This is a genomic window from Paracoccus sp. NIOT.M2S5SZ12 (assembly GCF_057748165.1).
The window spans coordinates 276,481-328,823 of record NZ_JBYLFR010000002.1 but is presented as its reverse complement, the minus strand read 5'-3'; the positions used below and the strand labels follow the sequence as shown (position 1 = coordinate 328,823).

64 protein-coding genes, 1 tRNA gene and 1 pseudogene (2 of these 66 only partly in view) are annotated in these 52,343 nt (G+C 67.9%); 25 read left to right on the top strand and 41 right to left on the bottom strand.

Annotated elements, in window-relative coordinates; all coding sequences use genetic code 11:
* On the bottom strand, positions 1-801 hold the 5' portion of the coding sequence (locus AC2SGK_RS03485; RefSeq protein ID WP_488322205.1) for a LysR family transcriptional regulator. Its footprint begins 81 nt before the window's first position; 801 of the gene's 882 nt are visible here — the first part of the coding sequence; the start codon lies at positions 799-801; its stop codon lies off the left edge, out of view.
* Between the two features lie 105 nt (positions 802-906).
* On the opposite strand from AC2SGK_RS03485, the gene AC2SGK_RS03480 reads away from it, so the two are divergent.
* From AC2SGK_RS03480 to AC2SGK_RS03460, 5 genes and pseudogenes are all read left to right on the top strand, one after another.
* Complete coding sequence (locus tag AC2SGK_RS03480; protein ID WP_488322194.1) at positions 907-1,548, top strand: glutathione S-transferase; 642 nt, start codon at positions 907-909, stop codon at positions 1,546-1,548.
* Between the two features lie 13 nt (positions 1,549-1,561).
* On the top strand, positions 1,562-2,770 hold the full coding sequence (locus AC2SGK_RS03475; RefSeq protein WP_488322193.1) for a pyridoxamine 5'-phosphate oxidase family protein: 1,209 nt from the start codon (positions 1,562-1,564) through the stop codon (positions 2,768-2,770).
* Positions 2,771-2,787: 17 nt separating this feature from the next.
* Positions 2,788-3,165 (top strand): ferredoxin reductase domain-containing protein, encoded by a 378-nt coding sequence (locus AC2SGK_RS03470; protein ID WP_488322192.1) that lies wholly within the window; start codon positions 2,788-2,790, stop codon positions 3,163-3,165.
* A gap of 87 nt (positions 3,166-3,252) precedes the next feature.
* A pseudogene (locus AC2SGK_RS03465) lies at positions 3,253-4,049 on the top strand (transposase family protein).
* Between the two features lie 48 nt (positions 4,050-4,097).
* A tRNA-Ile gene (locus tag AC2SGK_RS03460) sits at positions 4,098-4,174 on the top strand.
* A 110-nt stretch (positions 4,175-4,284) separates the two neighbouring features.
* Here the strand turns inward: AC2SGK_RS03460 and AC2SGK_RS03455 are convergent.
* From AC2SGK_RS03455 to AC2SGK_RS03445, 3 genes are all read right to left on the bottom strand, one after another.
* Complete coding sequence (locus AC2SGK_RS03455) at positions 4,285-5,091, bottom strand: DNA adenine methylase (protein ID WP_488322191.1); 807 nt, start codon at positions 5,089-5,091, stop codon at positions 4,285-4,287.
* Positions 5,092-5,283: 192 nt separating this feature from the next.
* Positions 5,284-5,709, bottom strand: coding sequence for a hypothetical protein (locus AC2SGK_RS03450; protein WP_488322190.1), 426 nt, complete (start codon positions 5,707-5,709; stop codon positions 5,284-5,286).
* Positions 5,710-5,726: 17 nt separating this feature from the next.
* A complete protein-coding gene (locus AC2SGK_RS03445) occupies positions 5,727-6,359 on the bottom strand; it encodes a peptidoglycan recognition protein family protein (protein WP_488322189.1) in 633 nt (210 codons plus the stop codon).
* A gap of 100 nt (positions 6,360-6,459) precedes the next feature.
* On the opposite strand from AC2SGK_RS03445, the gene AC2SGK_RS03440 reads away from it, so the two are divergent.
* Positions 6,460-6,801 carry a thermonuclease family protein gene (locus AC2SGK_RS03440; RefSeq protein ID WP_488322188.1) on the top strand — a complete coding sequence of 114 codons (342 nt, stop codon included), beginning with the start codon at positions 6,460-6,462 and terminating at the stop codon, positions 6,799-6,801.
* Positions 6,802-6,868: 67 nt separating this feature from the next.
* On the opposite strand, the gene AC2SGK_RS03435 is transcribed toward AC2SGK_RS03440, so the two are convergent.
* The 31 genes from AC2SGK_RS03435 to AC2SGK_RS03285 form a co-directional block, all read right to left on the bottom strand.
* Positions 6,869-7,237: a hypothetical protein gene (locus tag AC2SGK_RS03435; RefSeq protein ID WP_411839256.1), complete on the bottom strand. Its 369-nt coding sequence runs from the start codon at positions 7,235-7,237 to the stop codon at positions 6,869-6,871.
* Between the two features lie 52 nt (positions 7,238-7,289).
* Entirely contained in the window at positions 7,290-7,652 is a 363-nt protein-coding gene (locus tag AC2SGK_RS03430; protein ID WP_488322187.1) for a hypothetical protein, read from the bottom strand.
* The gene (locus AC2SGK_RS03425; protein WP_488322186.1) at positions 7,652-9,898 is read right to left on the bottom strand and encodes a hypothetical protein; all 2,247 of its coding nucleotides are present in this window, start codon (positions 9,896-9,898) and stop codon (positions 7,652-7,654) included. Before AC2SGK_RS03425 ends, AC2SGK_RS03430 begins: the two co-directional genes overlap by 1 nt.
* Positions 9,899-10,062: 164 nt before the next feature.
* Positions 10,063-10,401, bottom strand: a complete 339-nt coding sequence (locus AC2SGK_RS03420) for a hypothetical protein (RefSeq protein WP_488322185.1) — start codon at positions 10,399-10,401, stop codon at positions 10,063-10,065.
* A 174-nt stretch (positions 10,402-10,575) separates the two neighbouring features.
* A complete protein-coding gene (locus AC2SGK_RS03415; protein ID WP_488322184.1) occupies positions 10,576-10,857 on the bottom strand; it encodes a hypothetical protein in 282 nt (93 codons plus the stop codon).
* 9 nt (positions 10,858-10,866) lie between these two features.
* Positions 10,867-13,041, bottom strand: coding sequence for a cellulase family glycosylhydrolase (locus tag AC2SGK_RS03410; protein ID WP_488322183.1), 2,175 nt, complete (start codon positions 13,039-13,041; stop codon positions 10,867-10,869).
* The gene (locus AC2SGK_RS03405; protein WP_488322182.1) at positions 13,041-15,509 is read right to left on the bottom strand and encodes a hypothetical protein; all 2,469 of its coding nucleotides are present in this window, start codon (positions 15,507-15,509) and stop codon (positions 13,041-13,043) included. The genes AC2SGK_RS03410 and AC2SGK_RS03405 overlap by 1 nt, the downstream gene beginning before the upstream one ends.
* A gap of 10 nt (positions 15,510-15,519) precedes the next feature.
* Positions 15,520-17,601, bottom strand: a complete 2,082-nt coding sequence (locus AC2SGK_RS03400) for a phage tail protein (RefSeq protein WP_488322181.1) — start codon at positions 17,599-17,601, stop codon at positions 15,520-15,522.
* On the bottom strand, positions 17,601-17,975 hold the full coding sequence (locus tag AC2SGK_RS03395; protein ID WP_488322180.1) for a DUF6950 family protein: 375 nt from the start codon (positions 17,973-17,975) through the stop codon (positions 17,601-17,603). Before AC2SGK_RS03395 ends, AC2SGK_RS03400 begins: the two co-directional genes overlap by 1 nt.
* The gene (locus tag AC2SGK_RS03390; protein WP_488322179.1) at positions 17,960-18,532 is read right to left on the bottom strand and encodes a hypothetical protein; all 573 of its coding nucleotides are present in this window, start codon (positions 18,530-18,532) and stop codon (positions 17,960-17,962) included. Before AC2SGK_RS03390 ends, AC2SGK_RS03395 begins: the two co-directional genes overlap by 16 nt.
* Positions 18,529-19,203, bottom strand: a complete 675-nt coding sequence (locus AC2SGK_RS03385; RefSeq protein WP_488322178.1) for a hypothetical protein — start codon at positions 19,201-19,203, stop codon at positions 18,529-18,531. Before AC2SGK_RS03385 ends, AC2SGK_RS03390 begins: the two co-directional genes overlap by 4 nt.
* The gene (locus AC2SGK_RS03380) at positions 19,203-21,464 is read right to left on the bottom strand and encodes a phage tail tape measure protein (RefSeq protein ID WP_488322177.1); all 2,262 of its coding nucleotides are present in this window, start codon (positions 21,462-21,464) and stop codon (positions 19,203-19,205) included. Before AC2SGK_RS03380 ends, AC2SGK_RS03385 begins: the two co-directional genes overlap by 1 nt.
* Positions 21,465-21,477: 13 nt before the next feature.
* Complete coding sequence (locus AC2SGK_RS03375) at positions 21,478-21,720, bottom strand: hypothetical protein (protein WP_488322176.1); 243 nt, start codon at positions 21,718-21,720, stop codon at positions 21,478-21,480.
* 80 nt (positions 21,721-21,800) lie between these two features.
* On the bottom strand, positions 21,801-22,169 hold the full coding sequence (locus AC2SGK_RS03370; RefSeq protein ID WP_488322175.1) for a hypothetical protein: 369 nt from the start codon (positions 22,167-22,169) through the stop codon (positions 21,801-21,803).
* A gap of 5 nt (positions 22,170-22,174) precedes the next feature.
* The gene (locus AC2SGK_RS03365; RefSeq protein WP_488322174.1) at positions 22,175-22,603 is read right to left on the bottom strand and encodes a phage tail tube protein; all 429 of its coding nucleotides are present in this window, start codon (positions 22,601-22,603) and stop codon (positions 22,175-22,177) included.
* A 22-nt stretch (positions 22,604-22,625) separates the two neighbouring features.
* Positions 22,626-23,048 (bottom strand): hypothetical protein, encoded by a 423-nt coding sequence (locus AC2SGK_RS03360; protein WP_488322173.1) that lies wholly within the window; start codon positions 23,046-23,048, stop codon positions 22,626-22,628.
* Position 23,049: 1 nt separating this feature from the next.
* Positions 23,050-23,376 (bottom strand): head-tail joining protein, encoded by a 327-nt coding sequence (locus tag AC2SGK_RS03355; RefSeq protein ID WP_488322172.1) that lies wholly within the window; start codon positions 23,374-23,376, stop codon positions 23,050-23,052.
* On the bottom strand, positions 23,376-23,726 hold the full coding sequence (locus tag AC2SGK_RS03350; protein WP_488322171.1) for a DUF2190 family protein: 351 nt from the start codon (positions 23,724-23,726) through the stop codon (positions 23,376-23,378). Before AC2SGK_RS03350 ends, AC2SGK_RS03355 begins: the two co-directional genes overlap by 1 nt.
* A gap of 78 nt (positions 23,727-23,804) precedes the next feature.
* Positions 23,805-25,922 (bottom strand): head maturation protease, ClpP-related, encoded by a 2,118-nt coding sequence (locus tag AC2SGK_RS03345; protein WP_488322170.1) that lies wholly within the window; start codon positions 25,920-25,922, stop codon positions 23,805-23,807.
* Positions 25,915-27,408 (bottom strand): phage portal protein, encoded by a 1,494-nt coding sequence (locus AC2SGK_RS03340; protein WP_488322169.1) that lies wholly within the window; start codon positions 27,406-27,408, stop codon positions 25,915-25,917. Before AC2SGK_RS03340 ends, AC2SGK_RS03345 begins: the two co-directional genes overlap by 8 nt.
* Position 27,409: 1 nt before the next feature.
* Entirely contained in the window at positions 27,410-27,604 is a 195-nt protein-coding gene (locus tag AC2SGK_RS03335) for a phage head-tail joining protein (protein WP_488322168.1), read from the bottom strand.
* Positions 27,604-29,784 carry a phage terminase large subunit family protein gene (locus tag AC2SGK_RS03330; protein WP_488322167.1) on the bottom strand — a complete coding sequence of 727 codons (2,181 nt, stop codon included), beginning with the start codon at positions 29,782-29,784 and terminating at the stop codon, positions 27,604-27,606. Before AC2SGK_RS03330 ends, AC2SGK_RS03335 begins: the two co-directional genes overlap by 1 nt.
* 1 nt (position 29,785) lies before the next feature.
* The gene (locus tag AC2SGK_RS03325; RefSeq protein ID WP_488322166.1) at positions 29,786-30,460 is read right to left on the bottom strand and encodes a DUF1441 family protein; all 675 of its coding nucleotides are present in this window, start codon (positions 30,458-30,460) and stop codon (positions 29,786-29,788) included.
* A 119-nt stretch (positions 30,461-30,579) separates the two neighbouring features.
* The gene (locus AC2SGK_RS03320) at positions 30,580-31,302 is read right to left on the bottom strand and encodes a hypothetical protein (protein ID WP_488322165.1); all 723 of its coding nucleotides are present in this window, start codon (positions 31,300-31,302) and stop codon (positions 30,580-30,582) included.
* On the bottom strand, positions 31,296-31,508 hold the full coding sequence (locus tag AC2SGK_RS03315; RefSeq protein WP_488322164.1) for a hypothetical protein: 213 nt from the start codon (positions 31,506-31,508) through the stop codon (positions 31,296-31,298). The genes AC2SGK_RS03320 and AC2SGK_RS03315 overlap by 7 nt, the downstream gene beginning before the upstream one ends.
* Before the next feature lie 118 nt (positions 31,509-31,626).
* The gene (locus AC2SGK_RS03310) at positions 31,627-32,325 is read right to left on the bottom strand and encodes a hypothetical protein (RefSeq protein ID WP_488322163.1); all 699 of its coding nucleotides are present in this window, start codon (positions 32,323-32,325) and stop codon (positions 31,627-31,629) included.
* Between the two features lie 454 nt (positions 32,326-32,779).
* Positions 32,780-34,633: a phage/plasmid primase, P4 family gene (locus AC2SGK_RS03305; RefSeq protein WP_488322162.1), complete on the bottom strand. Its 1,854-nt coding sequence runs from the start codon at positions 34,631-34,633 to the stop codon at positions 32,780-32,782.
* Entirely contained in the window at positions 34,630-35,754 is a 1,125-nt protein-coding gene (locus AC2SGK_RS03300; protein ID WP_488322161.1) for a DUF7146 domain-containing protein, read from the bottom strand. The genes AC2SGK_RS03305 and AC2SGK_RS03300 overlap by 4 nt, the downstream gene beginning before the upstream one ends.
* A 16-nt stretch (positions 35,755-35,770) precedes the next feature.
* On the bottom strand, positions 35,771-36,778 hold the full coding sequence (locus AC2SGK_RS03295) for a hypothetical protein (protein WP_488322160.1): 1,008 nt from the start codon (positions 36,776-36,778) through the stop codon (positions 35,771-35,773).
* Positions 36,775-37,065: a hypothetical protein gene (locus AC2SGK_RS03290; protein ID WP_488322159.1), complete on the bottom strand. Its 291-nt coding sequence runs from the start codon at positions 37,063-37,065 to the stop codon at positions 36,775-36,777. The genes AC2SGK_RS03295 and AC2SGK_RS03290 overlap by 4 nt, the downstream gene beginning before the upstream one ends.
* A 3-nt stretch (positions 37,066-37,068) precedes the next feature.
* Positions 37,069-37,359, bottom strand: coding sequence for a hypothetical protein (locus AC2SGK_RS03285; protein ID WP_411838687.1), 291 nt, complete (start codon positions 37,357-37,359; stop codon positions 37,069-37,071).
* Positions 37,360-37,785: 426 nt separating this feature from the next.
* Between AC2SGK_RS03285 and AC2SGK_RS03280 the strand changes: the two genes are divergently transcribed.
* Entirely contained in the window at positions 37,786-38,058 is a 273-nt protein-coding gene (locus AC2SGK_RS03280) for a hypothetical protein (protein WP_488322158.1), read from the top strand.
* On the opposite strand, the gene AC2SGK_RS03275 is transcribed toward AC2SGK_RS03280, so the two are convergent.
* The 3 genes from AC2SGK_RS03275 to AC2SGK_RS03265 are packed head-to-tail and all read right to left on the bottom strand — an operon-like array spanning position 38,026 to position 39,000.
* Positions 38,026-38,418, bottom strand: a complete 393-nt coding sequence (locus tag AC2SGK_RS03275) for a hypothetical protein (RefSeq protein ID WP_488322157.1) — start codon at positions 38,416-38,418, stop codon at positions 38,026-38,028. The genes AC2SGK_RS03280 and AC2SGK_RS03275 overlap by 33 nt on opposite strands.
* The gene (locus tag AC2SGK_RS03270) at positions 38,418-38,699 is read right to left on the bottom strand and encodes a hypothetical protein (protein WP_488322156.1); all 282 of its coding nucleotides are present in this window, start codon (positions 38,697-38,699) and stop codon (positions 38,418-38,420) included. Before AC2SGK_RS03270 ends, AC2SGK_RS03275 begins: the two co-directional genes overlap by 1 nt.
* 16 nt (positions 38,700-38,715) lie before the next feature.
* Positions 38,716-39,000, bottom strand: coding sequence for a helix-turn-helix transcriptional regulator (locus AC2SGK_RS03265; protein ID WP_488322155.1), 285 nt, complete (start codon positions 38,998-39,000; stop codon positions 38,716-38,718).
* A gap of 95 nt (positions 39,001-39,095) precedes the next feature.
* Here AC2SGK_RS03265 and AC2SGK_RS03260 point away from each other — a divergent pair, with 95 nt between their 5' ends.
* The 14 genes from AC2SGK_RS03260 (at position 39,096) to AC2SGK_RS03195 (ending at position 46,217) form a co-directional block, all read left to right on the top strand.
* Positions 39,096-39,410 (top strand): helix-turn-helix domain-containing protein, encoded by a 315-nt coding sequence (locus AC2SGK_RS03260; protein ID WP_488322154.1) that lies wholly within the window; start codon positions 39,096-39,098, stop codon positions 39,408-39,410.
* Between the two features lie 246 nt (positions 39,411-39,656).
* A complete protein-coding gene (locus AC2SGK_RS03255; protein WP_488322153.1) occupies positions 39,657-39,860 on the top strand; it encodes a hypothetical protein in 204 nt (67 codons plus the stop codon).
* A gap of 32 nt (positions 39,861-39,892) precedes the next feature.
* Positions 39,893-40,225, top strand: coding sequence for a hypothetical protein (locus AC2SGK_RS03250; RefSeq protein ID WP_488322152.1), 333 nt, complete (start codon positions 39,893-39,895; stop codon positions 40,223-40,225).
* Complete coding sequence (locus AC2SGK_RS03245; RefSeq protein WP_488322151.1) at positions 40,225-40,500, top strand: hypothetical protein; 276 nt, start codon at positions 40,225-40,227, stop codon at positions 40,498-40,500. Before AC2SGK_RS03250 ends, AC2SGK_RS03245 begins: the two co-directional genes overlap by 1 nt.
* Before the next feature lies 1 nt (position 40,501).
* Entirely contained in the window at positions 40,502-40,699 is a 198-nt protein-coding gene (locus tag AC2SGK_RS03240) for a hypothetical protein (RefSeq protein ID WP_488322150.1), read from the top strand.
* Complete coding sequence (locus AC2SGK_RS03235; protein WP_488322149.1) at positions 40,687-40,920, top strand: hypothetical protein; 234 nt, start codon at positions 40,687-40,689, stop codon at positions 40,918-40,920. The genes AC2SGK_RS03240 and AC2SGK_RS03235 overlap by 13 nt, the downstream gene beginning before the upstream one ends.
* On the top strand, positions 40,917-41,219 hold the full coding sequence (locus tag AC2SGK_RS03230; protein WP_488322148.1) for a hypothetical protein: 303 nt from the start codon (positions 40,917-40,919) through the stop codon (positions 41,217-41,219). The genes AC2SGK_RS03235 and AC2SGK_RS03230 overlap by 4 nt, the downstream gene beginning before the upstream one ends.
* Positions 41,216-41,884 carry a hypothetical protein gene (locus tag AC2SGK_RS03225; protein ID WP_488322147.1) on the top strand — a complete coding sequence of 223 codons (669 nt, stop codon included), beginning with the start codon at positions 41,216-41,218 and terminating at the stop codon, positions 41,882-41,884. The genes AC2SGK_RS03230 and AC2SGK_RS03225 overlap by 4 nt, the downstream gene beginning before the upstream one ends.
* Entirely contained in the window at positions 41,881-42,189 is a 309-nt protein-coding gene (locus AC2SGK_RS03220; RefSeq protein ID WP_488322146.1) for a hypothetical protein, read from the top strand. The genes AC2SGK_RS03225 and AC2SGK_RS03220 overlap by 4 nt, the downstream gene beginning before the upstream one ends.
* A complete protein-coding gene (locus tag AC2SGK_RS03215; RefSeq protein WP_488322145.1) occupies positions 42,186-43,115 on the top strand; it encodes a hypothetical protein in 930 nt (309 codons plus the stop codon). The genes AC2SGK_RS03220 and AC2SGK_RS03215 overlap by 4 nt, the downstream gene beginning before the upstream one ends.
* Positions 43,112-43,369 carry a hypothetical protein gene (locus tag AC2SGK_RS03210; protein ID WP_488322144.1) on the top strand — a complete coding sequence of 86 codons (258 nt, stop codon included), beginning with the start codon at positions 43,112-43,114 and terminating at the stop codon, positions 43,367-43,369. The genes AC2SGK_RS03215 and AC2SGK_RS03210 overlap by 4 nt, the downstream gene beginning before the upstream one ends.
* Positions 43,369-44,256, top strand: coding sequence for a phage Gp37/Gp68 family protein (locus AC2SGK_RS03205; protein WP_488322143.1), 888 nt, complete (start codon positions 43,369-43,371; stop codon positions 44,254-44,256). The genes AC2SGK_RS03210 and AC2SGK_RS03205 overlap by 1 nt, the downstream gene beginning before the upstream one ends.
* A 77-nt stretch (positions 44,257-44,333) precedes the next feature.
* Positions 44,334-44,969 (top strand): hypothetical protein, encoded by a 636-nt coding sequence (locus AC2SGK_RS03200; RefSeq protein WP_488322142.1) that lies wholly within the window; start codon positions 44,334-44,336, stop codon positions 44,967-44,969.
* 189 nt (positions 44,970-45,158) lie between these two features.
* Positions 45,159-46,217, top strand: a complete 1,059-nt coding sequence (locus AC2SGK_RS03195) for a tyrosine-type recombinase/integrase (protein WP_488322141.1) — start codon at positions 45,159-45,161, stop codon at positions 46,215-46,217.
* Positions 46,218-46,335: 118 nt separating this feature from the next.
* Here the strand turns inward: AC2SGK_RS03195 and AC2SGK_RS03190 are convergent, their stop codons facing one another.
* The 3 genes from AC2SGK_RS03190 to AC2SGK_RS03180 all read right to left on the bottom strand — a co-directional run bounded on the left by AC2SGK_RS03190 (position 46,336) and on the right by AC2SGK_RS03180 (position 49,093).
* A complete protein-coding gene (locus tag AC2SGK_RS03190) occupies positions 46,336-47,241 on the bottom strand; it encodes a site-specific integrase (RefSeq protein ID WP_488322140.1) in 906 nt (301 codons plus the stop codon).
* Positions 47,242-47,591: 350 nt separating this feature from the next.
* Positions 47,592-48,113: a chemotaxis protein CheD gene (locus AC2SGK_RS03185; RefSeq protein ID WP_488322139.1), complete on the bottom strand. Its 522-nt coding sequence runs from the start codon at positions 48,111-48,113 to the stop codon at positions 47,592-47,594.
* Positions 48,110-49,093 (bottom strand): CheB methylesterase domain-containing protein, encoded by a 984-nt coding sequence (locus AC2SGK_RS03180; RefSeq protein WP_488322138.1) that lies wholly within the window; start codon positions 49,091-49,093, stop codon positions 48,110-48,112. Before AC2SGK_RS03180 ends, AC2SGK_RS03185 begins: the two co-directional genes overlap by 4 nt.
* Before the next feature lie 145 nt (positions 49,094-49,238).
* On the opposite strand from AC2SGK_RS03180, the gene AC2SGK_RS03175 reads away from it, so the two are divergent.
* The 4 genes in view from AC2SGK_RS03175 to AC2SGK_RS03160 are tightly spaced (at most 3 nt apart) and all read left to right on the top strand, a layout consistent with a single transcriptional unit that may run on beyond the window.
* Positions 49,239-49,532: an STAS domain-containing protein gene (locus AC2SGK_RS03175; protein WP_488322137.1), complete on the top strand. Its 294-nt coding sequence runs from the start codon at positions 49,239-49,241 to the stop codon at positions 49,530-49,532.
* Positions 49,529-49,897 (top strand): response regulator, encoded by a 369-nt coding sequence (locus AC2SGK_RS03170; RefSeq protein ID WP_488322136.1) that lies wholly within the window; start codon positions 49,529-49,531, stop codon positions 49,895-49,897. Before AC2SGK_RS03175 ends, AC2SGK_RS03170 begins: the two co-directional genes overlap by 4 nt.
* Position 49,898: 1 nt before the next feature.
* Positions 49,899-51,998 (top strand): chemotaxis protein CheA, encoded by a 2,100-nt coding sequence (locus tag AC2SGK_RS03165; protein WP_488322135.1) that lies wholly within the window; start codon positions 49,899-49,901, stop codon positions 51,996-51,998.
* A gap of 3 nt (positions 51,999-52,001) precedes the next feature.
* Positions 52,002-52,343, top strand: the 5' portion of a protein-coding gene (locus AC2SGK_RS03160) for a chemotaxis protein CheW (protein ID WP_411837098.1). The gene runs 129 nt beyond the window's last position; 342 of the gene's 471 nt are visible here — the first part of the coding sequence; its start codon is at positions 52,002-52,004; the stop codon falls past the right edge of the window.

Here is a 52,343-nt window from a genome sequence, read left to right as displayed (position 1 = left end):
GCGGCGGCCCTCGGCATGGACCAGATGCACAGGCAGGGGGTCGGGTTCGTGCCCGGTCAGGACGGTCCGCAGGCGATCGGCGGCCACATCCGCCGCGACCTGATAGGACAGAGCCCGCGTCAGGCCGCGTCCCTCGCGCGCCAGGTCCAGGCAGGCGGCCACGCTGCTCAGCGTCAGGCGCGGGCCTGCCGCCCCGACCCGCCAGGGCGCCGCCCCTTCGGCACCCCCGACGATCAGGTGGTGGCGCGCCAGATCCGCGGGATGGGCGGGCGTGCCGTGACGCGCCAGATAGGCCGGTGCGCCGCAGACGACCCGTCGGACCTCGCCCAGCCTGACCGCGGTCAGGTCGGACGGCGGCAGCGGGCCGATGCGTAGCGCGACGTCGAAGCCCTCCTCGACCAGGTTCACCACGCGGTCCAGCATCACCACCTCGGCGAGGATGCCCGCATGCGCGTCCAGGAAATCCGCGACCAGCGGCGCGACATGCAGGCGGCCGAACTCCTGCGGGCAGGTGATGCGCAGCGTGCCGACTGGGCGGGCGGCGGTGCCGGACGCGGCCTCGTCCGCCGCCTGAAGCTGGGCCAGGATATCGCGCACCTCCTCCAGATAGGCGCGGCCGGACTCGGACAGGCGCATCTGCCTCGTCGTGCGCGTGAACAGCCGCGCCCCGAGCGACGCCTCCAGCGCGGCCACGCCCCGCGTGGCCGAGGGCGCACTGATCCCCAGGGTGCGCGCCCCGCCGGCAAAGCTGCCCGCATCGGCCACGGCCACGAAGACCCGAAGGGATTGCAGCCGGTCCATCACGCCCCATTCGTTCATTTTCCGAAATGGTGCCCTGTCGGGAATGCCCATTCGTTCAGGAACCGATCATCGCTATCTCTGCGCCGGACGCAAGGAGAACGACGCATGACTGCTGACAGACCGCACATCCCCGCCCCGGTGATCCTGTATCGCCATCCGAAATCCGGCCACTGCCACCGGGTCGAACTGATGCTGTCGCTGCTGGGCCTGCCCTGCCGGACGGTCGATCTGGACATGGCGGCGGATGCCCACAAGACGCCCGAGCATCTGGCGATCAGCCCCCTGGGGCAGGTCCCGGCCATCGACGACGACGGCGTGCGCCTGTCGGATTCGACCGCGATCCTGACCTATCTGGTGCTGCGCCATGGCGACGGCCCGACCTGGCGGGGCCGCGATCCCGTCGAAGCGGCCGAGATCCAGCGCTGGCTGTCCATCGCCTCGGGCGAGATCGCCGCGGGTCCCTGCGCCGCGCGCCTGGTGACGCTGTTCGGCGCCGATCTGGACCATGCGGCGGCCGTGGCCCGCAGCCACGCGCTGCTGGCGGTGATGGAGGCGCATCTGCGCGACCGCGACTGGCTGGCGGCGGGGCGGGTGACGCTGGCCGACATCGCGGCCTACAGCTACGTCGCCCATGCCCCCGAGGGCGGGGTCGGCCTGGCCGCCTATCCCGCCATCCGCGCCTGGCTGGCCCGCGTCGAGGCGCTGGAGGGATTCGTCGGCATGGCGCGCTCCGAGGCGCTGGCGTGACGGAGGGCGGGCCATGACCTCTCCCTTCCACGCGGGCGAACAGCAGGCGCAGCGGCTGGCGGGCCGCGCCGAGAGCGCCGCGGCATCGGGCGGCTTCATCCGCGAGGCCATGCCCGATCAGCACCGCGCCTTCTTCGCCGCGCTGCCCTTCCTGGTCGCCGCGGGCGAGGGGACGGACGGGCGGATCTGGGTGTCGATCCTGGAGGGGCCGCAGGGTTTCGTGACCTCTCCGGACCCGCGGCATCTGCGGATCGACCGGACGCTGCCTGCGGCCGATCCGCTGGCCGCGGGTCTGGCGCGGGGCGGGGCGGCGGGGCTCTTGGGCATCGACCTCTCGACCCGGCGGCGCAACCGCGTGAACGGCGTCCTGACGCCGCTGGCGCAGGGCGCCCTGCTGCGGGTGCGGCAGAGCTTCGGCAACTGTCCGCAATACATCCACGCGCGCGACTGGGATCGCGTGGGGTCGGGGACCCCGCCGCCTGCGCGCCGTTCCGACCGGCTGGACGGGGCGCAGGCCGCGCGCATCGCCGCCGCCGACACGCTGTTCATCGGATCGGGGACCGCGGCCCGGGGGATGGGCTTCGACGCGTCGCACCGGGGCGGGCCGCCGGGCTTCGTGCGCGTCGCGGATGACGGATCGCTGCTGATCCCGGACTATTCGGGGAACGACTTCTTTAATACCATCGGCAATCTGCTCTGCGATGCGCGGGTGGGGCTGACGGTCGTCGACTTCGCGACGGGCGGCCTGCTGCAGATCAGCGGGCGGGCGCGCATCGACTGGTCCCCGCAGGACAGCCACGACCCCTCCGCGCGCCGCATGATCCATGTGCGCGTCGAGGCGGTGGTGGATCGCCCCCGCGCCCTGTCGCTGCGCTGGCGGCAGGCGGAGCCGGACCTGCGTCTGCGGGTGGTGGACCGGGTGCGCGAAAGCGCGGGCATCGTGTCGTTCCATCTGGCGCGGGACGACGGTGCGCCGCTGACGCCGTTCATCGCCGGACAGCACCTGCCCCTGCGCCTCCATGGCGCCGATCCGGTCGCCCCGCTTGCGCGCAGCTATTCGCTGTCCGGCGATCCGGGCGCGCCGACCTGGCGCATCAGCGTCAAGCGCGAGGATCGGGGCCGCGCCTCGCGGTTCCTGCACGACCGGATCGGCCTGGGCGACGTGCTGGACGCGAGGATGCCGCAGGGCGATTTCGTCCTGCCGCCGGGCGACCGCCGCTGATCCTGGTCAGTGCGGGGGTGGGCGTCACGCCGGCGCTGTCGATGCTGCACGCGGTCACCGCCACGCAGCCGATGCGCCGCACGCTGTTCGCCCATGTCGCGCGGGACGGCCGGACCCATGCCTTCCGGGCCGAAGTCGACCGCCTGATCGCTGCAGGCGGTCGCGCGATCCGGCAGGTCCACTACACTGCGCCGGGCGCCGCGGACGACCCCGCGGCCTACGACCGGACGGGCCGGATCGCGGCGGCGGACCTGCTGCCCGCGGCCCGGGACGGCGACGTGATGCTGTGCGGGCCGATGGGCTTCATGGCCGGGCTGCGCGCCGATCTGGAGGCGCGCGGAGTGGACCCCGTCCGCATCCATGCCGAGGGTTTCGGTCCGGCCGGCCAGCCCTAGGCTGTGTTGAGAGAGCGGATTTTCCTCGGCGGTCGTCTGTTGTTCACGATCATCGCTGCGTGGGAGGTGAGCTTGGCGCGCAACCTGATGTCCGACCGCGAACGGGCGTTCTTTCAGGGCTTCATCCGGGCATTCCGGCGACCGAACAGGCGCGCGCCTGCGGATCGTGGGCGTGTTCTGGATGGCGTTTTCCGGTGTGAGGCATGAGCCGCCATCGGTTCAAGGTCATGCCGAATGCGGACTGCCACGCCATGGTGGGATCCACCAGAGGAGTTCGGCACGCGGCCATCCGTCCATCGGCAGGCTTGCCGCTGCACGCTCGCCGTGCCGTGAAAGGTCCTCCCGGGTGGCTCGAACCACGCGGGTGTCGCTCTCGACAGACTCCGGACGATCGACAGCACCGGCATCCACGCCCGTCATCATGCGGCAGGCGCCGAAGGAGAATTCCGAAAGACGCCTTTTCCCGCTCAAGGGGAGGCTCGACGAAGATCCGGTGGTTCGCGCGTCGACGGCTGAGGTCTGCCGGTGAGGATCAAGATCGCGCAGGGGCATGATTGCGATCACACCGGATAGGATCCGGTGATGGCTGACACCCTGCCGCGACCAGCCGCCCTGATCGTCGAAAGGGACTATGCCTCGGACAAGGCTCCGGACGACATCGAGCGCCGCAACGCGCCGCCCCTGATCCCATGCGAAAGAGAAGCATGGTGCGCGAGGCGGTCGACATGGAGATCCATACGCTGCGCAACATGGCCAAGCGCTGCTTCGACATGTCGACGACCAGCCCTCGCCCGGCAACCCGTCACGACAAAACCGCAGAGAGATCCGCCGGCTTCATAAAGACGACCTGCATCACTCTCTCGCTCTGCCATCTGTCGATATGACCGAGCTTGACCTGTCCGGCCCGCGGTTCTACTCAGGGCGCGCTGCGGGGGCCTGTAGCTCAACTGGTCAGAGCAGGGCGCTCATAACGCCTTGGTTGCGGGTTCAAGTCCTGCCGGGCCTACCAGCAGCAGTAAATTATCCTGAAATATCAGCACCTGTGTCCCACGGAAGAATGAGCCGTGGGACACTTTTGCTGGAATCTCAGCCCGATTGACTTCGTGATAGCACTCCCTTTTACAGAAGCCGCGCTATCTCCCTTCGGTTGGAGATGATCAGCTCTTTAGCCTGTGTGCCTCCAGCGGCGCTGATGGTGTAGGTCAGCGAGACCTCCTCGAAGCTGAAGGCGTTGAACCACTCCCTGATCTCGGGCGTGTCGTTGATCGACAGCAGAAACGCGCCCTCGATCCTGGCCAGAAGCTCGGCCATCCGCGAGAACTGGCTGCGGTCGAACATCCCCTTTCCGTAGTCCGACTCGCCCCCGAAATAGGGGGGATCGAGATAGAAGAGCGCGCGGCTGCTGTCATAGCGCGTGACCAGGTCAGCCCAATCCAGGCTTTCCAGCACCACGCCGTCCAGGCGTTCGCGCGCCTCTTCCAGGATGATCTCCAATCGGGACAGCGAGAACCGCGGGCCGCTCGTCGCGGCAACCCCGAACACACCGGTCACCTGCCCGCTAAAGGCGAGGCGCTGCAGGTAGAGGAAGCGGGCAGCCCGCTCCAGGTCGGTCAGGGTGGCGGGATCGGTTGCCCGCAGCCGCTCGAACTCGCGGCGGCTGGCCAGTTGAAAGCGCATCACCTCCATCAGCTGCGGATAGTGGCGCTGCAGGATCCGGAAGAGGTTGATGATCTCCCCGTTCAGGTCATTGGCCACCTCAAGGGTGGGGCGGAAGCGTCGGCGGAGGAACACGCCGCCCATGCCGACGAAGGGTTCGATGTAGGTGCGATGATCGATGGCCTCGATGCGCTGGATGATGCGCCCATGCAGACGCTTCTTGCCTCCGAGCCAAGGGGCGACGGGGGCGGCGGCTTTCACTTGTCTCATGTGGTGATTCTCGCTTACGCGGCACCTGCCCTCGCGAGGGGTGCAGGCGGCCATAAGCTTCGAGCTGGTCGGTGCGGTTGGCCTGAGAAACTTGCCGCACGGATCGGACCGCGAGGTCCGGTCCCCTGCCACTGACGCGACGGGGGCACAAAGGCGCCGGGGCGGCTGCAGCGCAGCCGTCCCGGTCGTTCGTCACTTTTTCGACGGCGGCGGGGTCGTGGCCCGCAGCACCGGGGGGACGCCGGACGTCTTCCGCAACCGCTCACCGAAGGCCTTGCCCGCCTCGAAGGCGCTCTTGCCGTCCTCGATCGTGCGCACCAGCTCACGCTCCTTCGCGGGGCTGGTGGTGTAGGGCCGGGCCAGCCCGCCGCGCTGATGCGCCACGATCAGCGCGCAGATCGGCGCGACCGCCAGCATGAAGCCATGGATGCCCTCGGCCGTGGCCCCGGTCAGCGGGCCGAGGATCGCGGCCAGGCCGGTGGCGATGGGCTCTGCTGTGCCGTCGCTGACGCTGCCCGCGATCACGTCGATCAGCGTCAGGATCGCCGGGACGATGCCCAGCCAGAAGGACCGCGTGCGGCCTATGAAGATTGGGGCGATGGTCTTGATGCTGTCCATGGTCAGGCTCCTGATGATCAGAGGGTTTGCAGTTCGGCGCGCACCATCGCGCGCAGGCGGTCGCCGACCTCGATCGGGTCGGCGGGGGCCGGCATGCCCGGCAGCCATGTGATGTCCCATTTCCAGCGCTGGACGATGCCGAAGGTCGGCTGGATCTCGGCATGGGTCAGGACTGACCACCTGGTGACGGGGATGTCGTAGAGGCGGCAGAGGCGCGCCGCCTCGCGCACGAAAGCGCAGACCTGGGTGGGGGTGATGGGCGCGGTGCCGAGCTGGAAGGGCCGCTCTACCGCGCCGGCCATGGCGCAGATCGCCAGCCCGATCGCGCCGCCATTGGCGTTGAGGGTGTGGCTGCGCGGGGCGCCGGGCAGCGCGGGCCAGACCGGCGCGCCGTCGCCCGGGATCAGGCCGTGGTAGGCGCGCAGGTCTGTCGGGTTCGGCACATGGCCGCCGCCGGTCCAATGCGCGTGGATGCGGGTGATGCCGCTCGGGTGCTGGAAGGGCAGCCCCCGAGCGCGCTGCGCGGCGGTGGCGGCCTCGAAGGCGGCGCGGGTGCGGCGGCCGTCGATGCCGTCGATAGGGCCGGGCCAGAAGCCCAAGGCGGCGCACCGCGCCTGGCGGGCGCGGATCGCGGTCATCTTCGCGGTCATGGTCTCTCCATGCAAAAAGCCCCGCACGATGGCGGGGCTGTGTCAGTAAAGTTGCGGGTAGATTCGGCGCGACGGGGCGGCTCGCCTGTTTTAGAACCGCATGATGCTTGCCTGTATTGCTGCCCTCTGCATCACCGGGGCCGTTGCCATCGACGGGGACACCATCCGGGCGGATGGTGATGGCAAGGGGCTGAGCCTGCGCCTCTGGGGGATCGATGCCCCGGAGCTAGGGGATGCCGGCGGTGCCGAGGCCACCCGGAGCCTAGCCGCCCTGATTCTCGGGCAGACGCTTCAGTGCGACGTGATGGGTGCCGATCATTACGGCAGGCTGGTCGCCAGATGCGCCGCGGGTGCGACTCCCGATATTGCCTGCGCGATGGTGGGCGCCGGCCATGCAAAGGACTGGCCACGCTACAGCCATGGGGCCTATGCCGACTGCTAGGTCAGCAGGCTGATTGAGGCACGATCCCCGCGTCTCGCGCGCAGATGGGCGCAGGCTTCCACGGCGCTCAGGGACTTGCCCTGCCACTGCTGATCTCGCGCAGCAGCTCCAGCGTCTCGCGCTGCCCGGACTTCAGCTCCTCGATTGACCGGCTCAGCGCCTCGAACCGCTCGCTGTTGCGGGCGTCCGAGATCTCCAGCTGCTGGATCGAGCGCCGGTGCGCGACCAGATCCGCGCGGATGTCGGTCAGCTGCTTCTCATGGCTGATGCGCAGCTCTTGGGTGGCCTGCTGCGCCTGCAGCTCGATCCGCCGCGTCTCCCGCTGGCCCTCCAGCATGCCCGCCTGCAGCGTGGCATAGGCCAGCGTCACCGTCACCAGGGTCGCACCGATCGACAGCACGTTCCCCCAGGTGACCCCTCCTTCAATTCTCGCCATGTCCATTCCTTATGCCTGAAAATCTCCGCCGCGGGACAAGCGGCGCCTGCTGTCACTTGCTGCGGCGACCGATGCCGACAGCTCCGACAGCCGCCAGTACCGCCAAGGCGCCCGCTACGGCCGCCCCGCGGTTGCGCCACGCCCCTGCCGCGACTACGGCGCCACAGGCCACCGCCGCCGCGTCCACGATGCTGTCCGCGATGCCTCCGCCGAAGGCCGTGACCTGCACGCCTTCCCAGATCAGCAGATAGGCGGACGCGACGATGAGCGCGCCGCGCCATGCCCCCGCACGCCAGCCGATCAAGGCCGTCAGAACCACGCCGACAAAGGCGTGCCCAAGAAGGGCTGCGCCCCAAGTATAGGCGTCCAATTGTGCTTCGGGCGTTCCGAGCATATCCTTGATGAATCTGAGCATCACAGCCCCAGCATCGAATATCGGACGACCTTGCCGAAGGCGCCCAGCTCCTCGCCGCCGGGGTGGTTCGTGCCGTTCGCGGCGACCCGATCAAGAGCGGCGACGCTCAGCCCCTCGCCCCACTGGGGTCCGTCGACCCACTGCCACGAAGCATGGGCCGTGCCGGCCGCCCACGCGGCGCGCTGCGTCTGATCGCGGTTGATGCGCGCCTGCGACCAGGTAGCCTTGCGGGCGGAGCTGTCCGTCATCAGCATCTCCGAGCCCAAGGCCCGGAAGGCGTTGGCGATCAGGATCAGCCGGCCGCCCGTGCCGACCTCGGACAGCTCGTTCATGCCCCAGGCCGTGATGACCAGGTCATAGGGCGGCAGCGCCAAGGCGGCCTGCCCCCACGCGCTGAAGACGTTCGCATCGCTGACGAAGTCGATGGTGGCCGAACCCGACCGGCAAAAGTTGTCGTAGAACAGATCGACCCCGAGCGTGTAGCCCATCGCCTCCAGCCCCGCGATCAGCTCCCAGATGAAGCCGATCTTGATGTGGTCGGTGAAGCTGTCGCCGGGCCGCCCGATCTGCGCCGACGTGAACCGCGGCACGGTGGCGATGAAGTCCGACCCATACTGGTTCACGTTGTTCTCGGTCAGGTATTTCAGCCGGTCGCGGTCCCCGTTGGGCGCGGTGGCCGAGGCGGCCGACTGGCTGATCTGGGTGATGCTGTCGCCGATGGACAGGATGCGGATCGGCTGTCTGGCGCGGATCTTGCGCATCAGCTTCGGGCACATGGCCCGGTTGCGCCGCAGCGCCTGGTCCAGTGTCGGGCGCAGCGTCGCGCTGATCCCGTCGGCGCCCAAGCGATGCACCGGGAAGATCTCGGTGATGCTGGCGTCACCCGACCGGACCAGGAACATGGCATCGGTCCCCGCGGCAGGCGCCGGCCGGAACGCCTGAGCGTCCCGCAGGCGGGACGGCCCTGCGACCACGCTCCAGGCATCCGTGAAGCGGTTGTAGCAGACCATCGAATAGCGCGCCTGCCCAGCATCCGCCAAGGGAATGACGACGCTGGCCGTCGACCGACGGATCGCGATGTCGGACGTTCCGGACTGCGCCCAGACAGTGAGGCCGGAGACACCGGTCTGAACATAGCCCGCATCGCCGAGGCTGATCGGCCCCGCGGCCAGCGCGACCTCCCGCTGCGGGGCGCGCCGGTCTCCTGCCATCGCCTCCAGGGTGACCTCGAACGCGATGTTCCAGGACTCCTGCGGCACCGGCTTGGTCACGAAGAAGCCTGCACCCTGCTGGCTCTCGACGCTGATCTTCGGAACCAGCTTTCCGGCCCCCCCGAAACCGTAGCGAAGCTGCGCCCCCGAGATGCCGACGCACTGGCCCTGCCGGACCGTGACGCCCCGGAACAGGTCCGGCGGCAGGGTGTTCTTGCCCGCCTCCAGATTGAGCCGGATCGACAGGACCGGCGAGAAGGCGATGGTCGTCTCCGTCTCGGTGACGTCATAGATAGTGATGGTGGCCACCGTCGCGATGTTCGCCCATACCCTGATGCCGGAGATGGTCGCGTCGAACGCCGCGCGGAACTCCGGACCGGTGTAGATGGTCAGGTTCGATGGGGCCGAGCTGGTCTGACCCGGCAGGGACGCCAGGTCGAAGAGCTTGCCGTAGCCGATGCTCTGGATGACCGAGGCCTTCGCGACCGCATCAACGGCGGCATCCTGCCCCGCGGCCAGGGCGGTGGCGCCCGGACCGGCATCGACATTGATGACCGACCAGTAGCGCGAGCCGCTTTCGTTGTTGGTCAGGAACGCCGTTTGGCCAAGCGCGTCAGGGTCGGTCGAGGAATACCAGAAGTCCTCGACGGTCGTCGTCAGCCGCGTCCCGGCCTGAGCGACACGGAAACCCACATGCGCCCCTGCGGGGATTTCGACAGGCGGGACCAGCGTGGTGATCGCGCGCCCACCGGGATGCTGGACGGTGCGGATGTCGTGATACACCGGGATCAGGTCAGCACCCACGAATGCGGAGGCGACCTTGACCGGTCCGGCCGGGGCATCGATCTCGATGCTGGTGGCATAGGTCATACGGGTCGCATCGGCAGGTGTCCGGCGGAACCAGGTGCGAATGTTGCTAGCCGTGCCGCCGCCGATAGGCTGAACTGAACCCATGTTCAGGCGGGTGAACGTCCTGTCGGCCAGCTGCTGCGTCGTGACCCCGCCCCCGTCAGCACCTCTGGGGATGCTCAGCACGTCATCGACGATGGAAACCTGCGTGCCTGGCGCGCCTGTGACGACTGTCAGGTCTCCAAAGTCAACCGCTCCGGCTGGCCCTGGCTCGCCCTGCGGCCCTGCAGGGCCCTGAGGCCCTTGCAAACCTTGTGGCCCAATAGGACCTTCTGGGCCAACAGGACCAGTCAAACCGGCGGGGCCAGTTGCGCCCGTAGGGCCGGCAGGACCAGTGGCGCCAGCCGGTCCAGCGGGACCCGTTGCGCCAGCAGGACCAGCAGGGCCCGGATCTCCGGTCGGACCTTCAGGTCCCGTTTCGCCGATCGGGCCAGCTGAACCGGCAGGACCAACGGGTCCAATATTCCCTTGCGGACCCTCCGGACCTTGCGGACCGGCAGGCCCGACAGGGCCAGCAGGTCCGGCATCGCCCACGTCACCCTTAGGACCAGCGGGTCCAGCAGCGCCTTGAGTGCCGGCGGGGCCTTGCGGACCCGCAGGTCCAGCCGGCCCTTGCACCGAGCCGGCATTATCCCACGCCGACCCCGTCCACAGCCATAGATCGCCGTCGATCAGATAGCCGTCGCCCTGCTCTGCGCCATCGGGCAGCGCCGAGGTGTCGGACAGACTGCCCTTGATGTTCAGACCCCGGCCCGGCTCTCCGCGCACGCCCCGGAAACCGACCTTCACGATGTGTGGTTGCATCAGCAGCCCCCCAGAATGTGCAGATTGAAGGCGTCGGCCAGCCGCCAGCCGTCGCCTGCGTCGTAGTAGATCGTTGCGGGCCAGAGCCGCGGCGCGAGGGTCAGGGTCGAGAGGTCGAACTCCCATTCCTCACACGCCAGAACGCCGTCGACGGTCAGGCAGGCTGCGCCGGTGTCGACACGGATCTGCGTGCGGACATAGGGCACGGGATCGCCGTCCTCGGCCTCCAGCCGGACGACGAAAGGCCCGGACGCGCCGGGCTTGTAGGATATCGTTGTCATGATGCCTCCTTAGCCTACACCCAGAACGGTGCCGTCTTTCAGCACCGCGCCTACGGGGCGCCCTTGCCGATCCACCTTGGGCAGGGGGTTGCCGAGGCGGTCGAACATCCATGCCCCGCCGCCGCCGGGGGCCGGGGGAACAATCGGGATCGGGTTCGTGAACTCCGCCTCGGTATAATCGACCGGCTCGCTCCAGCCATCGGCATACCAGCCGTCAGTCAGGTCAAGGTTCCAGGTGTGCAACCGTGATGCCAGCGCACCCGCGTCCAGCATCAAGACCTCGCCGCCTTCGGGAAGGGTGATGATGACGTCCCGGTTCTTAATCGCCGCCTGGTTATCCACGACCTGAATTGCCGCCCGCATCTCCGAAACGCTCTGGAAAGCGCCCAGGAATGACAGGCGGTCGCCTCGCGAAGGATCGAAGCCGTAGATATGCGTGACCGCGCCGGGGTGACAGATCACGCGGTTGTCCCAGCCATAGGGCAATCCGATGGTTGCGTGCGGCCGGGCCTTGGAATAGCCGTGGAAGGGCGGATCGGCCGGGCGGGGATGCGCGGTGTAGATGATCGCCGGGCCGCCTTGCGACATGACGACATGGTTGCCGTTGCCGAGGCGCACGACGCCGCCGCCGGTCCCCAGATGGAAGTGGTTGCGCTGGTAATAATCGACCATGTGGTGGTGGATCACGGTCTTCCCGTCGCCGCCCAGCACCTGCAACGTGACGGCGCCCGACATATCCGCGCAATCATGAAACGTCGTGCCTGTCCCGCCATAGCTGACATACCACCCGGCCAGCGTCTCCGCGATGTCTATGTTCGGCAGCGGGGGCTGGACGCTGTTCAGAAGATGCCAGCCGTCAATCTCAAATTGCGACGGGTCCATGCTGTTGAAGGATCGCAGTCCGTGCTGTTCCCAGCCCTTCACTCCGCTAGGCGCACTGTCGAACCATTCCGGGTGGTTTTCCAGGGACCAGTGCTGGATCGCCTCGGCCGTCGAAAAGCGCCGCGCCAGCACTGGATCATCCGTGCCCAGGGCAACGCGCGTGGAAGACGCCTGCGCCCAGTTCACGGCGGGCCACCAGCCGACGCCCCATGCCTTCTTGTTCGGCCAGCCCTCGACGCGCGGCGTCAGCCAATTCAGATGCCGCGACCTGAAGTAGTGCTTGTACCAGTCGCCCGTCCGCAGCGGGTTGTGGCACTGACCGAAGATGTTGGTTTCCGTGACACAGACCGGATCGGACCCCAGAACGCCCCACCGCACGACCGTCGCCCGGTCATGCTGCGCCTGCGTGGCGGTCCTCTGGTCGAAGCCCACGTAATAGTGGATCGACCAGATCAGCCGATCCAACCCCACGGCCTGCCGGATCGCATCGAGGCCACGGACATTGCCGCGCTGCGGCAGCCGGGTATTGTGCAATGTGTTCGCGTCGCCGTTGAAAGACCAGGTCGGGGCCAGGATCGCCTTGCCGTTGTCGATGCTGCGGATCTTCTGCGCGATGGCCTCGATATGATCCACGAAGCGGCCGACGAAATACGGCAGGTTGCCAGGGAACGAATTGTTCCCGGCAAAATAGGCCGCAGGCTCGTTCATAATCTCGTAGCCGATGGTCTGTTCCCACAACCAAGGGCGATCATTGAGCCATTCGAACAGCATGTCCCATGTCTCAAGCTGCCGGATGCCCAGCTTCACGCTTTCCGCGTGCCAGTCGTCAAAGCTCTCGACCGGCCCGTAGCTGTTCGGCCATTGAGCTACTCGGGCGGGGTCGCCAAGGCGCTGTGTAGGGCCATCGTGAAAGTCCCAAACCAACCACCAGTCAGACCTGTCCTCCGCGCACTCCTCATAGAATTGTTCCATGTAGGGATGCATCTGCAGCTTGCCGTTTCCATCGCGTGTCCAATAGTGCTTGTTGAACGGCGCGCGGATCGTGCGCAGCTTCGGGAAGGATCGTCGCATCCCGCGCGCCAGCATGGTGCCGCTGTCCGATCTGTTCAGGTCGATCCCCCAATAGAGCTGCTGCATCTCGCCATGCCACAGGTTCTCCAGCTTCTCGCCTGCGTCGATGCGGGCCTGTTGCTCCTCATTTGGCTGGCCCCAGATCTGGGGGCCGTTCATGTGCATGGGCAAGCCCGCGACGTATTCCATCGACTTGGCGTTGAGCTTGGTGGGTGCGGGTCCGATCGGCATCAGGCATGCCCCATCACGAGGTTGGAAAACCCGGTATTTGCCGGGGTGCCGCCAGATGCGACGAAGGCGTAGATTTCCGGGAGCCCCCCCGTCAGGCTGGCCGCTGCATCGCCCGTCAGGTTGTGGGTGATGACCGCGTTTCCATTCACGCGGACCTGCACCTCATTGATGGACGTGCGCCGGATTTCCGCCGTGAACGGGAATTCATAGGCCGCGCTATGGGTCGCCAGCGTGCGGCGGCTTCCATTGTTCTCGATGTATTGCAGGATGATCTGGCCGGGGCGGAACAGCGCGCGGATCGCATTGACCCCGTTCCCGTTCACGCCGAGGCCGATGCCGTCGAAGCTGTTGAGATGCGCGGTGTTGGACAGGGTGACGATCTGCGCCCGCACAAACTGCTGGGTGACGAAGTAATCCCGATACAGCGCCCGCACGAACTGGTTGGAATGAGTGACGCGCGCGACACCGCTGTTCACGATCAAGCCGCGCGTGGTGATCGCCATGTCCGCGATTAGGTTCTGCCACTTCGCCGGCCGGGCGTTGAACAGCAGAAGGTTCGCACCAGACAGGTCTGCCACCTCGTCAGCCGCGCTGACGGTGACGGTTCGGTCAAGATCGCCCTCGCCCGCGCCCACATAGCTCACATGGCGGATTGCGACTGCCTGTGGGCCGGTGGCAAAGCCGCCCACGACATAAGGACCAGCCGCGGGGGACGGAAGCGCCAGCCAAGGAGCCTCGTCACCGCCAACCCGCCGGTCGATACCAATAATGGGAGGATTTTCGGTCGGCACGCTGCGGATGATGATCGCCACCGACTTCCCATCGCGGGCGTTGTAAACGTCCCAGGACTGCGCGGCAGGCACCTGCGGCTCGTTCGGAGCCGGGACGGTGATCCAGGCGTCAAACACGCCCATCACCGCCTGCGGGCTGTCCCAGGTCCACCATTCGACCGACTGCTGCATGGTAACGCCGTCGGGTCGCACAGGCAGCGCGGGGCCGGTCTGGAACAGCTTGACGCTGCCCTGCACCGCAACCGCCTCGATGCTCTCAACGGCGGCCTGCAGCGTTGTCAGATCGGCCTGGCTGGCCTTGGCATTGACGGCCGTCTCCAGCGCAGCAACGCGGTCCTCTCGTGCGATTTCCAGCCAGTCGCCCCAAGCTCCTGCCTTGCGCAGGCGTTCGAAGCGGCGGCCGGAGGCGTCAAGCCAGACCTGACGCAGCCCATCGACGACCTGCTCGACCTGCACGTCAGCAGAATGGGGCGAGGCCAGCACGGCCGGGGCGCCGGTGATGGCAACGCCCGTGAAACTGTAGCTGCCCGGCGCCTGCGTCCACGCGGTGCTGTTCCGCTCGCCAGGGGAGCTGGCCGTGGTGATCGTCACCAGCTTGCGGGCAACGGACGCCAGCCCGCTTTCCAGCTCCTCGCCCTGGACGTCGCCCGACAGCACCCGCATCTCGTTGCCGATGCGCTTGAGGGTATAGGGGCTGCCGGGGATGATCTTCCCGGCGGGCCACGGGCTGCCATTGCGCCGACGCAGACCGCGTCCGTTCAGGGTCGGATTCTGGCTGGGGTTCGTTGCCGGGAAACTGACGGTGACCTCGCCGTTCACCGGGATGTCCGTCATCGCCACAGACGTGAACGTGCCTTCGATGTCGGCGGTGTAGGCGTTGCCGGTCAGGCTGACGTTGACCAGGGTGATCGCGCCCTGGCGCAGCGCGGCGCGCTGGAAGCCGTCAGCGTCAGCACGAGCTGACGCCTCCAGGGCCGTTGCTGTCGCGGCCTCGTTGCGCGCCGCGGCCAGCTGATCCGAGGTGACCGAGGACAGCGCCCGCCAGTTCGCCCCGACGCGGCGCAGCATGATGCTGACGCCCGGGCGCAGGAAGCCCGCGGGAAGCGCCGTGCCATTCTCCGTCTGGATCGTGCGCGCGGTATCCCCGCTGATCTGCAGCGTGACCGGGCCGGTGTTGGCCACCGTGGGCGTCACCTCAACGATGGTCGAGCTATCCACCGTCACGCCCAGGGCCTGGGCCGCGTCGGCGAAGCTGGCGGTGATCGCGTTGGCGGTGCCGCCGATGCCGGTCAGGCTGAAGACCCCGGCATTGCGCAGCGCGTTGCGGATGTCCGACAGCTGGAACGCGCGGCCCCACCAGGCGCCCGTCGCATCCTGCTGATGGGTCGCCGTGACGGGATCGGGCGCGATCGTCAGCGCCTGCCAGATGGAGACGTTCGTGGACGAACGGAAGATCACCGTGCCGGTGCCGACGGGGAAGGTCGTGCCCGAAAAATCGCTGCTGGCGGTGCTGGCGACGCGCCGGGTCTGCAGGTCCGCCAGAAGCGCGGCCAGCTGCGGGTCGATCCCGTTGATGGCGGCGATCAGCTCGTTGAGGAGCTGCACGATCCAGGCTTTCTGGGGCGGGGTGTTGTCCACCCAGACTTGCCCCGGGTTGCGGGTGGGGTTCACTGCCATGATGTGCTCCTCAGAGGGTGCCGATGTTCAGGGGGGCCGAGGTGACGCCCGAGCCGTTGCCCGAGCGCAGCCAGTAGGTCGTGGGCTCGGGCGCGGCGGTCAGCTGCACGGTGACAGTGCTGGCCTGATCGCGGACCCACCGGACGAAGGTCGCATCCGCGAAGGGCGCGCCGCGCCAGATGCCGGTCTGGGCGTAGTTCGCGCCCAGATCCGGGCGGAAGGTGATGGTGATCGTGTCGCCGGTCCGCGTCGCCTCGACCAGATCGGGCTGCGCGGGGGGCGTGCTGTTGGCGATGACCACGATGGCCGGGACGAGCGTCCACGGCCCGGCCTTGGTCACATCCGGGCTGCCGCCGATCGCCACGCCGATGGCGGCCAGCCCGCCGAGGACGCGGCGCGCGCGGATGTCGTAGGTCTGGCTGTCGGCCAGCTCGGGCGTGCGGAAGTAGCCCGTGTCCTGGTTGACGTTCACCACCGCCCATGCCCCGCCCGCCGGGCGGAACTGCACCTGGGTGACATAGCCGGTGATGGGCGAGACGACGCCGCTGATGAAGGCCGGGGGGCGGCCGCCATCGGTCTGCACCGCGACATCGGTGATGACGGGCGCCAGGATCGGCGGGCGGCCATTCTCCGGCAGCGGCGGGGCCGAGGGCTTGCCGCCTTCCTCGGCCGCGGTCCAGGCATGGGCCGCGGCCTCGTCGCTCTCCAGCTCGACCTTGACCACGCCGTCGGTGGCGTTCAGGTCCAGCGACAGGGCGGGCACGCGCATCGGTGCCATGTCCAGCCCCCGATCGGGGCGGTGCAGGAACACGCGCTCCTCGCCCAAGAGGCGCAGCCCCCAGAAGCGCAGCGAGGCGGCGGCGGTCACGCGGGGGTTCTCGCGCGCGGCGGCGATCTTGGTCAGGGCGCGGGCCTGGCCGTGATGCTGGACGGTCAGCAGCGACAGCTCCCGCGGCTTCGGCTCGCCGAAACGGGCGATGGCGCGGGCATCCTCCCAGGGGTCGGCGGTGGTCTCGGTATAGTCCAGCGAGGGCTCGACATATTCCGGCACCAGCGTGGTGACGCGGTCCAGCTTGGACTTGCCCGGGCCGCAATCCAGGCTGACGATCTTGCTGTCGTCGATCACCACGGTGGGCGCGCGCCATTTGGCGACCCGGACGCCGATCTTGCCCTCCTGGGTCAGGTGCAGGGTGCCGCCCACCCCCTCCAGGAGGCGGGCGGCCACGTCCTTCATCGGCTCGTTCAGCCCATAGCTGCCCCCGCCTGTATAGCGCGGCCGGGTGCCGCCCGCCGTGGGCAGGGCGTCGTTGCAATCGGCGATGGCGGTCAACCAGGAAGGCAGGTCGAACTCGGCCAGCGGGATCCGCCCCGACCCGGCGTCCGACAGGTAATGCAGCAGATGCCGGATCGGGTTGACGGTGAAGCTCTCGGCCCCGGTCGCGGGCTCGAAGCAGGGCGTGCCGCGGATGATGGCGGTGATCTCGGGCGGCTGGCCGCCGGGATAGACGTCGTTCACATCCTCGGGGGCCACGGCCTTGAACTCGCCCAGGATGGTGGCCACGCCGTCCAGCCGGTGATCGGCGGTCCAGCGCATCGGGAACATCGCGCGCAGCGTGTCCCAAGCCCCGCCCTCGGCCTCGGCCCCGTGCCCGGTGCGGACGCGCAGGCGGATGCGGTCCTTCCAGGGGTCGGTCTGGACCCAGCCCTCGGCATCGACGCTGACCGGCTTGCCGTCCAGATACCAGGCATCGACCCCGGAGATGCCGCCGGTCGAGACCGCCAGCAGCACACAGGCGATATTGCCGCTGCTGTATTTGGGCGCGAAGATGCCGTCGCTGATGTCGATCCGGGGGTCGCCGCGATAGAAATCCGCGAACATCAGCACGCCGCCCACGCGGACCCGCCCGAAATGCTGCACCCGGTCGGCGGCGCCCGCGCGGATCTGCGTCTGCAGGTCGCGCGGCTTCGGCCCCTTGGGCTGGTTCAGCTTGGCGCTCAATGCGCTGACGCCGAGGTTGATGGCGGTGCCGATCAGGAACTTGCCCACGGCGGTCTTTGCAACGGCCAGGATGACCGGTATCGCCTGCGGCATCATTCACCCCACGAGATGATGGCCCGCGCCGGGCATTCGCCCAGGCCCCGCGGGGTGCGGAACGCCCATCGGCGCCCGGTCCAGATGGCCGCGACCTCGCGGCCGCGGATGTCGATGACGCCCACATCGCCTCGCCGGGGCGCGTCGGTGATCCGCAGGGGCGGCATCCAGGGGGCGATGGCATGGCTCAGCCCCGCGGCGATCAGCCGCTCGGCCCCGGCCTCGTCGTCATACATGCCCCGGAAGGCTGCGGCCGGGTCGTGCCGGAAATGCAGCACGCACCAATCCGCGACCCAGATGGTGCAATCGCTGACGCCCCAGACCCAAGGCAGGGAAGCGCCCGCCGTCAGATAGCGGTCTATTGCGTCAGCCATCCGGTGAACTCGGCCCCGCTGACCTCGTATTGCGCAGCGTATTCGCAACCCTTGTCGCCGCCGGAGCGCATGCGCTGGTCCCGGTCGGTGTATTTGCCAAGAAGCGTAGCGTTACGGTCTTGGAACGGACCCTCAGCCGTGATCGAAAAGTAATCGTCCTTGACCGTCTCCACACGCCGGATGTCCGATATCCGGCCCCGGTGGATATGGATCGCGGGACCGACCGCCTCGCCGTCCACGAACAGCACCAGGCGCTGATGGATCACCGCGTCGCGCCACTCGGCCTCGTCGGTCATGTGGGCCATGGACAGATCGGCGCTGACCATGCCGAACCGGTATTGAGCCGGGTGCGCGTCCATGACGCCTGACGCCCTGATGCCAGATGCTTGGATCACGCCATGAGCCGCAAGCCATGTGTGTGTGCCATCCGGCCACGGCGTGCTTCCCTCAATCAGCCGCACGGTGCCCGAGGCGAAGCCCACCTCAAAGGTGCGGCGCGCCTCGATCCGGTCGCGGTTGGCGTCAAGGAAGGCGATCTGCGCCGTCGTGAAGCTCATCGGTCGAAATCCTCGATGAACGTCAGCGTCACCGGCTCACCCCATGACAGCAGATTGCGCGCGCGCTCACCCTCCTTGTCGGTAGCGAACTTGACCCGAACCTTGATCGGATCAGTCTCCAGCGTGGTTCCCGCCGGGATAGCCTCGCGCAGCGGCGGCTCGAACTTGACCCAGCCCGACCCGTTCCGCCGCACGACGCGGTAAAGATAGCCGTTCACCGTGAACAGGTCGCCAACGCGAAGGGATGGCCTGACAGGGTCCGTCAGGCTGACGTTGAACTGGGACGCCCCGGCTGCTGCTGAGCCAACGGTAAGCATTGGCTCCACGCCGTCGCCCGCCATGGCGCCGGTGCCGTCCGTGTGCCAGGTCCCGTCGCTGTGCGGGATCTGCGTCGGTGAGACGCTGTTGTCATAAGCATAGGCGTCATACAGCGGGATCAGGGCCGAATTGAGACGGCCGCGCATCTCTGAGACCAGCGCCTCGAAGCGGCGCAGGCGGTCTGGATCAGGGTCCACGATCAGCTGGAAGGTCAGCCGCCACACGCCCGTGCCGCTGCTGATGATCTGTTCATGTCCCGACAGGCCAACGCCCGCGCTGCGGCTGGTCCAGTCGATGAAATAACTGGTCATCGACAGCCGGAAATGCTCGGACGGCCATTCGATCACCGCCATTACATCCGCTCCTGTTCGTATTGGGTGATGGTCGAAACGCGTCCGGGCAACTCGCTCTCGGCGAAGCGCGCGACGCGGGCGCCTGCGACACGGTCGGCGCGCCGATCGACGAAGGCGGTCAGGTTGCCCGTCTCGGGATCCACGCCCACCACCACGCGGGCCGGGTCGCGATCGCCGCCGGACTGGTCGGCCATGCGCCTGGAGATGTCATGCGGGATGACCCGCGTGCCGCCGGGCAGATCGAGGATCTCGCCGCCGCGTTCGTTCAGCCGCGTCAGCCCCGCCGGAGAGAAGGGCGTGCCGCGCGCGAAGGCCGGGATTGCGTTCAGCCCCGCGCCGCGCAGCGCGCCGGTCAGCGCGTCGCCGCCCCCGAAGAGGCCGCCGAAGACCCCGCCCAGAATGGCACTCAGACCGCTGGAGGCCATGCGCGACGCCATGTCGGTGATCATGTCGGCGAAGCGCGTTTTGATGTTGTCGAAGACGTCGCCGAGGTTGCGGGCGCCCTCGGTCACCCCGTCAAACTGCGTCAGCATCCCGCCGGTCAGGCCCTGCATGGACCCCTGCACCCGACCCGCGCCGCCGTCGATGCCCTGGGCCAGGCCCTCGGTGATCCAGGCGCCGAAGCGCCGGAAGACCCGCGACGGGGAATTGATCTCGTTGGCCTCGGCAAAGCCCTCCTGATAGGCGACCCCGTCCTGGTTGCCCTGCACCCGGATGCCGGCGGTGCCCTGCGCCAGACCGGCGCGGATCTCGCCCGTGGGCGCGGGCGGGGCGATGACGTCGGCATCCGGCGGCGCGATGGTGCCCTCGCGGCCGCCGCCGATGCCCGAGAGGCCCTTCCAGTTCTCGTTGACCCACCGCATGGCATCGACCACGGGGCGGATCTTCGACCAGACGGTGTCGAAGGCATTGCCGATCGCCGTCAGGACCGCGTCCAGACCGGCCTTCAGTGCGTTCCAGCCCCGCAGGATGGCATCCGTCAGGCCGAGGGCGTCGGTGACCGGCTTGATGCCGTTCTCCCAGGCCCAGGTGAAGACGCCGACGATGCCGTCCCAGAGCGTCTGGTAATAGTCGCGCAGCCCCGACCAGGCGGTGCGCAGCCCGTCCACCGCGCGGGTCAGGTCGCCGGTGAAGATCCCCGCCACGAAGTCGCCGAAGCCCGAGAAGATGGTTCGCACCCCGTCCCAGAGCCGACCGAACCACGGCCCCACATCGTCCCAGCTGCGGTAGATCAGCACCGCCGCCCCGGCCACGGCCGCGGCCGCCAGGCCGATCGGGTTGGCCAGGAGCAGCGCCGAGACCCGCGCCAGCGTGCCCCCGACCGAGACCAGCCCTTGGATCATCAGCCCCACGCCCGCAAGGAACGGGCCGATCGCCGCGGCGGCCGCCGTGAGGCCGAGGCCCCAGCTCAGCATCTCGGGGCTGGTCTCGGCCAGGCGCGCCGTGAAGGCGGCCAGCCGACCCGCGCCCTCGATCAGCCCCTCCATCATCGGCATCAGCGCGGTGACCAGCTCCGAGATGGCCGGGGCCAGCCCGATCAGCGCCTGCTGGAACTGCGTGGTCAGCACGGCCGAGACGATGCGGAAGTCCTTCTGCGTGTCTTGCGCGGACCGGATCAGGTCCTCGTCCAGCGCGAGGCCCAGCTCGCGGGCGCGGCGCGCGGTGGCCGCGATCTCGGCCCCGCCGTCTTGGAAGGCCGGGATCAGCGCGGTCGCGTCGCTGGCCATGGCCTCCAGGTAGAAGGTCATCTCGGCATGGCTGACATTGGCGTCCTTCAGCGCGTCGATGTACTTCGACAGCGCCTGAGACGATGTCAGCCCCTCGAAGCTCTCGATGGTCAGGCCGACCTTGGGGGCGATGGTCTCGAAGAAGTCGGCCATGGGACCCGCGCCGGTCGCCCGGAAGTCGCCCAAGCGGTCGTTCACGTCCTTGAGGATGTCGGCCAGCTTGTCCTGCTGGATGCCGTAATCCTCGACCGTCAGCGCAGCCTCCTTGAAGTCCTGCACCGACAGGCCCGCCAGGTCGGCCTGGCGCTGCAGGTCGGCCAGGCTGTTGGCGCTCGAAATGAAGGCCGCGCCCGCCGCCGCCCCGGCCGCGACCAGGGGGGCGGTGACGCGGGTCGAGAGCGCCGCGCCCATGCGCTGCACGTCCTGTCCCAGCCTGCGCATGCCGGTCGCCGCATCGTCCAGCCCCTTGCGGAACCGGGCGTCGTCGAGGCCCATGATGACCCGCAGGCGGCCGACGAGGCGCGATGACGACATGGGGGCTTCTCCATCATTCGGGGGGATCGGTGCGGGCGCGGGCGGCCTGCCAGTCGCTGAGCCTGACCTTGGGCAGGCTGGCCTTGACCCCGGCCAGGTAGAGGCCGATGTCGGTCTTGTCGCCGGGCCGGGCCAGCAGCTTCTTCAGGGGCGGGATCTTCTTAGCGCGCTGCAGGCAGGCGTTCAGCCATGCGGCGGTCAGCGCGGCCTCGTCCCGGCGGTCGATACGGCGCTGCGCGGCGGCCGTCTCGATCATGTAGAGGCCCGGCGTGATGCGCCAGAACCGGTCGGGATCGAGGCCGAGCGTCAGCCAGGCCTCGTAGAGGCCGGGGATGTTCAGCCCTTGCGGGCCTTCGCCTTTCCCCCGGCCTTCGCGCCGTTTCCCCCGGCACTCCCCTTGCCACCCTGCGCCTGCAGCCCCTCGAAGGCCGCATTGATGACGCGCACCGCGACGGTGATGTCCGCCGCCAGGAGATCGTCGGCCAGATGGCGGTCCGCCTCGGGGTGATGGCGCTGCAGCGCCAGTTCCGTCACCCGCAGCAGCACCGCGAAGTCGGGCATCTGGCCCTCCTCGAACATGGCCATCAGCGGGGCCAGGTCCTTGCCGTATTCCTCCTGCAGCCGGGCGAGGCCCGCCATGCCGAGGATGAGGCCGTATTCCGTGCCGCCATGGGCGGCGGTCACGACGCCGGTGATCTGTGCCATGGTGATCAGTCCGGGATGATGTAGCTGGAGAGGCGGAAGGTCGCGGTCGCCGTCATCTTGTCGTCGATCGGCGCGCTGCGGGCGTAGCCCTTCAGGAAGCCCGAATAGGTGTCGGGAATGCCTTCCTCGCCGAGCGTCACCTCGATCAGCACCTCCTCGCCGCTGGCCTTGATCTCCCGCAGCAGGACATCGGTGGGCGAGCCGGGGATGTAGTTCATCGGGAAGGAGATCTCGCCGCTGTCGATCAGCCCGGCGATGAACTGGCGGCGCCGCCCGGGCGACTTCTGATGGGTGACCTGCACCTCGTCAACCTGTTCGTCGGGCGCGTCGATGTCGCCCAGGAGCTTCAGTTCGAAGGGCGTGCCCGCGCCTCCGCCGCTTGGGGTGCGGGTGACGCGCACCGTCGAGCCGTAGCCCAGCATTCCGTCTGCCATGGTCAATCTCCTGGCTGGTGGTTCAGATGAGGGTGGGTTCGGGCTGCCAGCTCTGCAGCCGGAAGCTCATGATCAGGGTGCCGACATAGGCGCGGGACTGGCTGTGGCTGACGATGCTGGTCTCCTCCAGCACGGCGCGGACCTCGCTGGTCCGCAGCGCGGCCAGGATCACCGCCTCGATGCGGGCGCTGTCCTCGTCCAGCTGGTCCTCGATGTCCTCGCCGCCCTCGCGGCGCAGCGCGATCTGCATCAGCGTCCGGCGCGTCACGGTCCTCTGCGCGTCGCGCTGGCTGGGCTCCTGCGGGGTCAGGACGCCGATGACCGGCAGGGTTGCGGCATCGACGCTCCCCGGCCAGACCTTCAGGATGGTGACCCCGGCGAAATGCGGGTCCGCGGCCAGAGCCGCACGAGCGGTGGCGCGATAGGCGCTGCGATAGTGGGTCACGTCATTCGGGCCTCAGATGCAGCTCGCAGAGCAGGAACGCATCGGCGGCGGGCGAACCTGCCGTGTGGATCGCGGTGATGGTGAAGAGGCGCCCGTCGCCCACGCGGATCACGTCGCCGCGCCGCACCTCCGGGACCAGCGTGCGCGCGACGCGCCAGGTCGGCGCCTCGATCAGCACCGCCTGGCCATCCGCGCCCACGACCTCGACGGGCGTCTCGCGGAAGATCGACGCGACATCGCGCAGCGGCCCGAACTGCGGGGCGAACTGCACCGTCGCGCCGAAGACCCCCGCCAGAATCCCCGACATGCCGTCGAAGATCCGGGTCATCAGGTGCCGACGGCGGCGGGCGTGGCCCCGTTCAGCCGCACGGCGCCCGTCGGCGACGGGTTGGCCGCGGCCTCGATCGCGACGCCGATCAACAGCGTGCCCGCGCCCGCGACATTGGTGCAGAGGCGGCTCGTGGTGTTGACGTAGATCGGCTGGCCGACCGTCCAGGCCTGTGCAGAGACCTTGGCGAGGGCATAGCAGCCCACCAGATGCGCCTCGACGGGCTCGCCGACGGCTGCCGCCGTGCCCGCGACGCCCGCCAGCAGCCCGGCGATGACGATGCCGCCCGAGGCGACGGCATGAGGGGCGACGACGGTGACGGAGTCACCTTTCTGCAGGAAGTTCTTCATGGGATCTCTCCACTGGAGGGGGGAACGACAGGAGCCGCCCGGAGGGCGGCCCTTGTCAGGTCAGGAATGTGGCGCAGATCAGGCCGCCGGGGCGGCGCCAGGATTGCGCCAGCCGCCGCGGAAGTCGGCATTGCCGATCCCGAAGTCATGCTCGACGGTCATCGAGAAGCCCTGGGTGCCGAAGGGCTCCTCGGTGCGGACGCGGGGGGCCTCCTGGCCTTCGAGGAAGCCGTAGACCCAGCAGGGTGCGCGGCTCGACAGCAGGTACCAGGAGAAATCGGTGATCTCGGTGGTCACCACGACCTGCAGCTTGCCCGAGAAGGGGTTGACCGAACCCGCCTCGGTGGCGGTGATCTGCGCCACGATCATCTCGGCGGCGGTCTCCTGCTCGGGACCGACCAGCAGGATGGCGGGGGCCAGGTTCAGCGGCGCGCCGTCGATGCTCTTCTGCTTGCGGATCGCCGCGCGACCGGCCGAGAGGGCGGCGGCGGTGATCGCCGTGCCCGAGGCCGCCAGGTTGTTGCGGCTGGCGTGGAACATCAGCTGGCCATCGACCATCTTCGCGCCCAGCAGGTTGCGGTAGAAGGTCTGCTCCTCGAAGAAGGCGACCGTTTCGCCATAGCTCGACAGCAGCTCGTCGATCGCGCCCAGGTCGTCGTTGATCATCATCTGGCGGCTGATGGTCAGGCCGCGGCCATAGGGCGCCAGCACGGCCGTCTCGCCGCTCTCGCCGAAGGTGCCCCACTTGATCTCGCCGGTCTCCTGGATCGGCAGCAGCATCGGGAAATCGCCCGTGCGGACCAGCGGCGTGGGCCGGAAGTCGCGGAAGTTGCGCTTGCGGGCGATGGCGCGATAGGTCGGCTGGAAGGCGCTGTAGCGCTCCAGCAGGATCTTGCTCAGGGCGTTGTTGAAGATCGCCGGGAAGTCCGAGGTCGAATGTGACGCGGCCATGAAGACGTTGACCTTGTCGCCCGCCGAGCGGATCTTGCCGCGATGCCCGCAGGAGGCCGCGGCGATCTCGACCAGCGACATGTCCATGTATTGCCGCGCGGCGGCCATGGACGGATCGCGCCCGGCGATCTGGGCATGCAGCGCATGCGCCATGGCCGCGCGGGCGGTGCTGCGTTCGTCGCGCATGATCGAGGCGCGCGGCAGGCCGCTGCGCGGGGCCGTGCCGTCCTGGGCGTGCTTCATCGTGTACTCCTTGGTGGCCTGCTTGATCGTCAGGCCCTTGTTGATCCAGTCCATGGCCACATCCGCGCCGATCCGGCGCGAGGCCGCGAAGGTCATGATCGCCGCCGCATCCCGGTTGGCCATGGCGGTCGCGGGGTTGGCCTCGTCGGCTTCGGTCTCGTCGTCGTCCGAGGCCTCCGCGCCGTCATCCTCGGACATGTCGGTCTCGTCCTCGTCGATCATGTCCGGCGTGGTCTCCTCGGCCTCCGAGGCCTCGATCTCCTCTTCGCCGGCCATGGTCGGATCGTCCTGATCGGACATGCTCGGCTGCGTCTTCGGGGGGGTGCGCTTGCCCATCGGGGTGCCTTTCTGCTGGGATGTGGCCGACCCGGCCATCATGGCCGTGATCATGCTGCCGGTTGCCTGCCGCGCGAGCCCGTCGCCGATCTGGCGCAGGCCCTTGGGTGCCTTGGGATAGAGGCGGTAATCGAAGACCGCAGCCGCGGCGGCGGCGGTCTCCTCGTCGGTCTCGGTCGCGAAGCCCGCCTCGACCGCGCCCGCGCCGTCGAAATAGGTCTCGGCCTTCATGATCTCGCGGGCCTCCTCGGCGGTGATCCCGGCGCGGGCCGCGTAGATCGCCGCATAGGCATTGGCGAGGACCGCCAACGACTTGGCGACGTGCAGGTGATCGTCCTCGGTCCCGCGCCCCTGGGTGTACCAGTTCGCCGGGTCGTGGATCATCATGATGGCGCCCGCGGGCATGACGATGCGGTCGCCCGCCATCGCGATCAGCGAGGCGGCCGAGGCGGCGATGCCTTCGATGATCACGGTGATCTCGCCGGGATGGTTCTTCAGGACCGTGTAGATGGCCTGGCCCTCGGTCGCGATGCCGCCGCCCGAGTTGAGACGCACGGTCAGCGGTCCGGTCATCCCGGCGATGGCCTCGCGGACGCTCTTGGCGGTGAAGCTGTCCTCGTCCCAGAACGAGGAGCCCACCGTGCCGGTCAGGAGAAGTTCATTCATATTGGGGATCCTTGTTGGGCAGGGTCATGGTCTTGCGGGCCGGGTCGGCCCTCGGATCGCTGTCGAACAGCAGGCCCATCCGGTCGGCCTCCTCCTTGTCCTGCAGCTGCTCCTGCAGCAGGCGTTCGGGATCGACGCCCAGCTGGCGAACCACGCCCTGGCGGGACTGAAAGCCCGACCGCACAGCATCCGACAGGGCGCCGAACTCGCGGGCCGGATCGACCAGGATGCGGTGCGGCGGCACCCAGGTCATCTTCACGGTCTTGGGGTTCTCCCACAGCAGGCGCTGGAACTCCTCATCGGCCTCGGCCTCGGCCCAGGCCTCGACGAACCAGCCGCCGAAGCGCTGCAGGAACATCGGCACCATCATCAGCCACTGCCAGCGCGAGATGTTGCGATCCATCTCCAGCCGCCCGATCCGGGCCGAGCTGAAATTGACGCCGGTCAGGTCGCCCGTCAGCGCCTCGTAGGTGATCCCGACGCCCATGGCCGCCGATCGCAGCACGGACCGCCCGAACTCGTCGAAGCCACCGACCTCGGGCGGATTGGCGAACTCCATCTCCTCGTTCTGCTCGATCTGCATGATCACGCCCGGCTGCAGCGTGCCGCCCAGCTCGGCCTTGGGCTTGATGTCCGGACCCAAGCGGTGGAACGCCGCGAAGCATGCGGCGATCTTCTGGCGCATCAGATGCGCGTCCTCCGAGTCGTCGAGGTTCAGCAGCTTCTCGGCGATCGGCGTGTACCAGCTGATGCCGCGCGTCTGGCCGGGACGATCGACCCGGAAGACATGGATGATGTCCTCGACCGGCACGCGCTCCGACATCGCCGGGGCGGTCCCGGGCCGCCAGGTGCCGCCCGGATGCTGGAGATGGAGCCAGTAGGCCACCCGATCGCCCCTGGCGTCGTATTCGATCCCTTCGCGGATCTCGTTTCCGTCCAGCGACTGCCCCCACCGGCTGTCGTCGATGTAGTCGGGCTCCAGCACCTCGATCTGCAGGGGCATGTCCAGGCCGGAATTGACCGGCCGGTGACGCCGGATCAGCACCTCGCCCGCGTCGATCACGGTGTTCATGGCCGTGGCCTGCAGGCCGTAGAAGTTCTGCAGCCCGAGGCGGTCGATGGCCGTGGTGTCGAGGTGATCCTCGATCAGCTCCAGCCCCCGGTCCCTGATGCGCTCGCGGACCCCCTCGGGCAGGCCCTTGGAGACCTGCACCTTGGGGATGATGCCGTCGCCGATGACATGCCCCGAGATGACCTGCTGCACCCGCGCCGCGAAGGGCGAGTTGCGGATCATGTCACGGGCGTAGAAGGCCACCATCCGGCGGTGGCGGCCGGCTGTGTCGGCATCGGCGCTGGTGGCGCGGATGCCCTCGTTGCGATGCCCAAGGCGGGCCGCGCGATAGTGCATGGCGACCGTGCGGGCCTTCTCCCGCGCAGCCCCGCGCGCGGGCGAAATCGCCATGATCACCCTGTCGATGATGTTCATGTCAGCCTCGACCGAAGCTGGGCGTCAGCAGCGACGAGGCCGGGCGCGGATCCAACGCACGCTCAATCTTGGCCTCCAGCGTGAACATCTCATCGAGATCCCTGAAGGTGACCTCCTCCCCGTTGATCTTCAGCGACTTCACGCCGCGGGCGATGTTGGCCCTCAGCTCCGCCAGATGTTCCGCCGTGTAAGCCATCAGAGCCACTTTCCTCTTGTCTGGATCCAGCCGCCCCGTCCGGGGGCCGAAGTCGGCGCGCGTGGCGGGGCCACGGGGCGAGCCGGTTGAAGGGTGTCCTCGCGCGCCGCCTCCTCGGACCGGTCGGCCTCGGGGACGTCGTCGGGCGCGGGCGTGGCGGTCGGCAGCAGCAGATGCGGGTTCCCGGCGCTCCAGGTCGCCCAGAAGACCGGATCGGACCAGTCGATCCGTTCGGCCCCCTTGATGATGTGCATGGCGCGGGCCTGGACCAGGTGGTCGAGGCTTTCGTTGCGCACCACGCCCGGCCGCTTCTCCCACCCTTCGGGCCTGCGTCGCTCGGCCGTGAACTCGGCCAGCTCGTCCGGTGTCATCCATTCCGGGATCAGGCAGGCGTTCACCAGCCCGTCCTCGGCCCTGAGCGAGGCCGCCACCGCATCCTTCAGGCGGTCGGTCGCCATGAACAGGATCTGGATGTCCTTGGCGACGCGGCGGCGGCGCGCCTTCTGGCTGGCGGCCTCCGGAGCCTTGAGCCAGACGCGGTCCGGCTTCTTCAGCCCGCCTTCGCCGCGGGTCAGGTACCACAGCCCGCCCTGCTGCTTGGCGCGCCGCCCCCGGTAGAACCGATAGGCGTTGTCCGTCGTGGCACCGCCGCCATGCAGGTCGATGGCCAGCGACACGGCCGTCATGCGGGCATCGGACCCGGCCACGGGCCAGCTGCGCTCGGCCAGCGGCGCCAGCGCCTCCCAGTCCTCGGCCACCTCGAAGGGCTTCAGCCGGCGCTCCTGATCGGCGCCGGGCATGCTGATGATGTCGAAGCGGTCGATCGGCATGTGCCGACCGTTCTCGCCCCAAGCCGTGACCCCGACCGAGAAGTAGGTGCCCTGCACGTCGATCGAGACGGTCAGGTAGCGCGCCCAGTTCGGCGCCGTGCCCCTGGGCAGATCGAGCCCCCGGGCCTTGTCGCGCAGCCCCTGGACGGTCACGTCCAGATCTGAGACGGCCGAGCGCGGGAAATAGGGCTGCGCCTGCCCCGTGTTCATCGCGGTCTTCAGCTTCTCCTCGTCTCCGGTCGCCTCGAAGGTCTTCACCGCCTGGCAATAGGTGGTGACCAGCTCGCGCCAGGAGGCGAAGGAGGCCGCCGCGCCGTCCAGCCAGTAGCTGAGCATGTCCGTCTTGCGGACCTGCCCACTGTCGATCGGGACCAGCTTAGGCTGGCCGTTCTGGTCGGTTTCGCGCCCCTCGTGCAGCCAGCGGCCGGCGGCGTTCAGCTCGCGCTTCAGCTGATGACCGAAGCCGTGGCCGCAATGCGGGCAGATCATCCGCGCGGCCTCACCGGCCTCCATCGGGTCGGCGCTGTCGGGATAGCGCAGGCGACGAAAGGTCGGCTCGAACTCGGCCTCGCAGTTCGGGCAGGGCCAGTACCAGCGCCCGCGCGTGCCGTGCGGATAGAGAGACAGCACCCCGTATTCCACCGGCGGGCAGTCATGCGGCGTCGAGGGCCGCCACGATTCGTCCTTCAGCGGCGCGCCGGGGCTGCTCTCGACCACGACCATGCCGCGCGACAGATAGGTCCTGGCCCGCGCCCGCATCAGCGAATAGGCATCGCCCTCGCCGTCGATGCTTTCGGGGAAGTGGTCGTAATCCGTGCCCAGGACCAGCCGGATGGTCGCCGAGCTGAGCTTGGTGATCGTGGGCCAGTCCAGGGTCAGCTGCGTGCCGCCCGTGAACAGCTTGTGATAGATGTTGTCCGAGCCGCGCCCGCTGCCTTGGCGCATCCGCAGCTCGGGGCTGTTGCGCACCATGGGCGAGATCTTGTTGCGCTCGAACTCGGCCGCGGCCTCGCGGGTCATCTGGAACAGCGCCACCCGGCCCGGATCGGCGGTGATCGTGTAGGCGATGGCCGATTGCAGCATCTGCGTCTTGCCCGACTGCGACGGGCCGCAGAAGGACAGGCCCCGATAGGACCGCGACGCAATCATGTCGGTCGGCTCGACCATGTAGGGCGTCACGTCGCGGCGGAACGGCTGCCACTGGCCCGAGACGTTGACGCGCATGTAGCGCTCGGCCGCCTCGGTGACGGTCATCTTCTGCGCGGGGCGCCATGCCGGCAGCGCCAGTTTCAGCGCCACTCGCGGGTCGGCATAGGGCGGCAGGGGCTCGAACTGGTCCAGGCTTCGCATGTCAGATCAGGATCCGCGCGGTGAAGTCGGCATCGGCGACGTCGCGCTCGCGCAGCTCGGCCTCCTCGATCCGGTCGGCGATGTTGGTCAGGATGTCGGCGCCGATGTCGCCGACGATCGCCACCTGGGGCGCGGTCAGGTCCAGTTCCCGCTCCAGCCGGTCCGGCATGGATTCGAGGCCGTCGCGGACGATCTTGCCGATGCTCTCCAGCAGCTCCAGGACGTCGTCCAACGGTACCAGCCGCCGGCGGTTCAGCTGGGCCGCCGACCAGCGGATGTCGGCTTCGGCCAGCTCGCGCCGCTCCTTGCCCGAGAGGGTCGCGGCCTCGCTGTCCACCTCGACGCCCAGGAACTCGGCCCGCAGCAGGCTGATCTGGTTCTCGTTGTGGCGGTTGCGCTGCGCGGCCTCCGCCTCGCGCGCCTTGCGCCATGCCCAGCAGTGCGACAGCCGCAGGACATAGGCGCGACCGTTGCCGCCGACCTGCGCCACCGGCATGCCGTCGCGGATCCACTTGGCGACCGTGTTGACCGTGGTGCCGAAGGCCTGCGCGATCTCCTCCTGGTTCATGTCGGCGTCGGAGATGGCCTCGGGCAGCGGGAAGCGGTGCAGCAGCTGGCCGAGGGCGTCGTCGATCTCGACCGGCAGAAGCGTGGGCAGATCATCCTGTTCCGACATGCCAAACCCCAACAACAACCCCATCCCTCAGGGCTGAAATCTCCAGAAAAAGTTGCGAATAGCGGGGTGCGAATTACCCCCGTGCGGTTCCTTGCCAGGAAGGACCCGCCGGGGGTCGGTCAGCCTCGATCGGCGACGCGCTGGACCATCCGCGCCAGCGTGCGCGCCAGATGGCCGGGCAGCCGGGCCTGATAGACCTCGGCCGCGCCATCCTGAAAGCCTAGCCGCTGCGAATAGACCGGCGCAAGCGCGCTGAAGTGCAGCACCTTGCTGATGGTGCCGTCGGGCGCCCGCTTCCAGATGCCGGGCGAGAGGCCAGACCCCTCGCGCGGCACGAAGAACCCGGCCCGCCTGCGGTTGCGCCTGCGCGATGCCGCCGTGGTGTTCGTCGTCCTGTCGCGCTGCGCCTGGATCGCCGACAGCGCCTGATTGCGCTCGCCGATGGACCAGTTGCCATAGGCATCGAGCCTCGCCCCGCGCGCCGGCATCACCGACTGGATGATACCCGCATAGGAAACCCGCGACGACAGCAGCGCCTCAAGGCCGGTCTGCGGACGCTGGCCGCCCAGCTCCTGCACCTTGAGGTAATGGCGTCGACCCTGCCGGTCCCGCTCGACGACTTCGGCCTCCAGATCCTGCGGCCGGGCGCGCTTGACCCTGAAGGCGCCCTTGGTGAAGCGCGTGGGCCGGTCGAAAACGCGGTCCATGTTCGCATGGACATACTCCAGCACATCCGCCGCCGTGTCGTTCAGCGCCCAGACCGCAGCCATGCGCGCATCCTTGTCCGCCAGCTGGCGCAGGTTGCGCTGCAGGTCGGCGTCGTCGATCGAGATCTTCAGCACCGGCTGGTCGACCCGGCACGATCAGGTACAGAGCGGAACGTCGTGTTCAGTGCGGTGCAGATGATCGACGCGACCTCGGCCGCATCGAACGTATGGAGATCGGCGACCGCGATGCGGCAGATCTCGACACCAAGCGCCCGATCCGAAATTATCCCACCCGGCAATTCGACGAACCGGCCTTCATGTGTGGCAGGGCTCATGGCCATCGAGGCCTCCGCTTTGGCTATTGGGGGGACTTGAAACGACGAACGCCCGCGAGGAATGTTCCTGGCGGGCGCACGTCTAGATAATAATGCTTCCTCTCACACAGACGGACCTAAGCCGTCAAGAACTTTTTACGGCCCGGTAACCGATCATGCGGTCCAGCGCGCCGCTCAGCGCCGCTGACAGGGCATCCCGATGGACGCCCTTGACCGACCACCCGTGAAACACGAGCACTTGGGCCAGACCCTTCCCCTTAAGGCAGACCGCATCGACCAGCGCCATGTCGGTGATCTGGCGCGCCGCGGGGCCGCCCCGGTCCGACGGGCGCACGCGCCGCACAGCCATCGCCACGCCCGAACCGATCCGGCGGCGCAGGCGATCGACCTCGGCGGAGACCTCCAGCCGCCGGTCCATCCAGTCGCGCCCGTCCGGGCCGCCCGCGCTGGCCTGCAGGCTGGACAGCTTGGTGCCGTCGGCCGACAGCAGCTGCACCAGGTCGTGATAGCGGCGCCCGATGGAGATCTGGCCATGGGTCAGGGGCGCGGGCTGCTTGCGGCGCGCGGCGGCGGCCAGCATCGCGTCGAAGGCATCGGCCCGGCGGATGGCCTGCCGCCCGCCATAGCCGCGATGGACGGCCGCGACATCATCGGCGCCGACCGGGATCAGCTCGATGTTCTGGACCAGGACGAAGCCGCCGCGCGCCGGGGCAGGGGCGATAGCCGGGCCGCAGGCTTCCGGCACCGCCGCCGCGGCCTTCACGCTGTCGAGGCGGCCTTGGATCTCGGATGCCAGCGTCCTGGTGGCGTTCTGGATCAACATATTGCGTCCCTGTTCTTTCATCTGACTATCCGTTGTTTTTCTTCTTCAGAGGTTGGGCTTGATGGGCTTTGTGAGAGATTGAGAGGGCTTGAAAACAGGAAGGGGCTGAGTGGGTCCGATGCAATGAAATCATGGTCTTAGCCTGACAATCTGGGCCGGATGGGCCGGACGGGCTTGAAACTTCGACCTATGCACAAGGCGGCTTTCCCCCTGACCCCTTGGAAGACGCGCGCGCACATGGGTCTGGATTTCAGGCCCGTCAGGCCCTCAAGCCCAAAATCAGCGCCTAACCCCCTGAAACCATTGAACCGGCTTCCCCCTGACCCCGTTGTCAGTCGCGCCCAACCGCCACCGCTGCTAAGCCCGTCAGGCCCAAGTGCCCCGACGATGGCCTGACATGCGCGACGGGCCCGAAGGCCCGCCTGGTCGAAGATCCTGAAAACGGGGTGCGGGGTCATCGTGTCCATGAGCCGCCCCAGCTGGATCCGCTGTCGTTTGACGTGGCCTCGCGCATCCGCCGCCCGAACTCGTCGGTGAGCCTGATTCCGCGATAGCCGGTGACGCCCGACTTGCCGGCCGCAAAGGTCTTCTGCGTCTCAGGGTGCCGCCAGGTGTCGGCCTTGGCCTTCAGGCGGTTCGACACCGTCCTGCTGCCCCATCGCGTCTCGCCGCGCTCCTCGATCCAGTAGTTGAAGGCCTCCATCAGCTCGCGGGCGGTCATGAAGTCGCCCTCGTAGCCGGTGACCAGCGTAGCATCGGCCAGGAAGGTGCCGATCGGGTCGCTGTCCTTGCGATAGTCCTCGGTCGCGGCCAGAACCTCGTCGGGCTCCTGCAGGCCGCCATCGAGGAAGTCGAGCAGCCCCTTGACCATCCAGTTGAGGATGCCCGATCGCTCCTCCCAGAGCATGGCGTCCATGTCCTTCTTGGGGATGCGCTTGGCGGCCGGGATCTGGACCGGGAACTTGACCAGCATCACCCGCCGCCAGATCCCATCGTCACCGCCGCGGATGTCGGGCAGATGGTTGCCGCTGATCGTCAGCTTGAAATACGGGTAGAAGGTGATCATCCCCGAGAAGAGGTCGCGGATCGTCATGGCGTCGCCACCGGTCAGCAGCTTCACCAGACCTTCCTGGAGACGCTCGCCTTCCTCCGGCTCTGAGGTTCGCACCATCCGTGCGCCGATCAGGGGGATGAGGTCGGGCTGCGAGTCGGAGCCCGACTTCTTGTTCTTGCCGGTCAGGCTCTCGATCTTCGCGGTGGCCGCATAGTCGCCCATGATCCGAGCGATGATGTCGGTCAGGACCGATTTGCCGTTGGCCCCGGCGCCGTGGAAGAACGCGATCTTCTGGATCGGCACACCGCTGAGGGACAGGCCGAACCAGCGCTGCAGGAACTGCCGGACCTCGATGTTCGGCTGAATGGTCTTCAGGAACTCGTCGAAGCGGGGGCACTTGGCATCGGGGTCGTATTCGACCGGCATCAGCTTGCTGAGCATCTGGTCGCGGTCGTGCGGCAGCAGCTGGACCTCGGGCATCGCGGATGCGCCCGAAACGGGGTCCGGGGTGACGGTGAACTTCAGCACGCCCGACAGGGTGTTCGCGACCAGGTCATCCTGGTCGAGGTCATCGACCGTGATCGACCGCATCACCGAGGCCTCATTGACCATGTTGTTCATCGGCCCGGAATTGCCGGCGTTCTTGGCATGGGTGACGATGCGCCCGATCGAGGTGCGATAGCCCTTCAGCTTGCCCTCGATCCCGCGCAGGCGGCCGTCGATCGTGCCCAACTCGCTGAGCAGCGAGTCGTCGGCCGCATAGCCGGCCGTGCCCTCAATCTCGGCGCGCCGCTTCACCAGCTGGAACTCATCCTCAAGGAGCTTCCGCTCCCGGGGTGAGGGCATCATGAAGTCGATCTCCTGGTTCATCAGCCCGGACATCTGCTGGGCCAGCTTGCGGATCGCGGGCGACAGGCCCTTGCTGATCTCGGCATCCTTGCGCCAGCGGCGCTCGTCCCAGATATGCCAGCCAACTTGGGAGACATGCCGGACGTCGTCCCCGAAATGGATCAGGAACCGCCGGGCGTTCCCGATATCGTTCGGCGGCTCTTTTGCGGCCAAGGCGATCGGGTTTGGCGGCTCATCATCCCCTGCGCCGTCTTCGCGCGGCGGCGGCGGATAGTAGCCCTCGGGATAGCTGTCTGCCGGATCCTCGTCGGCATCGTCCTGCGGCAGCTCGATCCCACCGGGCAGATCGACCTCCTCCTGCGCGGCCATGGCGGCGCGCACCTTCTCAATTCCGTCGTCGCTCATTCGTCCCCCTCCCGCTGCGTGACGTCTGGCGCGCCCATCAGCAGGTCGTTCATGTCGATGCCCTCGCCCGGATGGACGATGGCGGCGGTCAGGCCGGGTCGCAGCGCCTTGGCGCGGCGCAGGCCGGAAAGCAGTTTCGCGCGGGTCAGGCGGGGGTCGCTGTCGCCGTCCTGGACGAAGACCAGGCGCTGCACCCATGCAGGTGGCACGAAGGCGTCGCGGTCGCTCATGTCGGGCAGGCCCTCGTACTTCCGGCCCTTCCCCAGCAGGCGCGCGCCCGCCATGTTCCCCAGATCGACCCCGGCCCAGAAGGCCGCGCCCTCGATCGCGCGGGCGACCATGGCCGACAGGGTCGTCTCGATCCCCTCGGCCATGACCAGCGTGGCGGCATCGCGCGGGGTGAAGATCCGGATCGCGCCGCCCTTCTTCGAGCCATAGACCTTCTTGGACGGCACCATCTCGCCCGCCTTGAACGGGTGCGGCGCAACCACCTTCCCCTTGGGCTGGCCGAGGTCGATCCAGGTGCGATGCACCCCGGTCAGCTGCCCCTGCGCATCGAGGATGGCGGCCAGCATGGCCGGACCCTCATGGACGGTGACGAACTCGCCCCGGCGTTGATCGTCCGGCACCACCAGCCGCGCCTGCGGCTCGAAGCGGAAACAGCGGGGCAGGGCCACGCCCGGGCGCTGGCGGATGCCGCGCCGCTCCAGGTAATCGGCGACCAGGGTGCCATCGGCCGGGCGCGCGGCAGACCAGTATCTGCGCGCCAGGGCGATGGCATCCTGCCGGCGGCGCGCGGCATCGGCCTCGCGCGCGCGGCGGTGTTCCTCGGCCTTGCGGGCCTGGGCGGCGCGCTGTTCCGGGGTCAGCTCCTGCCGAGGCCCGGCCAGCCAGTCCAGCGCGGCCGGGAAGTCCATGCCCATGACCAGCTGCACCAGGGCGATCTGGTCGCCCTTCGCGTCGCAGCGGCGGCAGAAGATCACGCTCTTGGCCGGGTTGATCGAGAAGCGGTCCTTGCCCCCGCAGCCGGGGCAGGGACCGACCAGCTCGCCGCCGGTGCGCACCAGGTTGCCGATGGCCAGCCGATCGACCAGCTCCAGCATCGGCACCTGATGCGCCATGGCGATTCGCGGATCCTCACGCACAGATCTGCGCCTCGCGCTGATCCATCCAGCGCAGCGCGCGCAGCAGTTCGGTCTGACCGTCCAGCAGGATGTTGCCGTGCCGGTCGGTCAGGTCCGGGAACATCATCGCCTTCCAGCGCGCGGTGACCTCGGGGGCTTCGCAGCCCAGCTGGTCGGCGATCTCGGGGAGGGCGCGGCGGCCGATGATGCCCTCCGCCAGGAACAGGTCATCAGCAGCGCTGAAGGCCTCGCGTGGGAGCTTCAGCAGGTGATCGAGGATGCGGATCTGCCGTCCCGGCAGCTGCTCCTGCAGGGCGGCTTTCAGCACCGCGATGGCGCGGGCCTTCCTGGACGAGGCGCCGACCGGCACGGCGGCGTCCTGCGGCGGGACTGCCGGACGCGCCGACTCGGTCGGTGCGCTGGCCGGGACAGGCGCGGCGGGGTTCGGCGCGACAGGCTGCGGCGCAGGCTGAGTCACAGGCGTGACGGGCGCAGCCTTAGCGGCCTTGGGCGCGCGATTGTCGGCATCGGCCCGAGGCGGCGTGATCGGCCCATCGCCGAGAACCCCGTAGCGGCGGAAGGCGAAGCGCGCCGCGTCGATCGGGCGCCCGAGGGTTCGGGCCGTTTCGACCTGGGTCATGCCGCCCCGGATCAGGCTGCGTGCCTGCTCTAGCTCCGTGATTGTCCAGATCTCGCCGCGCTTCGTCGCGGGCGTTGCCACGGCCGTCGCCTTGGTGGGCTTCGCGGCCCGCGGCGGCTTCGGCGTACGCTTGGACTTCGGTGCGGATGGGGCGGCTTTCGGCTCCGGAGCGGTTGCGGGATCCGCGACGGCCGCGGGGGCTTCTGCAGGCCGTGCGGCGGGGGCCGCTGCGGGCTGCGCGGAAGGCGCCGGCCGTGCCGCAGCCTCGCTGCGCAGGCTGAAGACCGCCAGATCGACGAAGGGCGCGGGGCGGATCGGATCGGGGATGCGGGCCGCCAGGTCGCGCAGCAGCGACAGCGGGATCAGGTCGGCGCGGCTCATTTCTGCCCCCGCGCGGCATCCCAGTAGGCGCCGAGCGCCCACCGGTCGAAATCGTTCATGGCCGCCGCGATGTGATGCGCGATCGCCCGGTGCTGACGGTCGTCCGGATGCACCTGGTCGGCGGCGGTGATCAGCGGCACCATCGCGCCCTCGGGCGTGGCGCGCCTGGCGCAGGTCCCGACGATGTCGGCGACCATGCGATGCTCGCGCGGATCCGCGATCAGCGGCGGGCGGGACATCAGCCCCAGCCCGTGGATCAGGGCGCGGTCGAAATGCGTCAGCTTCATGGATTACCCTCCGATGTCGGCGCGCGGGTCGGACGCGGGCCAGGTTGCGCGCCGGACGGCGTCGAACAGCACGTCGCCTGCCTGACGCAGGGCGGACGGGTCGCGACGGGCGCAGGGAAAGCGGTCGGCGAAATCATGCAGCGCGATGCGCAGCGGCTCCTCGGGTCCAAAGCTCTTGTCGACCGCGATCACGGCCAGCCGCAGCGCCGTTGCGTCGGGCGTCGCCAGCTTGGCGCGCATGGCCAGGCACATGGTGAAGTGCATGGCGGCGATCCGGCGGTGGGGGGCGGGCATCGAGGACCTCGGCTCTGGAATGAACCGGGGCGCCTGTCGGGAGGAGGAGGGACGGGCGCCCCGGAGACCGCGCGGGTGGGACCGTGCGGATGGGGATGGGAAAAGGGCGCGGCGGCGGTCAGGCCGCCGCGCCAGGCGCCGGGGTCAGGCAGACCGATCCCGGAGACATTGGCCCTGCCGCCTGTCGGCGGCTCTCGGCCGGGCGGGCCGCAGGTTCCACGATCACGGAAGCCAAGTCCTTCACCCGAAGGCGGCCATGATCGTGGCTTGTGTGGGGAGAAGTCGCCCTGGACCGGCCGTGCTGCCTGCCCAAACCTCCCACCTTCGGGTGTCCTGAAAACCCGATCCGCATGTCAGCGCCTTTGACCGGCGCCGCGCCAGTCGCCATGGTGCGGGCGCGGAAAGACTGTAAAGGGAACGATTCGAATGAACGCTGACCTGAATGCCCTGGCAACGCGGGTGAAGGTGCTTGAAGACATCCTCGCTGCGATGCTGGAGGTGACCGAGCAAGAAGCTCCTCGGACCCATGGCAAGATCTTGGAGAAACTCTTCGAGGCGGCGGTCTGGCAAGAGGCAGATGCGAACCACATGGAGCCTGGAGACGTCGTGACAGAGCCTTTCAAGCCAAAAGACCCTGTTGCGAAAGGAATAAATGCCATTCGCATGTCAGCGACTCCCGCCCCTAAAAGTGCCGGGTAAAAGGGTGATCTGCAACTCGATGACCTGGCGCGGCGGCTGTGAAGGCAAGCAGGAATTCGAGTCCCGCGCCGCCCGCCGGCCGATGGCTACGGACAGTTCCTCTATGGCGAAGCGCGCAGTGGCCCTGCCTGCATCTGTTTTGGCCACCTCTAGGTAGTCCCACCACAGGTCGCGACGCTTGTGCAGCGTCCGGGACGTCCAAAGATCACCCACCTCGCGCGCCGCTTCGCGGATTGCACTGCGAGCAACTGCCTCCTGCAGATCGCGGGGCGGGATCGAAAGCGGATGAAGCGACTCGGGCTTATCGGGGTCGCTGACGCGGACATGCCGCCCGCCCACTAGGGGTTTCAGCTCCTCCATCACGCGGCCCCTCCCATGATCTCGGCATAGCGGGGCAAGGTACGCGTCGCGTGATCGACATGATGCCCATAGGGGGCGTTCAGCGCGTCGAACCAGTTGCAGGCGGTCTGGAAGGTCACGCCGAAATGGACGGCGCAGGCCTCGCGGCTGTTGAAGCTGGCGATCATCAGCAGCGACCAGTTGCGGCCGAAGACCGCGCGGTCCGAGCCATGATGGACATGGGCGCGGCGGGCGGCCTGGTGGCCCCGCCCGCGCCCGTCGAAGGGGTTGGGCTGGGACATTTGACGGCGGGACGCATCAGGCTGCGTCCGATGGTGCATCGGATTGGGGCTGGTCATGAGAGGGCTCTTGGTTGGGGGTTGTGGATTCATTCCTGTGGCAGCCACCATCGACAGACGGCTCCCACGCATCGACAGGCACAGCGCCAGAGGTGGCGCGCGCAATTGCAAAAGCCACATCAAGGCTCGGGCGCTTTCGGCCCGAGATGATCTCGTTCAGATGACTGCGCGAAAGACCGATCACATCCGCAAACGAGCGTTGCGTGACGCGGGCAGTGCACAGATATGCTCGAAGCTTTTCCATGCACGGAAGTTCGCGCAATGCGAACAATGCGTCAAGGGTCAATGTTCGCTTTGCGCGATTTTTGTTCTGCCCCATAACGGGGCAAGGTTCGCAGTATGAGATACCGCATCCGTGAACACCGGAAAGCCCGGAAATTGACCTTGGATCAGCTCGCCGAAATGGTGGGTACGTCCAAGGGCTATCTGTCGGACCTGGAGACAGGGAAGAGAGCAGGCGGTATCGACATGATCCGCGCGATTGCGCAGGCGCTGCGTGTCACCGAGGCTGAAATCTTCACTCCAGAGAATGAGGAAGAACAGCAGATGCTTGATCACGTTGCGATTTATCAGCAGCTGACCCCAGAGGATCGTCAGGCGATCGCCAGGATGGCAAAGGGGCTTCTTGCTGCATCGGGGCCGAGATCAGACTGAATAGCCTCTTCCGCTCCCTTGGTGCCAACTGCGCCATCAAATCCAATAGTTCAAATCCATCCATGGAGCCCTCTCGGTTGGAACATTAAGCGAACACGAGAAGTCGCGGCAACCTGATTCGTTGGATCTGCGCGGCTCGCAACGCAGCGGCCCGATAATAATTCGCAAATCGCGAACTTTGTCACTTGAAAAGATATTCGCTTTGCGCGAACTTTCCCCCATCGCAACCCGATGGAGCACCCGGCCATGCGCCCCAGCCTCACCGTCTCTCTTCCCGATGCGCCCGCAGCCGTCGCTGACGCGCTGGCGCTGGTCTCCTGCCCGGTCGTCGCTGCGGCGGCCCCGCCTTCGGTCCGCCGCTTGGCGTGGCTGATCGCCGCCAGCCACCAGGGCATGATCGTCTCGCAGCGGCGCCCCCGATTCGGCGTCACGCGACGGTGCCCGAAATGACCGGCGCCACGCACCGCCCCTTCGGCCCCCGCATGACCCAAGAGGATGCCGACCGTATCGTGCGCAACCCCGGCATGGGCTGGCCCGACGACATGATCGAGGAGGCCCGCGATCTGCGAGGGCAGGCTCTGCGCGCGGGGCTGGCCCCTGCACCGCCGCATCTGCTCATCACCGGCCCCACCGCGATCGAGCAGTTGGAACGGCGGGCGCAGGTCCGGGGCATCATCCAGGGCCTCGCCCTGGCGGCGGTGGTCCTCGGCATCGTGCTGGGCCTCGCGGCCACCCTCGATGCCCACTGGCCGGTCGCCTGCGACGGCACCGGCAGCACCGCGGGCTGCGCCATCCGCATCCTGGGGGTGGTCTGATGGACGACATGATCCTCTGCAATGCCTCGGCGGTGAAGGCCGTCCTGGTCGTCGATCGCGACGATACTGACGCGGCCGTCTCCGACCGGCTGGTCTCGCTGGCCCTCGGCACCATCGACGACTTGGCCGGGTCGGCCATGGTCGCGGGGATGGCACTCGACCCGGCCGAGGCGCGCCAGCTGGCGCAAGAGCTTTTGACCGCCGCCGACCGGGCGGAGGGGATGGAGGCGCTGCCGGTCGAGTTCATCACCGAAGCCCCGATGGGCCGGTGCTGACATGAACCACAGCGCCAGCACCTATCGCGGGGCTTCCCTGATGCTGACCGACCTGCCGGGCGGCGTCTGGAGCTGGACCCACGACGCGACCGACGGCCACGGCACCGCCCGCAGCCTGTCGCGCGCCCACGCCGACATCGACGCCCATCTCGCGCGCCACGCCGCGCACAGCCAGAAGGTGACGACATGCCCTGCCTGACCCAGGACGAAAGAGACTGCATCGCGGTGGCCCTGCTGGAGGTGACCGAGCGCTTTGGCGGGAATGCCCCGATCGACATGCTGCTGATCCACCGGCTGGCGGCCGAGGTCTGCCGCATCATCGAGGCCCGCGACCGGGCGCAGATCGTGCTGTCGGTCCAGCTGGCGCCGATCGCCCCACTGTCGGACATTGCCGATCAGATGTGGGGGCGCCTCGCATGACCCATCCCCTCACCATGGCCCTCGCGGCCATCATCCACCACGACTGCAGCGAGCATGGCTGGGAACGCACCTCGGCCGAGATCGCCGCGGATCTGGTCGCGCGCTATCCCGCGCCGCGCAGCTGGGGCATCACCGCCCATCACGTCGCCCGGGTCGCCCGCCACAAGGGCTGGACCAGCCGCCTGCGCGGATCCGGAACGCCGGTGATGCAGGGGACGCCCAAGGCGCTGGCGATGGACGAGGAGCTTGCCGCCCTGGACGGCGGCCGCGGCTTCGATGATGTGGAGCTGGTGGCATGACTGACCGCCCCCTGATCTTTTCCGCGCCGATGGTCCGCGCACTGCTGAACGGTCGCAAGACTCAGACGCGGCGGGCGCTGACCCTTGGCGGCAGGCGGCCGGACTACATTGGCCCGCGCGGCTGCACCGCAGACCCCGCCTGCTGGGGCTGGGATGATGGCGAAGGCGGCTACATCTTGGCCGACCGCGATCCTGATGACCGGCGCGCTGCAAGCTGGCACGATTTCGCGTCGTCTTGGCGCGCTGGTGATCGGGTATGGGTGCGGGAAAGCTGGCAGGGCCTATCTTACGGCGACTACCTGCCCACCAAGAGCCCAGTATGCGATTTGCGCTATTCCGCGACAGACCCCCTTGCGGGCATGGACGCGCACGCCCGCGGCTATCCGTGGCGCCCCTCGATCCACATGCCCCGGTGGGCCAGCCGGATCACGCTGCAGATCACCGACGTGCGGGTCCAGCGGCTGCAGGACATCAGCCGGGGCGATGCCATGTCGGAGGGTTGCCCGTTCCCGAACATGCAGAATGGACCGGACCCGCGGAACTGGTTCCGCGACCTCTGGAACAGCCTGCATGGCGCTGACGCATGGGACTGCAACCCGTGGGTCTGCGCCCTGAGCTTCACCGTCCAGCGCGGCAACATCGACCAGGTCGAGGGTGCGTCATGAACATGCTCCAGGACACTATCGCCGACCTGCGCCAGCGGCTGGCGGCCCTGCCGAAGATCGACACCCGCAACGGTGGCGACATCATGGACCAGCACCGCGCCCACCGCGCCGCGGCCGAAGAACTGGGCCGGTACCTGACCGAGACCTACGGCGCGCGCATCGGCCTGCGCCCGGACAGCAACCGCATCACCATGCACCGCATCAGCTCGACCAGCACGGCCGGACTGCACGGGGCATTCACCAACTGGATCGCAGCGGCCGAGCGGCGCGGCGTCTCCATCAAGGCGAAGGAGAGAGACCTATGATCGCCGAAAAGCAGACCAACGACTCCCTGGCCGTGCAGATCGCAGACCAGGTCGTCCCGGAGTATCGCGCGAAGGGCGCGGCCTACTCCTGCTCGGGTCATACCTCAAAGCGATGGTCAGCGGCGCACGATGCAGCACTCATCGCCCTGCAGCGCAGCGCCCTCTCGCAGCCCGCCGACGATCTGCGGCGGACGGCGCAAGCGGTGATCGACGGCGCGTTCTCGACCTACAAGTCGAAGAACGGGCGCGATGTCAGCATCCAGGCTGATGACGGTGAAAAGTGCCTGATCGTGCACAGCGATCTGATGCAGGCAATGGAAGCCGCCCTCTCGCAGCCCGCCCCGGCCCCGCAGCCTGCCGACGATCTGCGGGCGGCGGCGGCTGGTGCCCTTGCCTCGCTGGACAGCTTCATGTCGGGCGCACCGATCAACCCGAAAACCAAGGCGCAGTCGGATGCTCTGGCCCGCGCGGCATCGTTCGCCAGCGAAGCCTATCGGCAAGGCTACGACCACGATCAGGCCACCCACGCAATGCTCAGGGCGTTTCTGACGGCTCTGGTCGATCCCCTGCATCCTGACTTGGACTATTTGCGCGCTGATGCGGCGGCCGGGGCGACCGCCCGCGCGGCCCTCTCGCAGAACGGGGGTGCGGTCGTCGAAGACGCCCCCGAGCCCATCGGCAACTGCGAAAGCTGCGGCGTGGATATCCACGAGGGCGACAAGTGCTGTCACACGACAGACGGCTGCGTCCTTTGCGTGGAACATGCGCCGATGCTGTCCGACGTGCTGCGGCAGATGGACGAGGTGCTGGAAAAGGGCGAGGCCGACGGCTGCTATGACCTGACCGAAGACGAACTGCGCGAAGATCGGGACAGCATCGCCGCCGACATTGCGAAGAATGGCGACAGGAAGGCGGTCAGCAGATGACCGTCACCTGGCACCAAGAATATCCGAACAGCCGCATACTGGCCCGATCGGGCCAGATCGACATCGGCGCCGTGTTTCCGCCCCTTGGGAAGATCCAAAGCCGCAACCCTTGGACGTGGCGCCTCTGGGTCAACGGTCGGTCGTGGCCGGCCGAGGGCGTTGCCAAGACGGAAACCGATGCGCGTGACGCTCTGCAGGCAGCGTGGCAGGCGTTTCTGACCGCCGCCGATATCAAGCAGGCTGGAGGCGCATGATGGCCGAGAACAGCAAGATCGAGTGGACCGACCACACCTTCAACCCCTGGATCGGATGCCAGAAGGTCGGACCCGGCTGCGACAACTGCTATGCCGAGGACATGATGGCCACGCGCTATGGCCGCGTGGAATGGGGTCCGCACGCGGCGCGGTCGCGCACAGCCCCCGCGAACTGGGCAAAGCCGGTCAAATGGGATCGGGATGCGGCCGCAGCTCGCGCGCGGCGGCGGGTCTTCTGCGCCAGCTTGGCGGACGTCTTCGACAACCACTTCTCAATCAGCCCGGCATGGCGCCTGCAGCTCTGGGATCTGATCCGGCGAACGCCCAACCTGGACTGGATGCTGCTGACCAAGCGACCGGGCAACATCACCAGAATGCTGCCCCCGGACTGGGGCACCGGCTGGCCAAACGTCTGGCTTGGCTGCACGGTCACCGATCAGGCGGAAGCAGATCGCGATGTGCCATCTCTTCTTGACGTGCCCGCCGTGGCGCATTTCCTGTCTATCGAACCCTTGCTGGGCCCGATTGATGATATGGGCCCCTGGCTTAGGCCGGTCACGATCAAGCGCCGCGGCGCGATCGGCCCGCCTCGGTTGCTTCAGCCCGCGCTGCGCCTGATCATCGTGGGAGGGGAAAGCGGACCCCGCGCGCGGCCCATGCACCCGGACTGGGCGCGAAGCCTGCGCGATCAGTGCAGCAGCCGAGGCGTGGCATTCCATTTCAAGCAGTGGGGGGAATGGGTGCCGGTGCCGGAGATCGAGGGGGCGGGGGCGCGCCATACCTTCCCGGATGGCGTTACCGTCCGGCGGGCGGGAAAGGCCCGCGCCGGGCGCAGCCTCGACGGCCAGGTCTGGGACCAGATGCCGTTCGAAGGGTGCAGCCGATGACTCGCCCCGCATCCGCCAAGCCACTGTTCAAGGCGATCTCCGGCCGCGCGCGTGGGAAGGCCCCCGCTGCAGGCGCCATGTTCGCTGACCTGCCCGATCAGACGCGCCCGGCGCCCGCACATGAGCGGCGCGGCGAGGACTTCTATCCGACCGCGCAGCCCGAAGCGATCCGGGCGCTGTTTGCCTATGACGGTCAGAGGATTCGGGATTGCCGCAAGGTTTGGGAGCCTGCCTGCGGCGACGGCGCGCTGGTGCGCGAGATCCGCGCCTTGGGGCTGCGCTGCATCGCCAGCGACCTGATTGACCGCGGATGCCCGGACAGCAGCGTCGCCGACTTCTACGCCGCGCGCCGGAGCCCGGCGGGGGCGATCATCACCAACCCTCCCTTCTGCGAGATCAGCAGCAAGGGCCGGGGCCGCTGGCTGCGTCACACGCTCGAATTGCCCGGATGGTATTATCTGGCGCTGCTGCTGTCATGGGACTGGCCCGCAGGCCGGACGAACGGCCTGGGCGCGCTCTTGGACGAGCATCCGTTCAGCTGGTGCTACCTCATGCGCTGGAAGCTGGACTTCACCGGAGAGGGCAACCCGGCGCAGCGCAACGCCTGGTTCATCTGGGACCGGCGCGACCCGCGCGGCCCAGCCCATCCCAAGCTACATCCCGACTTCCGGCTCATGGACCGGATCGACCCACGACAGGAGGTACTGATCTGATGGGCAGACCTCGTGCAGTATCTTCAACGGACATGGCCCGGACACTGGACTGCCTTACTCGCGCGGGCATTCCAGTCGGCGAAATCATCATTGAACCTGGCCGAGTTCGAATCCTTCCGAAAACCCTTGCGTCGGAAACGCCCCACTCTGATCTTGTGGCCCCAAAGGAATGGCCCAGTGAGTGACCCCATGCGCCTGCAGTATCCCGGATTGCTCCGCGAAGTCCTGCCATCCGGCACGGTGCGCTGGCGCGTCAGGAAGGCAGGCGACAAGAGGACCCGTATCCTTCTGAATGCCGGTCCCGAACATCCGCGCTTTGGTGAACACTACCATGCCGCTCGCGCAGGGATCCAACTTCCGCCTGAAGATGATGCCCCGAGCGCAATCAAGGGCTCGATCGGATGGCTCGTAGACCTATATCGCGCAGCGATGAAAGACATGGAGGAAATGGGCCAGCTGCACAAAGCGACGGTCCAGCAGCGTGGCCAGTTTCTGCTTTGGCTGGCGTCCGAAGTGGGTGAGTACAGCGCTGCAATGCCGCAGTCGCAGTTGATCCTGCTAAGGGATAAGAAGGCAGCAACGCCCGGGGCCGCCGACAACTTCATCAAGGCGGTGCGCGCTATGTATGCATGGGGTACCGAACGCGGCCACTGCAAGGCCAATCCGGCCGCCGGCATCGGCAAGATCAATCGCGGCACCGGGACAACGGCGTGGACGACGGATGACCTGCTGAAGTACCGTCAGCGCCACCCCAAAGGCACGATGGCTCACCTGGCCCTTTCGCTCCTGATGTTCACAGCATGCCGCCTCGGCGACGTCTATCGCCTCGGCCGAGCGAATGAAATTCAGCGCAACGGGGCGACTTGGCTTGACTGGCAACCGGAGAAGCGCGGCAGTTCTCGGGTCAGAATACCGATGCTGCCGCCGCTGCAGGCGGCCATCCGGGCGCAAACTATCGTTGGCGCAACCTATCTGCTCACGGAACACGGCAGGCCGTTCGCCAGCAAGAACGCGTTCGGGAACCGATTCGCGGATTGGACGCGGCAAGCTGGACTGACGGGGCTGTCGGCGCACGGTATCAGGAAGTCGGCGGGTGAGTTGCTGGCGATGAACGGCGCCAGCCAATACGAGGTCATGAGCGTGCATGGCCACTCGAATGCCAAGACAAGCGAAATCTATACAGCAGGCGCCGATCGCGACCGGTTGGCCGATCTGGCCATGCAGCGCATGACGGGAATTGACTGGTAATCGTGGGACACCGCCTACCCTAACCTATTGAATCTAATAGGGTTGGATTGAGCTGGAAGTGGGACACATCGCAGTTGATTTTACTGTATTTTCTTAGGTTCTGTTATGCCTGCCGGGCCTACCACCGCCGCAGCAAGGCATTGAAATAGCGTTGCTTTATTTGAAGTTTTCCGGGAATATCGACCGGATTTTCTTCGTTCTGGTCCTGTTCCGTTCCCAAAACCAAGCGTTTCAGTTGAGCTGACTTCGTGTATCGCTGCGCTTCGGCAAGCATCTTGTGGCCGCCCCATGCTATGATGGCATGCGCAGATCCGCCGTGCTCCGCGATCATTGTCAGCCGTGCTTTCCGCAGCCCGTGTGCAGTGCGATCAGACAAGCCTGCATCGCGCGCGGCGTCGTTGATCACGTTGCCCAAGCCCTTCACGCTTCGGGACGCACCCCGCGCGCTCTGCAGATAGGTCATTCCTCCTGCCAGGCACTCCAGGGACGCGTGCATCTGATCCCGCTCTGCTTTCCAGGTGGCCGCAAATGCTGGCAGGACAGATGTCCAAGGAACATGCGCGATGCCGCCAGTCTTGCTTTGCCTAAACACAAGCAGGCCATCGCGACCCAGGTGCTGACGGCCGATCTGGACGGCGTCGACCGTCCTTGCCCCGCTCCAGAAGACCATCTCAAAGCAGGCACGTTGGACGGTTCCGATCGGCCAGCGCACACGGAACACGCTGATGTCAGCATCAGACCAGCTGGCATATCCCGCTGTGTCGATCTGCGTCTTGCTAAGGCTACTGGACGGGTCTGATCGGATCACGCCGCGCGCCTTGGCCGACTTGCAGATAAGGCGCCAAGTCTTCAGGCGCGCATTTGCCTGCCTCGGGGCCAGCTTGGCCAGGTCGGCCGAGATGTGATGTTCCCGCAAGCCTGCAATAGGTGCCTTGGCGTAGGACGCCCGGATGGCGTCAGCCTCACGGCGAACCTCGTGGCGATAGGTGTTGGAGAACGACTTGTATTGGGCCGTGGCAAGCATGGCCTCGACCTCGGCCGCGATAGTCCCCGCGGGCGTCTTTGACGGCGCCTTGCCGCCAAGGGCCTCGGCATTGGCCCAAGCAGCGATGAAGTCGGGATGCGTCTCTGGAAGATGGTCAGGCAGCTTGATGCCCCAGCTGCGCGGGGCGGGGTAGCGCGCGACCAGATCGGCGGCGATCTCGGCCGAGGTCCGTTCCCAGCCACGTTCGCTGCAGTCGTGGTGAATGATGGCCGCCAGGGCAGTGGTGCGGGGACCCTGACGTTCTTCAGCATAGGCAACCTCTCCGAGTTGACGGCCGGTCGTGTCCGGCGGTCCGGGAACGCAAGCGGCCAGGGCCGCCGCGCCAAGGGTCAGAACAATTCGACGTCACCGCCGCGCTGCTTCATGGGTTGTTCGGGCAGGCCGACGCGCGCCTCGCCCAGAAGGTGCAACTGGACGCGTCCGATCACGGGCCAGAACCGGATGCGGCGCGCCTGCGTCCCGCAGAGGTCGCTGGCGACCAGGGCGATGCCCTCGTCCTGGAGAAAGCGGCGCGCGGCATCGGCGTTGCGCTGACCGATGTCGGGAAGGCCCGCCATCATCCGCGCGCCGCCGAACAGCTTGGCGCGCATCCGTCCGCGCACCGCGCCGCGCCGCATCAGCCCGTTGACCAGCACCTCCATCGCGGCGGCGGCATAGCGAATGTCGGGACCGCCCGGTCCCGCATCGGGCAGCAGGAAATGGTTCAGCCCGCCGATGCCGCGTTCGGCATCCATGATGCAGGCCGATACGCAGGAGCCCAGTACCGTGGTCAGCACCACGTCGGGGCTGTCGCTGATGGCATGTTCGCCCTGCACGACATGGATTACGCGGTCGCCCGCCTGGCGGATCATGACGTCCTCCGGTTGCGGGCGGGCTCTCGAGACAGGAGCGCGGCACCGATGCGCGCAACAGGCAGGATCTCGGTCGCGGCGCCGATCTCGGCGGCGACCCGCGGCATGCCCCAGACGACCGAGGTCTCGCGGTCCTGGGCGATAGTGTACCCCCCTGCCTGCCGCAGCGCGGCCATCCCCTGCGCGCCGTCCGCACCCATGCCGGTCAGCAGGCCCGCGCGCACGTCGAGCCTGTCGGCCACGGCAGCCCCGTCCCGGAACAGCACGTCGACCGAGGGCCGGTGCCCCGAGACCGGCTGCCCCGCGACCAGCCGGGCGCGCAAACCGCCGCGCAGGCCCAGCCCCAAATGCCGGTCGGCGGCGCAGGCCAGATAGATCACGCCGCGGCGCAGCGTCGCACCGTCCTGGGCCGCAACGACATGAGGGGTCAGCAGCTGGTCCAGACGGCGCACCAGGCCCTCGGCAAAGCCGGGCCGGATGTGCTGGACCACCAGCGTCGGCGGGCAGTCGGCGCGAAATCCCGACAGGACCGTCTCCAGCGCGGTGATGCCGCCGGTCGAGGCGCCGAGGAGGATCACCGATCCGACCGGATCGGCGCCGCCCGTGGGCCGGGCATCCGTGCCACGGACCGCCGCGACAGGGACCGCGCGCAGCGGAGAGACGCCGCCCAGAAGCCGCGCCAGCATCTGCTCCAGCCCGGCCAAGACCGGATAGCCCCCCAAGGCCAGGCGCATCTGCCCGAAGATCATCACCTCGGCATCGATCATCGTCAGGATGTCGGCCAAGGCCTCGAACTCGAGCGATTCGGCAAATTCCGCCGCGACGGCCACGCGGCGCGGCAGATGCAATTCAATCAGCACATAGGCCTCGCCCGGGGTCGCGGCGCCCAGCACGGTGGCGGCGCGGTCGTCGCAGCGGCGCAGCAGGGCGGACAGGCGGGCGGGGTCGGGATCGACGATCAGCAGGACCGGGTGGGGCACGGACAGACTCCAGGTATGGGCTCGTGAAAAATGGCGCGGAAACGTTAAAAAATCGTTCTTTCGAAATGACTTGGATCGGATGCGATAATTCGCTTCGGGCAACCTTTCCTTAAGGGTTGGCTGCTAGCGATGGGGAAGCCGATGGATGAACGAGGTGGATCAGATGCACGCCCTGCCCCTGCCCGAGACGATGGACCGCAAGGCCGTCCTCGCGCTTCAGCGCACCCTGCTGGACCAGCGGGGGGCGGATGCGGTTCTGGACGCCTCGCAGGTCCGGCGCATGGGAGGCCTCGCGATCGAGATGCTGATTTCGGCGCGCAAGCAGTGGCAGATGGACGGCAAGGCGCTGTCGATCCGTGACGCCTCGGACCCGTTCGTGACCGCGCTCGAGGCTGTCGGCGCCTCGGTCGAACTTCTTCAAACCGGGGGACCCGCATGACGACCCGTATCCTGGCGGTCGATGATTCGCCGACCATCCGCGCGCTTGTCTCCAAGGCGCTGCGCAATGCAGGCTTCGAGGTGTTCCTCGCCGCCGATGGCGTCGAAGGCGTCGGCGCCCTGAGCGAGGCCGACCCCCACCTGATCATCACCGACATCAACATGCCGCGCATGGACGGCTTCGGCCTGATCGAGAACGTCCGCGCGACCGGTGCCTATGCCGAGGTTCCAATCCTGGTCCTGACCACCGAGAGCGGCGCCGACCTCAAGGCACGCGCACGCACCGCCGGGGCCACCGGCTGGATCGTGAAGCCCTTCGAGGACGAGCGTCTGATCGCCGTCATCGACAAGGTTCTGGGGCGCTGACATGGCCGACATGGACGAATTCCGCGACATGTTCTTCGTCGAATGCGACGAGCTTCTCGAGGTGCTGGCCAATGGGCTGCGCCAGATGGAGGAGCCGGGCTTCGACAAGGAGACCGTTCACGCCGTGTTCCGCGCGGTCCATTCCGTGAAGGGCGGTGCGGCCGCCTTTGGCCTCGCCACGCTGGTCAGCTTCGCGCATCGCTTCGAGACGGTCCTGGACCTGGTCCGTTCGGACCGGATCGACGTGACGCCGCAGATCATGGCCCTGTCGCACCGCTGTTCGGACTGCCTGACCGACCTTGTCGGTGCCGCCCGTGCGGGTCGGGAGCCCGACGAGGCGCAGATCGACGGCCTGATGACCGAGCTGTCCTGCCTAATCGAACCCGAGGCCCACGAGGACACGGCCTTCACCTTCACGCCGATCACGCTCGACTTTGGCATGCCGCTGGCGATGGACATCGAGCCGGCACCGGAGATGGCGGCGGGGCTTCTGGTGCAGATGACGCCGGGGTTCCAGCTGTACCGGTCGGGCAACGACCCGGTCGCCCTGATCGGCGCGTTGCGCAAGCTGGGCGCGGCCGGCGTCATGCCGAATGCCGAGGCCGTGGCGCCGCTGGAGGACTGGTCGCCCGATCATCCCGCCCTGTCCTGGGACGTCACGATGAACGCGGACGTGACCGAGGCCGACATCATGGGCGTCTTCGAGTTCGTCGAGGATTGCTGCAGGCTGTCGATCCGTCCCGCGCCCGCGCCGGATCACCCTCAGGCCGATGCCATCCCCGCCGCGCCGGACATGCCGCTGGACATGGCCCCGCCCGCGACGGCGCCGACCGAGGCCGCGGCCGTCGCGCCCGCGGCACCCCGCGCCGCGACGCAGGCCCCGGCCGAGCAGGCGGCGCCCACGATCCGCGTTGCGCTGGACCGGGTCGACCGGCTGATGAACATGATCGGGGAGCTGGTCATCAAGGAGGCCATGCTGTCGCAGGTCATCCAGACCGCCGGCCTGCACGAACAGCCCGACGTCGTGGCGGGGCTGGAGGCGATCCGGCAGCTGGCCGGCGACATCCAGGAAAGCGTCATGGCGATCCGCGCCCAACCGCTGAAGCTGGTCTTCCAGCGCATGCACCGCATCCTGCGCGAGGCCGCCGACGCGACCGGAAAGCCCGTCCGCCTCGTCACCGTCGGCGAGCAGACCGAGGTCGACAAGACCATGATCGAGCGGCTGGTCGAACCGCTGACCCACATGATCCGCAACTCGGTCGATCACGGGCTGGAGGACAGCGTCACGCGCCAGCGCCGCGGCAAGCCGCAGGAGGGCACGATCACGCTCTCGGCCGCCCATCGCTCGGGGCGGGTGCAGATCGAGGTCTCGGACGATGGCGGCGGGATCAACCGCGCCAAGGTCCGCCAGATCGCCGAGGATCGCGGCCTGGTCGCGCCGGGGGCGAACCTCTCGCCGGCCGAGATCGACCAGCTGCTGTTCCTGCCAGGCTTCTCCTCCAAGGACGAGGTCTCGGCCCTGTCGGGCCGGGGCGTGGGCCTCGATGTCGTCCGGCGCGAGATCATGAACTTGGGCGGCCGGGTGATGATCCAGTCGACCGAGGGCGAAGGCACGACGTTTTCCATCGCGCTGCCGCTGACCCTGGCCGTGGTCGAGGGGATGCTGATCCAGCTGGGCGACCAGACGATGGTCCTGCCGATCACCGCCGTGCAGGAGACCCTGCGACCGGAACGCTCGATGCTGCACGGGGTGGGCCAGGGATCGCAGCTGTTGTCGAACCGCGGAGAGCTGATCCCGATCATCGATCTCTGCGCCTGCTTCGGCGTGCAACAGCCCGCCGAGCCGCAGGACGGTGGCGTGCTGATCGTGGTCGAGACCGACAGCCGCCGCCGCGCCGCCTTCCGCGTCGACGCGATCTTCGATCAGCGCCAGGTCGTCATCAAGAGCCTTGAGCAGAACTACGGCCGGGTGCCGGGTGTCTCGGCCGCCACGATCCTGGGCGACGGCAAGATCGCGCTGATCATCGACCCCGAAGAAATCCTTCTTTCCATGTCCAACGACCAGGGCCGCCGCATGGCCGCCATGGCATCGAACGGGTGACGCATGCTGCAATCCATCTCGCATAACTCCGTCGGCAAACGCGACGTCGTGGCCTTCAAGCTGGCGGACCAGGACTTCTGCATCGACATCGGCCTTGTCCGCGAGATCCGCGGCTGGACGCCCACCACGATGCTGCCCCACGCCCCCGACTACGTGAAGGGCGTGATCAACCTGCGCGGCTCGGTCGTGACGGTCGTCGATTTGTCGGCCCGTCTGGGTTTCGGCGCGGCCACCCCGTCGCAGCGGCACGTGGTGATCATCGCCATGCATGCCGGGCGCATCGTGGGGCTGCTGGCCGATCTGGTCTCGGACATCCTGCCGATCAACGACGACCACATCCAGGCC

What these genes read in the sequence shown, in the direction of transcription:
- AC2SGK_RS03480 (WP_488322194.1), top strand. Translation starts at nt 907, where the DNA reads ATGACTGCTGACAGACCGCACATCCCCGCCCCGGTGATCCTGTATCGC.
- AC2SGK_RS03475 (WP_488322193.1), top strand. Translation starts at nt 1,562, where the DNA reads ATGACCTCTCCCTTCCACGCGGGCGAACAGCAGGCGCAGCGGCTGGCG.
- AC2SGK_RS03455 (WP_488322191.1), bottom strand. Translation starts at nt 5,091, where the DNA reads ATGAGACAAGTGAAAGCCGCCGCCCCCGTCGCCCCTTGGCTCGGAGGC.
- AC2SGK_RS03450 (WP_488322190.1), bottom strand. Translation starts at nt 5,709, where the DNA reads ATGGACAGCATCAAGACCATCGCCCCAATCTTCATAGGCCGCACGCGG.
- AC2SGK_RS03445 (WP_488322189.1), bottom strand. Translation starts at nt 6,359, where the DNA reads ATGACCGCGAAGATGACCGCGATCCGCGCCCGCCAGGCGCGGTGCGCC.
- AC2SGK_RS03440 (WP_488322188.1), top strand. Translation starts at nt 6,460, where the DNA reads ATGATGCTTGCCTGTATTGCTGCCCTCTGCATCACCGGGGCCGTTGCC.
- AC2SGK_RS03435 (WP_411839256.1), bottom strand. Translation starts at nt 7,237, where the DNA reads ATGGCGAGAATTGAAGGAGGGGTCACCTGGGGGAACGTGCTGTCGATC.
- AC2SGK_RS03430 (WP_488322187.1), bottom strand. Translation starts at nt 7,652, where the DNA reads ATGCTCAGATTCATCAAGGATATGCTCGGAACGCCCGAAGCACAATTG.
- AC2SGK_RS03420 (WP_488322185.1), bottom strand. Translation starts at nt 10,401, where the DNA reads ATGCCGGCTCGGTGCAAGGGCCGGCTGGACCTGCGGGTCCGCAAGGCC.
- AC2SGK_RS03415 (WP_488322184.1), bottom strand. Translation starts at nt 10,857, where the DNA reads ATGACAACGATATCCTACAAGCCCGGCGCGTCCGGGCCTTTCGTCGTC.
- AC2SGK_RS03410 (WP_488322183.1), bottom strand. Translation starts at nt 13,041, where the DNA reads ATGCCGATCGGACCCGCACCCACCAAGCTCAACGCCAAGTCGATGGAA.
- AC2SGK_RS03405 (WP_488322182.1), bottom strand. Translation starts at nt 15,509, where the DNA reads ATGGCAGTGAACCCCACCCGCAACCCGGGGCAAGTCTGGGTGGACAAC.
- AC2SGK_RS03400 (WP_488322181.1), bottom strand. Translation starts at nt 17,601, where the DNA reads ATGCCGCAGGCGATACCGGTCATCCTGGCCGTTGCAAAGACCGCCGTG.
- AC2SGK_RS03395 (WP_488322180.1), bottom strand. Translation starts at nt 17,975, where the DNA reads ATGGCTGACGCAATAGACCGCTATCTGACGGCGGGCGCTTCCCTGCCT.
- AC2SGK_RS03390 (WP_488322179.1), bottom strand. Translation starts at nt 18,532, where the DNA reads ATGAGCTTCACGACGGCGCAGATCGCCTTCCTTGACGCCAACCGCGAC.
- AC2SGK_RS03385 (WP_488322178.1), bottom strand. Translation starts at nt 19,203, where the DNA reads ATGGCGGTGATCGAATGGCCGTCCGAGCATTTCCGGCTGTCGATGACC.
- AC2SGK_RS03380 (WP_488322177.1), bottom strand. Translation starts at nt 21,464, where the DNA reads ATGTCGTCATCGCGCCTCGTCGGCCGCCTGCGGGTCATCATGGGCCTC.
- AC2SGK_RS03375 (WP_488322176.1), bottom strand. Translation starts at nt 21,720, where the DNA reads ATGATCGAGACGGCCGCCGCGCAGCGCCGTATCGACCGCCGGGACGAG.
- AC2SGK_RS03370 (WP_488322175.1), bottom strand. Translation starts at nt 22,169, where the DNA reads ATGGCACAGATCACCGGCGTCGTGACCGCCGCCCATGGCGGCACGGAA.
- AC2SGK_RS03365 (WP_488322174.1), bottom strand. Translation starts at nt 22,603, where the DNA reads ATGGCAGACGGAATGCTGGGCTACGGCTCGACGGTGCGCGTCACCCGC.
- AC2SGK_RS03355 (WP_488322172.1), bottom strand. Translation starts at nt 23,376, where the DNA reads ATGACCCGGATCTTCGACGGCATGTCGGGGATTCTGGCGGGGGTCTTC.
- AC2SGK_RS03350 (WP_488322171.1), bottom strand. Translation starts at nt 23,726, where the DNA reads ATGAAGAACTTCCTGCAGAAAGGTGACTCCGTCACCGTCGTCGCCCCT.
- AC2SGK_RS03345 (WP_488322170.1), bottom strand. Translation starts at nt 25,922, where the DNA reads ATGAATGAACTTCTCCTGACCGGCACGGTGGGCTCCTCGTTCTGGGAC.
- AC2SGK_RS03340 (WP_488322169.1), bottom strand. Translation starts at nt 27,408, where the DNA reads ATGAACATCATCGACAGGGTGATCATGGCGATTTCGCCCGCGCGCGGG.
- AC2SGK_RS03335 (WP_488322168.1), bottom strand. Translation starts at nt 27,604, where the DNA reads ATGGCTTACACGGCGGAACATCTGGCGGAGCTGAGGGCCAACATCGCC.
- AC2SGK_RS03330 (WP_488322167.1), bottom strand. Translation starts at nt 29,784, where the DNA reads ATGCGAAGCCTGGACCAGTTCGAGCCCCTGCCGCCCTATGCCGACCCG.
- AC2SGK_RS03325 (WP_488322166.1), bottom strand. Translation starts at nt 30,460, where the DNA reads ATGTCGGAACAGGATGATCTGCCCACGCTTCTGCCGGTCGAGATCGAC.
- AC2SGK_RS03315 (WP_488322164.1), bottom strand. Translation starts at nt 31,508, where the DNA reads ATGGCCATGAGCCCTGCCACACATGAAGGCCGGTTCGTCGAATTGCCG.
- AC2SGK_RS03310 (WP_488322163.1), bottom strand. Translation starts at nt 32,325, where the DNA reads ATGTTGATCCAGAACGCCACCAGGACGCTGGCATCCGAGATCCAAGGC.
- AC2SGK_RS03305 (WP_488322162.1), bottom strand. Translation starts at nt 34,633, where the DNA reads ATGAGCGACGACGGAATTGAGAAGGTGCGCGCCGCCATGGCCGCGCAG.
- AC2SGK_RS03300 (WP_488322161.1), bottom strand. Translation starts at nt 35,754, where the DNA reads ATGGCGCATCAGGTGCCGATGCTGGAGCTGGTCGATCGGCTGGCCATC.
- AC2SGK_RS03295 (WP_488322160.1), bottom strand. Translation starts at nt 36,778, where the DNA reads ATGAGCCGCGCCGACCTGATCCCGCTGTCGCTGCTGCGCGACCTGGCG.
- AC2SGK_RS03290 (WP_488322159.1), bottom strand. Translation starts at nt 37,065, where the DNA reads ATGAAGCTGACGCATTTCGACCGCGCCCTGATCCACGGGCTGGGGCTG.
- AC2SGK_RS03285 (WP_411838687.1), bottom strand. Translation starts at nt 37,359, where the DNA reads ATGCCCGCCCCCCACCGCCGGATCGCCGCCATGCACTTCACCATGTGC.
- AC2SGK_RS03280 (WP_488322158.1), top strand. Translation starts at nt 37,786, where the DNA reads ATGAACGCTGACCTGAATGCCCTGGCAACGCGGGTGAAGGTGCTTGAA.
- AC2SGK_RS03275 (WP_488322157.1), bottom strand. Translation starts at nt 38,418, where the DNA reads ATGGAGGAGCTGAAACCCCTAGTGGGCGGGCGGCATGTCCGCGTCAGC.
- AC2SGK_RS03270 (WP_488322156.1), bottom strand. Translation starts at nt 38,699, where the DNA reads ATGTCCCAGCCCAACCCCTTCGACGGGCGCGGGCGGGGCCACCAGGCC.
- AC2SGK_RS03265 (WP_488322155.1), bottom strand. Translation starts at nt 39,000, where the DNA reads ATGGAAAAGCTTCGAGCATATCTGTGCACTGCCCGCGTCACGCAACGC.
- AC2SGK_RS03260 (WP_488322154.1), top strand. Translation starts at nt 39,096, where the DNA reads ATGAGATACCGCATCCGTGAACACCGGAAAGCCCGGAAATTGACCTTG.
- AC2SGK_RS03255 (WP_488322153.1), top strand. Translation starts at nt 39,657, where the DNA reads ATGCGCCCCAGCCTCACCGTCTCTCTTCCCGATGCGCCCGCAGCCGTC.
- AC2SGK_RS03250 (WP_488322152.1), top strand. Translation starts at nt 39,893, where the DNA reads ATGACCCAAGAGGATGCCGACCGTATCGTGCGCAACCCCGGCATGGGC.
- AC2SGK_RS03245 (WP_488322151.1), top strand. Translation starts at nt 40,225, where the DNA reads ATGGACGACATGATCCTCTGCAATGCCTCGGCGGTGAAGGCCGTCCTG.
- AC2SGK_RS03240 (WP_488322150.1), top strand. Translation starts at nt 40,502, where the DNA reads ATGAACCACAGCGCCAGCACCTATCGCGGGGCTTCCCTGATGCTGACC.
- AC2SGK_RS03235 (WP_488322149.1), top strand. Translation starts at nt 40,687, where the DNA reads ATGCCCTGCCTGACCCAGGACGAAAGAGACTGCATCGCGGTGGCCCTG.
- AC2SGK_RS03230 (WP_488322148.1), top strand. Translation starts at nt 40,917, where the DNA reads ATGACCCATCCCCTCACCATGGCCCTCGCGGCCATCATCCACCACGAC.
- AC2SGK_RS03225 (WP_488322147.1), top strand. Translation starts at nt 41,216, where the DNA reads ATGACTGACCGCCCCCTGATCTTTTCCGCGCCGATGGTCCGCGCACTG.
- AC2SGK_RS03220 (WP_488322146.1), top strand. Translation starts at nt 41,881, where the DNA reads ATGAACATGCTCCAGGACACTATCGCCGACCTGCGCCAGCGGCTGGCG.
- AC2SGK_RS03215 (WP_488322145.1), top strand. Translation starts at nt 42,186, where the DNA reads ATGATCGCCGAAAAGCAGACCAACGACTCCCTGGCCGTGCAGATCGCA.
- AC2SGK_RS03210 (WP_488322144.1), top strand. Translation starts at nt 43,112, where the DNA reads ATGACCGTCACCTGGCACCAAGAATATCCGAACAGCCGCATACTGGCC.
- AC2SGK_RS03205 (WP_488322143.1), top strand. Translation starts at nt 43,369, where the DNA reads ATGGCCGAGAACAGCAAGATCGAGTGGACCGACCACACCTTCAACCCC.
- AC2SGK_RS03200 (WP_488322142.1), top strand. Translation starts at nt 44,334, where the DNA reads ATGTTCGCTGACCTGCCCGATCAGACGCGCCCGGCGCCCGCACATGAG.
- AC2SGK_RS03195 (WP_488322141.1), top strand. Translation starts at nt 45,159, where the DNA reads ATGCGCCTGCAGTATCCCGGATTGCTCCGCGAAGTCCTGCCATCCGGC.
- AC2SGK_RS03190 (WP_488322140.1), bottom strand. Translation starts at nt 47,241, where the DNA reads ATGCTTGCCACGGCCCAATACAAGTCGTTCTCCAACACCTATCGCCAC.
- AC2SGK_RS03185 (WP_488322139.1), bottom strand. Translation starts at nt 48,113, where the DNA reads ATGATCCGCCAGGCGGGCGACCGCGTAATCCATGTCGTGCAGGGCGAA.
- AC2SGK_RS03175 (WP_488322137.1), top strand. Translation starts at nt 49,239, where the DNA reads ATGAACGAGGTGGATCAGATGCACGCCCTGCCCCTGCCCGAGACGATG.
- AC2SGK_RS03170 (WP_488322136.1), top strand. Translation starts at nt 49,529, where the DNA reads ATGACGACCCGTATCCTGGCGGTCGATGATTCGCCGACCATCCGCGCG.
- AC2SGK_RS03165 (WP_488322135.1), top strand. Translation starts at nt 49,899, where the DNA reads ATGGCCGACATGGACGAATTCCGCGACATGTTCTTCGTCGAATGCGAC.